This is a genomic window from Vibrio owensii CAIM 1854 = LMG 25443 (assembly GCF_000817815.1).
In the GTDB taxonomy this organism is placed as follows: Bacteria; Pseudomonadota; Gammaproteobacteria; order Enterobacterales; family Vibrionaceae; genus Vibrio; species Vibrio owensii.
Map to the genome: position 1 here is coordinate 1 of NZ_JPRD01000055.1, position 57,671 is coordinate 57,671.

Sequence of the window (57,671 nt, forward strand, 5' to 3'; positions counted from 1 at the left end):
GATGCGATGTTTGCTGGGTTTGCTTGAAGGTCAGCAATAATTTGGTTTGCTTTCTCTTCCCACTCAGCCGGTAGGTCACCGTTTACGCGGCGTTTGAATTCAGCTGCCAGCTCAGGGTACGCTGCTTCATAAGCTGCAAATTTCTCGTCCCACGCTGCTTCCTTAGCTGCGCCTGCTTCTTTCGCTGACCACTCTGCGTAGACTTCCTGCGGAATTTCAAAAGGACCGTGCTCCCAACCTAGTTCTTTACGTGTTGCTGCAATTTCTTCAGCACCTAGTGGCGCACCGTGACAGTCGTGTGAACCAGATTTGTTTGGTGAACCAAAACCGATGATAGTTTTAGTACAGATAAGCGTAGGGCGTGGATCTGCTTTTGCCGCTTCGATTGCTGCGTTGATCGCTTCAGAGTCGTGACCATCTACAGCAGGGATTACGTGCCAGCCGTAAGATTCAAAACGCTTAGGTGTATCGTCAGAGAACCAACCTTCAACGTGACCGTCGATAGAGATGCCGTTGTCATCCCAGAATGCGATCAGTTTGCCAAGGCCTAGTGTACCTGCAAGAGAACAAGCCTCGTGCGAGATACCTTCCATTAGACAGCCGTCGCCCATGAACACGTAAGTGAAGTGGTCAACGATGTCGTGGCCTTCTTTGTTGAACTGAGCCGCTAGTGCTTTCTCAGCCATCGCCATACCAACAGCGTTAGTGATGCCTTGACCTAGAGGACCCGTTGTTGTCTCGATACCAGGTGCGTAGCCGTACTCTGGGTGACCAGGAGTCTTAGAGTGAAGCTGACGGAAGTTCTTAAGATCGTCGATAGATAGCTCGTAGCCTGCAAGGTGCAGTAGAGAGTAGATAAGCATAGAGCCGTGGCCGTTAGACAGTACGAAACGGTCGCGGTCAGCCCACTCTGGGTTTGATGGGTTGTGGTTTAGGTGAGAACGCCAAAGTACTTCAGCGATGTCAGCCATACCCATAGGTGCACCTGGGTGACCAGAGTTAGCTTGTTGAACACCATCCATGCTTAGTGCACGGATTGCATTTGCAAGGTATTTACGATCCATAGTAGTTACTTCTCGATATTTGATTTAAATAGAGGGAACTTGTCGGAACAAGTTCAAATAGAATTTTTTGAATAAAGCGCTGATGCTAAAAGCGAGTAGGCTGGCTACTCGCTTTTGGTAAGCAATTAAAGCTTAGCTGCGATCATGTCTTCTAGTTTGCCTTGGTCAACCGCGAAGTTACGGATACCCTCAGCTACTTTCTCAACAGCCATTGCGTCTAGGTTGTGCTCCCATAGGAACTCAGCGTGAGACATTGGAGCTGGACGCTCTTTAGAACCTTTAGAATCAACCAGTTTCTCTACAACTTCGCCTTCAGCAGCTTCTAGCTCAGCAAGAAGAGCAGGAGCGATAGTTAGGCGGTCACAGCCAGCAAGTTCTAGGATCTCGCCGATGTTACGGAAGCTTGCGCCCATAACAACTGTGTTGTAACCGTAGTCTTTGTAGTAGTTGTAGATGTCTGTTACTGAGATTACACCTGGATCTTCTGAAGCTTCAAAGTCACGACCTTCTTTCGCTTTGTACCAGTCCATGATGCGGCCAACGAATGGCGAGATTAGGAATACGCCTGCTTCAGCACATGCACGAGCTTGCGCGAAAGAGAATAGAAGCGTTAGGTTACAGTTAATGCCTTCTTTCTCTAGGATCTCTGCAGCGCGGATACCTTCCCAAGTAGAAGCCAGTTTGATTAGGATGCGGTCGTTAGTGATGCCTGCATCGTTGTACATTTTTACAAGTTGGCGAGCTTTAGCAACGCTGCCTTCTGTGTCGTAAGAAAGACGAGCATCTACTTCTGTAGAGATACGGCCAGGGATAGTTTTTAGGATCTCTTTACCGATGTTTACTGCGAGCATGTCACAAGTGTCTTGTACTTGTTGTGCTTTGTCGTTGCTTTGTGCTTTTGCGTATTCGATAGAAGCGTCGATTAGAGGTGCGTACTCTTCGATTTGAGCCGCTTTTAGGATAAGAGATGGGTTCGTTGTTGCATCTTCAGGTTGGTACTTTTTGATTGCGTCAATTTCACCAGTGTCCGCTACTACAGTTGTTAGTTTACGAAGTTGCTCTAACTTGTTGCTCATAATCGATCATCCTATATAAATGGGCTTAAGTGTGGTTTTCAATACCACAGCTTGTGCATTTGCAAGCGTGTCGGCTAATCGTCTCATCATATTTAACGAGACATCTGCTCAGCCAACTACGGAAAATTTCGGTACCGAACATTTGCAATGAACATTTGATCGGTAGCTGAGTAAATGATGAATCCATATTTATCCTATCCATGCTGAAAGTCAATCGCCGAAACCGACTTTAAGTGAAGTTCATCAACGTTTTTTTGCTGTGTGTTCAGAGCATGGCCGAAATAAACGTTTGCCCTTATTGTTCAAGGCTTGAGCAGTGCTGATATTAATAAAATCACGCAGTGAGAAAATGTCATTGCAGTGAGCAAATGTCGCAGTAAAATTGGAGGGTAACATATGCTAAGTCAATGAGCGGATGCTCACTAATGCATACAATGTCGATCCTCTAAAAGGGCGAGAAAAACCATGAGCAGTTCTAACCAAGATATTTCTATTGAAAGCACAGACTTACTAACGGAGATTTCCGTTGCTTATTATCAAGATGGGGCGACACAGGAAGAGATATCCAGAAAATTTTCCATTTCTCGTGCCAAAGTAGGGCGAATGCTCAAACAGGCACGTGATGAAGGGATTGTTGAAATCACCGTAAAGTACCACCCAGTGTTCAGCGCCAAGATCGAGCAACGCTTGATTGACCGCTTTGGTGTGAAACGCGCGCTGGTGGCATTGGATCAGCCCAATGAAGAAGCGCAGCGCCTTCAAGTGTCAGGTTTGGTCTCTAACTATCTCACTAGCACGCTCAAGAACGGCATGGTAGTGACGGTAGGGCAAGGGCGTAATGTGTCTTCCGTGGCTCATCACATTGGTGTTATTACGCCGCGTGATTGTAAGTTTGTGTGTGGTATCGGCGGGATCCACCCTCGTGGCGGTATGTTTAACGCCGACCACATTTGCCGACAGTTTGCTAAGAAATATGGTGGAACCTCCGAAACCCTTTATGCACCGGCTTACGCTGAAAACCGAGAGCAGAAAATTGCCTTCATGCAAAATGCTACGGTCAAACAAACGCTCGATCTTGCACGTAAGGCAGATGTTGCCCTTGTCGGTATCGGTGATATGAGTGAAAACAGCTACATGGTTGACCTTGGATGGTTCACTCCAGATGAAGTGGTGCAATCTCGTTTGATGCAAGGTGTCGTCGGGGATTTTGCTGGCTACGACTTCTTTGATATCCACGGCAACGTCGCAAACACAGTAATGAGTGATCGAGTAATCGGCCTAGGTATCGAAGAGTTTAGACCGATTGCAGAAGTGATTGCGATTGCGGCGGAAAACAGTAAGCCTCTCGCACTATTAGGTGCTTTAAGAACTGGCGCGATAGATGTTATTGCAACCAGCGTCAGTAATGCACTGACGGTTCTTAACTTGGATGAGCAGATGCACGGCAACAGTACATCAGAGGTTTAGCACAAATAATATGCAAACTATGTAATCAGGCTGCGAGGATTTATAAATGACTCGCAGCCTGATTTCGTTTTCAAGTTAAAAATAATCCTCAGGAGTAATTTGTAGTTGATTACTCTGGAGGAAATTATGAAAAAGACACTTCTCGCAGCTGCTTTATTTACGGGGTTAACAGGCATGGCGCACGCCGAGCAAAAAGTCGTAGCAGGCTATTTTGCTGACTGGCAATACGCTAACGCAGATAACCCATACACAGTAAAAGACATCCCAGCTGATAACCTGACCCATATCATCTACGCGTTTTTGAGCATGTGTGGCCCTCATACTGGCGCATCTGAGACAGTGCAAAAGTTAGTCGCTAAGCAATGTGAAGGCAAAGAGCCGTATACCGCGATTCTGGTTGATACCGAGGCGGCACTTGAAAAAGACTTTGGTCCGGTCTCTGTCGACGTTCCATATAAAGGGCACTTCGCTCAATTAGCCGAACTTAAGAAGCAACACCCTGATCTGAAAATTCTCCCTTCTTTTGGCGGTTGGACCATGTCTGAACCTTTCCATGCAATGGCTAAAAACCAGCAAGCGATGGATCAGTTTTCCAAAACGGCTGTTGAGTTGATTGCTCAATACGATTTCTTCGATGGTATTGACTTAGATTGGGAATATCCAGGTGGCGGCGGTTTAACGACGTCTCCTTGGAACCCAGATACTAAGCTGACGGATGAGCAGAAAGCGCTTGAACGTGACGCCTTCACATATCTAGTTAAAACCATGCGTGGTGATTTAGATACACTAGCGAAAAAGACCAAGCGTGAGTACGAGCTTTCAACCGCGGTGGGTGTTGGTCCAAAAGCGGCGGGCATCGATTGGAAAGCGGCGCAGCCTTACCTAACCAACATGTTTGCGATGACTTACGACTTCCTTGGTGGTTGGGGGCAACAGACTGGGCATACGACTAACCTACATGCGACTGACCGTAGTTGGTGGGGAATGGGCGCAGACGTGTTCATTAATCAAATGATTGAGCTGGGCATTCCGAGTGAAAAGCTAGTGATTGGTGCGGCGTTCTACGGTCGTGGCTGGCAAGGTACCAAAGATTTTTCTGGAGGCTTACCAACTCAAGACCTAGTTTCTGAGCAAGGCGCACAGTTCGGTACTGGTGAGAATGGCTACTTCATGTTCTGGGATCTGATGAAGAACTACAGCACGAAACAGGGATATGAGTACAAATATGATGAGCAAGCTCAAGCGCCTTATCTGTGGAACCCAGATAAGAAGGTGTTCATCTCATTCGAAGATCAGCGTTCTATAAAAGCCAAAGCAGATTGGGCGAAACAATCAAACCTTGGTGGGATCTTTACGTGGGAGCTATCAGGAGATCCGAAAGGGGAGTTAGTCGAAGTGATGTATAAGGAAATGCAGAACTAGTCTCTGTCCCTTACGCAATAATCACGTAAATCAAGCCGTCGCTATTGTTCGACGGCTTTTTCGTTGTGGTTCTCTTCAGCAAAGCTAACCAACTGTTCAAAAGGCAGTGGTTTGGAATAGAAATAACCTTGAATCAAATCACAGCCACACGCGGCAAGTTGATCGCGTTGCTGACGTGTTTCAACCCCTTCAGCAAGCACTTTCATCCCAAAGTTTTTACCGATAGCAATGATGTTTTGCACCATGTTCAGTGCTTTTTCGTCGTTCTCGATATTGTCGACAAAGCTCTTATCGATTTTAACTTCATCAATCGGTAACGCTTTGAGCATCGAAAGGGAAGAGTAGCCCGTCCCAAAATCATCCAAAGAAATCTTGAAGCCTAGAGTGTGTAGGCGTTCGCAAATCGGGGCAAACTTGTTGAGGTCCTCAATAAATAGGTTCTCGGTGATTTCGAGTGTGATGCGATGTTGGTCGACCCCATGTTTATCAATCAATGCCACTAAGTCGTCGATAAAGTTGACCTGAATGAACTGTTTGACCGAGATGTTTATCGACATTTGAATTGGTTGAGCGGCTAGTTTGGTTAGGCGAGCCATATCAATCAAACTTTTCTCGATGATCAATTCACCTAGCCTCACCATCAAGCCTGAACTTTCCGCTACGGGGATAAATTCATTTGGTGGAACAAAGCCTAGCTCTTCATCTTGCCAACGAATCAGCGCTTCAACACCATAGATTTCACCGTTCACGTTTAACTGTGGTTGATAAACTAGGAATAGATTTTGTCGTTCTATCGCTAACCTCAAACGTTGTTCAACCTTCATTTTATGCAGGTGTTTGGCTTGCATTTGTTGGTCGAACACACTGTATGCATTACGCTCTTTTTTCGCCTGATACATCGCGATATCTGCGGAGCGAAGCAATGCGTCTAAATTTTTACCGTGTGAAGGGTAGAGGGCAACACCGATGCTGCAACTCAATAGAAACTGGTTTTCATTCACAAGGTAAGGCTCAGACAAGTAATGAATCAGATCACTTGCCAGCGTTCGCACAGCATTTTCATCGGTACGGCTGACGAGCAGTATGAACTCATCACTAGCTTCTCTAACAATCAATCGACCATCACTGTGGAAGCTTTTCAAGCGCAGTGCGATTTGCTTCAACACTTCGTCGCCGAACTCGTGCCCATGAGTGTCGTTGACCGATTTAAAGTTGTCGATGTCGATGAACATCAGAGTAAATGGCGTTGAAGACCCGCTTAACCAACCTTTGATATGTGTCCTGAGATATTCGCGATTTGGCAGCAGCGTTAGGTGATCATGATGCGCTTGGTAAAGGAGCTTTTGGCGTGTCGCCAGTTCGTTGTTGGCAATAGAGCGAACGAGTGCGTAAAAACCCGCTTGGATAAAAAGAAAGACAATGGAATACAGCGCAAATTGGTCGAAAAATCCACTTTGTATGTAGCGTAGATCAGTAGAAGACGAGGCCCATAACTTATAATCTGGCAGGTACTTCAATGTGACGAGTTGATTAATTCTTGGATCATCAGCAACAATGTTGACCGCACCAGATAACGCTTTGACGGTTTCTCGACTCCAACCGTACTTTTTCTCAACCTGTTCAAAAACAATGGACTTTTTGTGCCCATCAGCAGGAAGGGTATAACTGAATAGGCTCGCCTGTTCCGCCGAGGTAAAGGTTAGGTAGCCGTCCTCTCGGACCAAAGAGACGCGATTGTGTTTGTTGGCGTGCACATCATTTCTAAACACCAAAGACGAGTTCATGTTGAAGCCAGCTGTCATCACCGCCAGCACCTTACCAGTTTTATCTCGAATCGCTTTTCGAATTGGAATCACTAACGAATCGAGTGCAGGCATGAAATAGGTTCTACCGGCGACCATATGGTCAGATTGCAGTGCAGCTTCGAAAGTCTGTTTAGTCTGAGGATCTTGCTTTAGGTTGTGGAGTTTCTGTAAATCCAGATTAGAACTAATGGCGAGATAATCCCCTTTAGGGTTCGTCAGGCCAAAAGCGGCGATGGCGGGATGGATATCCATCAAGTCATCAAGCAAAGGGCGCATTTGTAATGACGCGGTGCGAGTGAAATCGTTTTGGTCAATTAGTTGATGCCCAACGACTTCTAACAGCGTTTCTTGCCCTTTGAATAGAGAATCGACAGAAGAAGCAAACAACTCCAATTGAAGGAGCTGTTTGTCCTTATATTTATCGAGAGTGGATTCGTAATGATAGTGACCAAACAGAGAGAACAATCCGACACTGATGGCAAACAGTGTCATATAGAGCGTCCAAATGTTCTTCTTTAAGCCGATCATATCGTTTTACTGCTCCTGATCTTAACGCTCGATAGGTAGAGAGTGGTCAGCGCCCCATTCGGTCCAAGAACCGTCGTACACCGACAGATTGTCCAGACCGATTTGATACGCCGCGAGTAATAAAATGCATGCGGTCACACCGGAGCCGCAACTAAAAATGATTGAATTATCACTATCTATTGTTAGTGCGCTAAATATCTGTTGCAACTCTGAATTCGGTTTAATGTGACCGTTGGTTAAGAGTTCTTGAAACGGTAAGCAAACCGAATTTGGAATGTGCCCACTACGTAGACCTTCTCGTGGCTCAGGCACTTCACCAAGGAAGCGATCTTTGGCTCTGGCATCGATGATATTGGCACTTTTATTGGTTGAATGAGCAAGAACATCTTGTGCACTCAAAAAGGCATTTTGGTTGAGCTCGCCCGCAAAGTTACCTTTTTCGCTTGGTTCCGATAGGGCACCTTCGGCAGGGAATCCAGCTTCAATCCACGCTGGAAGCCCACCGTTTAAGACTCGAACATTATTATGTCCCATGGCCTTGAACATCCACCAAGCTCTTGGTGCGGCTAAAGTACCAGAGTTGTCATAAACCACAATCAAGTCCTCGTTGTTCAAACCGAGTTGTTGCGCACTTTGGTTGAAGCCTTCTTCTGTTGGCATCATATGCGGCAGGGAGGAACCGGGTAAACAAAAGTCATTGTCGTAATCAAAGCGTAAAGTGTTTGGAATCCACTTATCTTGGATCTTTTTACCTTCAGAAGGGATTTGAAACGCAATACTAGCGTCGAGGAGCTTGACGTTAGGTTGGCCGAGAAGGCTATTGAGTTCATCAGTACTGATCAGTGCTTGCATTGTTTTTCATTTCCTCAAAGTAGTATGACGTTTGACATGAATTCGAAGAGTAGGCTCATTCGCAGTTTAAAAACGTGAGCGGTTGCTCGAAGAGTGAATCCGTAGCTTGGTTGAATGTCACTAAGGCACCTTCAGGACAATGGACAGAGGTTGGAACCGCAACACGCTTTGTTCCGAGTACCTCTGACTCGACGGTGAGATAGCGTCTTTGCCCATCGAGGGATTGTGTCAGGGTATTTGAAATCACTTTTGCGGTGATGGTTTGTGTTTCATCAGAAGATGTTAGCCACAGAGCCAAACATAATGCGACGATGGCAGCAACAAAGACCAAAATGAAGGTTTTCGGGTTGTCCAACGTGTTTTCCCGCTCGATGATTAATCCTACTGTTTTACAACAAAAAAATCGCATGTTCAAAAGAACGATGCGATTTTTAAGTTAAAGATTGAAGATTTGTTCTGAAAGGCTGCTTTCGCTATGCCTTCAATTTACCCAGTTACATGGTCCAAGTGTTGTCCCCAGAAGTAATCACTTTCTGAATTGGGTCACTACCGTCATAGAACCAAATCTCAACAAGCAGGTTACCTTGGCTATCAGAGACATTAAAGTCGACGTTTGTTGTACCGTTGTTGAGTGGAACCGATGCGACTTTACTTGGGTATCTTGCGTCGTAGTTACCTGAACTGTTCTCTACAAACTCTTTGTACACGCTTAGGTGTGCTCGTTGTGAAGAGAAACCACTGATGTCTACATTGAGCGTACCTTCCGTCACTGGGTTGTAGCTAAAGTCATCTGGTACTACTAGATCCTGCATGGTTGCATCTTCTACTGTTACTGTTGTCTCTTCTTCGGTCGTTTCTTCCTGCTGGGTAGTATCTTCCTCTGGCACGGTGGTTTGGGTTGGTGGAGGTGTGCTGTTACCACCACCTCCTCCGCCGCCACCGCCTCCGCCACAAGCTGTTAGTGCTAATCCCATGATGATTGTGATAAGTGCTTTCATAATGTTATCTCCCTATGGAATGTAGCATTTGTTAGGTGTTGGAGCGGTGTGCCAATCTGTGCTTAGTTCGCCACCAGACTCAGCCCAAGTTTGGAATTGAGGGTATGCATCGACCATGTCTACACGCTCTAGCGGCCAATCCCAATCCTCTACTATCAACAGTGCCCAAGGTAAGTTGTTTGCTGTTTTGAAGTACACACCTTGTGCAGGGTCACTTGCATCGACGCCGACACCGAAGAGGTTTTGGTCATCAAACTGTTCTGTTGGTGCTTGGTCTGCTAAGTGAACTTCCCATTTACGACCTGGCTGGAAGGTAATACCGTCGCCATGGTAAGTCCCCGGCGTTGCGAAGATGAACGGGTCGTATGGCATGGCTTGAATGGCTGAACGGTCAGATCCTTCAGTGAAGTACACATTCAAGGTAAAGGTGAGTGAGACATTATCATCACAGCCAGACTCGGTACGGAAGTAGCTACAGCTGCTCGCCGCGTGTGTGCTTAAGTCTTCACTGATGATGAAAATGGCTTCATCAGAAATACTTTCCAAGCCATTAGATGCTTGTTCTACACCATTGAAGGATAGCGTTGTTAATCCGTTTTCAATTGAGCTTCTTAAAACACCCGGTAGTCGGATTGCGAAGCCATTTTTGTAACTTGCGCCGTAAGCCGCTAGGTCACCAGTAATTTGAATATTCTCAACATGACCCGCAAGACTGGTTTCAGTTATGCGGAATTTCACGACCACATCATTCATGTCGTAGTCTGCGGTGTATGGCCAGTTATCTTCATAAGCCACGGTGGCGTAATCTTCTGCACTCGGGAAATATTCCACGGAGTAACCATTACCAGTGATGGTAATTGGGTAATCTTCAACTTCACCAGACGTTGAGCCACCATCGTAGTTTAATCCGGTTTGTTGGCTAAAGCGGAATCGGCTCCAGCTTGAACCTTCCGTTGCAGCGGTTGAAACTACAAACGGTAGGGGATTATTACCCGCAGACAGTAATTGGTCAGTAAAGACTTGTTCGCCTTCATCATCAAAGTCACCATCGCGGTTCCAGTCAAACCATGCTGATAGGTAGCCAGAAGTAGAAGCCGTCACATTCACAATTGAACTTAAGCCCGGGTCAAGTGCGGATACAAAACCAACACCATCTTCATCAGCGGTGCCTACAGAGTTGTCGTTTGCTTGACCGTCGGCATCACCATCTGGAGCGACGGAACCAAGCCAAGTTACACCGTCCACCTCGTGGCGAGGACCGTTTGACGCAAGCGTGGTGTGGTAGCTGTCTGGAGCATCACCAAAATCAATTGGCTCGTCTTCGTCAATCACTGGAGCATTTGCACAACGTGCACCATCATTTTGGCTTGAGCTTGGACCGTTGGATACAAACTCAACTGCAGGAACGATACCTGCTGCGATATTGGCTGCGTTACCTTCCGAAAGGTCAACACGATAGATTTTGCCATCTTGGTTACGTGACACGTAGTAGTTGCCGTTTACATCGAAGTAGCCAGCACCAAATGTGCCTAGCTCGCCAGTGTCACCTATCGCAGTCGTATTACCATTCGATGGGTTGAACTGATACAGCACTCCAGAGTTATTGTCGATGCCGTAAAGGGAGCCGTCGCCTGGATGGAATGCAAAGTCTGTTAGGTTCACGGTCGCTGTTGAACTAATTTTCACGATGCTCAATGTCGCATTTGGATCAGAATCGAGCGGAGAAAGGTCAATGGAGAAAAGTCCTTTGCCTTTGCGGTACAAGTAGTAGACGTGGTTGTAAACGTCACCTACGTAAAACGTGTGGTCGGTTGGAAGACCCGAAACATCAAGCGTCTCTGCTTGGAAGTCTTGACCAAGACGAACAATCTTTTTGTTTGTGGTGTCGTAGCCGTAAATATAACGGTCAGTGAAGTTAAAACCTACCCCGTTAATGCCCGAAGCCAAACCTGTGTCGTCCTCTAAAAGAGTCGTAGAACCAGTAACCAAATTGACGCCATAGATTTGAACCGGGGTTGATTGGAATAGGTATGCTTTACTTGGGCATGTGTCAAATGGCGCCGCTTGTGCATAAGCGCTCGCTATTAGAGACCCAAGTAGTAGTGATGTCCTTTTCATAATTCGCCCTCTCATTGGTTCGTAATATATGCAATGAAAGGAATGTGCCAAATTTTAAATTATTGAATTTTATGAAATTAAAATTTGTAAGAAAAAGGGTTTTAAATCTGATTGTCAAAATGAGAAAAAAGCCCAACATCGAGTTGGGCTTTTTAGGAATGATTAGAGGTTTAGAACTAACTACAAACCGGACAGGTAGGCATTTTCATCAGATTCATTTCTCGCCAAGACATGCTGAGCGCATCGAGAATCAAAATTTTGCCTTTCTTTGGTTGGCCGTAATCAGCAATCACTTTGATCGCCTCCATCGCTTGTACTGCGCCAACAATACCCACAACAGGAGCCATGACTCCGGCTTCGACACAACTTAACGCACCGCTGCCGAAGAGGGCACTTAAGCACTGGTAACATGGTTGAGTTGGGTCGTCGTAAGTAAACACACTCACTTGGCCTTCCATGCGAATGGCCGCGCCTGAAATTAGCGGTGTTTTGGTCGCAAAACATAGGCGGTTAAGTTGATTGCGCGTATCGACGTTATCTGATGCATCGACAACAATAGTGTGCTGCTTAATCAGGCTCTCTAACGCTGTATCATCAAGACGTTTTGCGATGGTATCTACGATGATGTGCGGGTTAAGTTCGCGTAGTGCATCGGCCGCTGATTCTACCTTCTTACGACCAATATCCGCATCGTGGTGCAGCACTTGGCGCTGAAGGTTAGACAGCTCGACGATATCATCATCAATCAGCGTGATTTTACCGACACCAGCCGTCGCCAAATATTGGCTTGATGCGCAGCCTAAACCGCCAGCACCAAGCATCAATACCGATGCTTGTTTGAGTGCTTCTTGTCCTTCAAAGTCAAACTGACGAAGAATGATTTGGCGGTTGTAACGCAGCATTTCCTGATCGGAAAGAATATCCACAACGTCTTCCTAGTAAAGGGTTGAGTTGAATAGTTGAATCTGAACCGTTTCGCCCACTTCAACTCGGCCGCGTTCACGTTCCAATACAACAAAACAGTTCGCTAGGCTCATTGAGCGGAATGCACCAGAGCTTTGGTTACCGGTTGTTTCAACCACAAACTTGCCATCTTCCAATGTGTAGATACCACGTTGGTAATCGGTACGCCCCGGTGCTTTCTTAAAGGCGGTTTTGGTTGTTGCAGGAATAGACTCGGGTGCTTTCCATTCGGTGTGGCCTGCAAGTTTTGCCAGCATTGGTTGAACAAGCACGTACATAGTAAGAACTGCAGAAACAGGGTTACCCGGCAGACCACAGAACCAAGCTGTACTTAGCTTACCAAATGCGAAAGGTTTACCCGGCTTGATTGCTAGCTTCCAGAAACCAATTTCACCAAGCTCTTCAAGAATGTCTTTGGTGTAATCCGCTTCGCCCACACTGACACCGCCTGAGGTCACTACCACATCTGCCAATGTTTGCGCTTGTTCAAAGGTCGCTTTTAGAGTCTCTGGGCAATCTGGAATGATGCCAAGATCAACGGCTTCACAACCGAAGTTCTCGATAAGCGGTTTAATACCGTAACGGTTGCTATCGTAAATCTGACCTTCGTCTAGCGGCTCGCCCAGTGGTTTAAGTTCATCACCAGTAGAAAAGAAAGCAACTTTTGGCTTACGTACTACTGTTACATGGCTCACACCAAGAGACGCAATCATCGGAATATCGCGAGGTGTTAAACGCGCACCTTTTGCCAATACGATGTCGCCTTGCTTGATGTCGTCACCTGTTGGGCGGATGTTGTTTTGCGGCTTCACGTCAGTTTGATTGAACTGAATGCCAGCATCCGTCACTTCTGTGTTTTCTTGCATGATAACGGCATCACAACCCTGTGGGATTTTTGCGCCAGTCATGATGCGAACACAGGTACCTTGAGGCCATTCACCTTCAAAAGGTTGTCCTGCAAATGATTTACCTGCCAGAGGCAATACAGAAGATGACTCAAGCTCTTGAATCCGAATAGCGTAGCCATCCATTGCTGAGTTATCGAATGGCGGTACGTGAATAGGAGACAAGATGTCTTCTGCCAGTACAAAACCGAGAGCTTCTGCAAGTGGAAGAGAAAGCGTTGTTTGGATAGGTTTGATTTGCGATAGCATTTTGTCCATCGCTTCTTCAATTGGCATCAAGCCAGGTGCGTCGCAGCAGCCCATTGAGAAAATCCTGTGTTCTTTTGTTTTGTGGCAACTTTACCATAAAAAGGGGACCGAGTAAGAATGTCCACCTATAAAATATGGGTGTAATTATTCAAAAATCCGAGTATCCTTGTCAGCCATCCGAAAGGGGTAAAAAGCCCGCGGAGCTCAATAAAATCAGCTCAGTACCTATATTTGATGTGACTTGGTGTAAAGACACGAAACTGAGCAACTCAAAGCGAAAAATATGAATGCAATTTTGATTGGGTTTGTATTAAAGCGGAAGTAACAAAAGAGGAAGTGGAATGTCAGGTCTTAGCGAGTCAGCGAAGTTGGTAAAAGAAGCGCTAGAGCAACGCGGTTTGGAAACGCCAATGCGTCCAAACAACGTAAGTCGTGAAGAGAAGAAAGAGAAGATCGAACACCACATGCGTGAGATCTTAGGTCTGCTTCAACTTGACCTTACCGACGATAGCCTAGAAGAAACCCCACACCGCATTGCTAAGATGTACGTTGACGAAATCTTCTCTGGTCTGGATTACTCTAACTTCCCTAAAATCACGGTGATTGAGAACAAGATGAACGTGAGCGAGATGGTTCGCGTGAAGGACATCACAGTGACCAGTACTTGTGAACACCACCTTGTGACCATTGATGGCAAGGCGGCTGTGGCTTACATTCCACGTGGCAAGATCATTGGCCTATCAAAGATCAACCGTATCGTTCGCTTCTTTGCCCAGCGTCCACAAGTTCAAGAGCGTATGACTCAGCAGATTCTTGTTGCACTTCAAACGTTGCTTGAGTCTGATGATGTGGCAGTGACAATTGACGCAACACACTACTGTGTGAAATCTCGCGGTGTGATGGATGCAACCAGCGAAACGACGACAACAGCATTGGGTGGAATCTTCAAAAGCAACCCAGCAACGCGTGCCGAGTTTCTGCACGGTTTACGCTAAGTAACAAAGCACTATTCTAAGAGGATGGCAAACGCCATCCTTTTTTGTATCTGTCTGAAATGAATAATGATTTGAGAATGAATACGACAAAAATCATTTATCGATTTCTGTGTTGACAGTCACATGCGATAGACTTAATATCCGCGCCCAGCAAACGGTTGCGAAGGCTTCACTTCTCTATTCGTTCTGCCCAATTTGATTCTTCAAGCTCAGCTGATCTCGGTCAGTTGTCTTTCTGTTTTCTAATAGTAGAAAGGCAACAAAATTGAGATTTGGCATGACCACACAAACCACCATCAACTCGACTGCTCCCGCTTCTATTCAAGCATCGGAAAACAGTTGGCAAAAGAAAGCAATTCTTAGTGTCGCGTTCTTAATGGCGACCACGTCTGTTGGACCTGGCTTTTTAACCCAAACAGCGGTCTTCACCAATATCTACAAAATCGACATGGCATTCCCTGTGTTTGCATCCATGTTTATCACCTTTGGTATTGTGATGAACTTATGGCGCATCGTAGGTGTGTCTGGTATGCGCATTCAAGATATTGCCAACAAAGTTGCACCGGGGATGGGCTACGTGGTGGGCATTCTGTTGGCTCTTGGCGCTGTCGCTTTTAACTTTGGTAACGTAAGTGGTTCTGCACTCGGCATTAACGTTTTGACGGGTGTGGATACGACTTGGGGGGCTCTTTTTACAGGCGTAGTAGGTTGTTTGCTGTTTGTGGTGCACAACGCTTCTAAACGCATGGACCAAATGGCACGCTACCTTGGCTTGTTTATGATCATCTTGATTGCGTATGTTGCGATGACCAGTTTGCCGCCAATGGGGGAGACCTTGAGCGCAGCAGTAATGCCTACTGATGTTGGCAGCCTGCTATTACCGACGCTAACGATCGTTGGTGGCGCAGTCGGTGGCTATTACACAGGCGCACAGCGTTTGGTTGATATCGGCTTGAAAGGTAAAGAGAACGTACCCGCTATCAAAACCGCAGCATGGGCCGGTATTTCGATTGCCGTGGTGATTCGTATCCTGTTGTTTATGGCCGTGTTCGGTGTGATTGCGACAGGCGCGACTTTGGATTCTGCAAACCCAGCCGCAGACGCGTTCCGTCAAGGTGCGGGAGAGGTAGGTTACTTTATCTTTGGTTTGGTGTTGTTTGTTGCTTCGATTACCTCGGTTGTGGGTAACTCGTACATGGCGATTTCCCTTATCAAAACGCTGTTCCCAGTTGTGTCTCGCAACGAGAAAGCATGGTGTGTCGGTTTCATTATTATCACATCGCTTGGCACTGTGACGATGGATATGCCGATTTTGCTGCTAATGCTGGCTGGCCTTGTTAACAGCATTATCCTGCCAATCGTTTTAGGTATGGTGCTGGTGGCGACACGCAGAAAAGACATCGTAGGTGACTACAAACACCCAGCCTATTTAACGCTTACGGGCGTTGCGATTGTCGTGGTGATGGCGGCATCAAGCATGACCAATATCAGCAACTTTATGGCCAAGTTTATAGGCTAACTCAATGCATCGGCTAACGTGTGTCGAGTAATGTTTATTGGGCATGAGCCTGCAAAGAACAAAAGAAAACGACCTCGCAATGAGGTCGTTTTTTATGTTTGTTTTGAAGGCGTTCATACCAGTTCTGGCCAGTACATTTTTACATAACCAGCAGAAACCCAAACGACAAGTACCGTCGCAATGCTTAACTCTAAGAATCCAAAATCGTGCAACCAATGCCAGTGGGGATGAGACTCAGCAAAAAAGGTGGTGAGGCGATGCATCGCAATAGCACTGATAACGGAAGGGAAGGTCACGGCCGCAATAGATGGCTGGAACTTCAAACGCATTAAGCGGAAGTAACACAGGTAAATCAGCAACGTCATGGTGATTGCGATGCCCGCCAATGCGCCTGTCAGAATCGGGTCTGGCTCGCCAAAGTTGACCAAATACGCCGCTAAAGACAAGTTTACTGGTGCTGCCATGATCGCCAATGTTGGACGTGCACGGCGTGGCAGGGAACCAAAGAACACCAAACGATATAGCACTAATGGCAACATAAAGAAGTAAATGCCAATACACATCATTGCCAAGGTTTCAGAAAACACATTATGGCCGAATTGAGAACCTGCAAGGGAAGAGCTGATCAAGCCAACCGGATATAAGAACCAACTTGGCACGATGTTCGACATCTTGAAGTTCATGATCTGGAAACCAAAGAACAACACCATCATCGTAAAATGAAGTAAGACCGCCACAAACCACAATGGATAAGCAATAAGTGGTGCTACTGCCGCAAGGTAGTCACACAGTACGAGCAAGGCCATGCTCATCGGAGCCATTAAGCTACCACTTAGCGGGTGTTTGATATCCGCCATAAACAGGCGAGGGCTGGTGGCGTATTTTAGGAGAACTGGAGTGAGGAGCAATGCACCAAGTGCAGCAAGAAATGGTCTTATCGGTTCGCCAATGTCAGGAATGTATAAAGCCCAAGCTTGTCCAAGCCCTATCATACCCAGTGCCAAAGCCGCTTGCGAAGGCGGGACACTGTAAAACTGTACAAGTCTTCTCCAGTTCAAAACTACTCCGAGATTGGATGAATCACTCTAATTTGAGGCGAGAATACTAACAATATTCATGAGTCGTTACCCTTAAATATTATAAGTAAATATCAGAGAATGGGAATTTTGTGAGTTTGGTAGGGAAATTTTGTAGAGAGATGCAAAAACGCAGAATTACTGGCTCCAAACTAACATCTTATGAGGAAGATAATTTGGAGCCGACATTAAGTTAGGCTTGGTTTTCCGGCAGGTCTTGCTGACGTAGCTTGTCATTTTTAAGCGTACGATGTAGCAACTGGCTGTAAATCGGTTGCCCGCCAAGTAACTGCGCTACGATTACTGCACCTAAGCTAGTAATGATGAGAGGCAGAATTAAGTAGTAGTTATTTGTCATCTCGATAACCAGCAAGATGCCAGTGATTGGAGCACGCACTGTCGCTGCGAATAACGCACCCATACCGGCAATGGCAAACACGCCAGGTTCAATTGTGAGAGAAGGTAACAACATGTCTGCGCTTGCGCCAAACGCGTAGCCAAATAGCGTACCCAGTGCCAACATTGGTGCGAAGATACCGCCTGGAGCACCTGAACCAAAACATAGTAAGGTTGTGATAACACGACCAACAAACAGCATCACTAAGATCGAGATTGAGTAGTTACCGTTGGTAATGTCCGGAATCAAACCAATACCACCGCCAGTAAGTTGAGGAACATAAAGCAGTAGCAAGCCAAACACACCACCCAAGACAGTGCCAGTGATTAGGTAGCGTTTACGGTCGTTTTTATGCAGAGCAACAAAGCTGTCTTGTGCAATAGTCACCAGTTTGTTGAAGATGACACCAAATACACCGAATAGAGAACCAAGCAGTAGGAATAGCCACAGTGATTGTAACTCTGGCGATTGATACTGCGGCATGGTGATAACGGCAGCTTGGCCATTGATGGCGCGAAATACAATGTTTGCCATGATCGCTGAAATGATCACCGCTCGGATAGAAATCAACGAGTAGCGAAATTGAGGGCGCATTTCCTCAACCACAAACATAATGCCAGCTAATGGCGCGTTAAAAGCCGCGGCCAAACCACCGGCTGCACCGGAGGCTAATAATGAGTGGCGTGTATCATCGTCTTTAATACGGAAGATGTCAGTGACCATACGACCAACGGCACCGCCCATTTGTACGGTAGGACCTTCGCGACCTAAAACCATACCTGAACCAAGTGCGCCCATACCGCCAAAGAACTTCACTGGAATAACACGCCACCAACGTACAGGGCGGATGTTATCCATTGCCCCTTCGATCTCAGGAATACCTGAGCCAGATGCTTCAGGAGCAAAACGGTGAACAAGGTAATAACCGATAAATGCCAAGGTTGCACTGATTAGAATCGCAGCAAGCCACAAAGGCAGAACGCTACCGATTTCGCTTTTTAGCCACTCGGTACGAGTTTCTGAAACAAAGTGAACGGCTATTTCAAAATAGGTGCCGACAAGGCCTGCTAATGTACCAACGATCGCGGCCATAAAGAGGACGGAAAATGATGTTGGCGTTGACCCTCGAGAGACAAACTGGTTAATCGCATCTTTAGGTACGTGCGCTAACACAGATTTCACAATTCTCTCGCGTTTGGTCATTAACAGATTCTCCTAGACTACTAATTGGAAGGGACGAAAGAAATTATACGCTCACGAGAGTCTAGACCTAATCAATAAAGATGCAATTTAGCTTTCCACTATTGAGCAGTTCAAGCGTCTATTGTGCAAATATTGATAAATATTGTGCTATTGATCCCATATCTCACGCTATTTTTTTATCGAGTAACCTTGTTTTCTGAGCAAAATGAACCATGCTTTAAGTGTAAAGCAACATGACTGCTTCAGAAGGAGGGATGTGAGGTTTTACACACAATTTGGATGGATTCAAACCCTACAGAAATTCCTCGTTATTTGTTCGGGATGCATCAATAGACTTCCCGATTCGCATACTCACGATTGAGTCACGAGGCAGAGGCGCACACAAGAGTGCGCCTTTTTAATGCCTGTCTAAACCGCAAGCCTATTCACTACTTTGCCTACAAAGGTGTCTGCACGGTTGCCCAATAATAACCGTATGAAGTGTTGATAAATATAAATGGTATGCTATTCTGCTGTTTCGTAATGGTTCTCAGCGTGATGGACTACGCGGTTTATGCTTTATACAAAGATTGATGCGGGCTAGAAGGTCCGCTTTTTTTGTGCCCGAAATCTAACATAGTCACTTGCTTCTCGCTCTACTTACAGCAAAGATAAAGCTCTTTCATTCATCTTCTCGAGTCAAATCGATAGTACCCCTATGTTGCGTTTCTCATTCTTCCTGTTTCTTTCTTTAAGTTTGTTTTCTCAAACCGCAAATGCACGAGATGCATGGTGGCAAATCATGTTATCTGAAGCGCCTTTCGTCGAGGTTCGACAAACCTTGCAAGAGGGTGGTGACTGGTACGGATGTGAGACGCAGGAAAGCGAAGGTGCATTATGCTTGGATGATTTTCATTATTACCACCAGCACCTTTACGGAGAAGCAACGATAGAAGAAAAAGTGATTCGTCTAAACTTTCTCACGGACTATCAACCTCAAAACTTGAGTGATGTGATACTGAATCTGAGAAAAGATGGCTTGGTGATGAAGCGAATCAACATACAGGGCGAACAGTACGATATAGCTGCGGCTTTAAAACAAAACTCACCAGAAGCTGTCGACAAAGCTCTGATTCTGTTTATCAACCGCTACCCTCAGCAAGCGCCACGAAGTATTGATTGGGTGTTAGCTGAAGAGTTTGAATCGCCAACACCGAGAGTGCATGTCACGTTAAACAGTGATGGCGAAATGATTGAGCTTAAGGTTGAGCGCTTTTAGAGGGGAAGTTAAAGCGTCGCGATACAAACATCGTTCAAAGGTTTAGTTTTGCGCGGTCTTGTTTTCATCATGCAACGAAAGAAAGGTCGCCATCGCGGATTCATCCAAAAAAACATCTGACTTTTTGTGCGCGCGTAGGTACTGATAACCCGCCACCAACTTGCGGTGCTTGGCTTCTTCCTCTTCTGATATCGTTCCATTCATCACGTGTTGGAAGGCCAGTTTATAGGCCTCCATGTCCACGACTTCTGCTTGACGATATAAATAGCCACAACCTGTGGCTAACCATTCCAATGAACAGTTGGCTCGCATTGCGATTTGATTCGCTTTGGCTAAGCTTGGTTCGCTGCCTTTGAGGTATTTGCGAATCAAAGCTTCAGAGACGTCCACGCGTCGCGCAAAACCACTGATGCTTTCTTCGCCAATTAATGTCGCGAGTCGTTGGGCAAAAGACATATTTCGTACTCCAGTTCGAATTGCGAAAGTTTACCCGTTGAGCGAGCGGTAAAACAAGACTAGGATGAAAGCAGATTAAGAAAAGGAGATAAACCCATGGTTGCAAAAGTAGTGACTGCACCAAACGGTCCAGAGTTTTCTGAACTGGTACAAGGTTATTGGCGTGCGGTAGATTGGGGCATGACGGCGCAAGAGCGTTTGTCGTTCCTAAAGCAACACATTGAGTTAGGCATTACCACCGTCGATCACGCTGACATCTACGGTAACTACGAATGTGAAGCGCTGTTTGGTGAAGCACTCGCACTGGACAAAAGCGTTCGTGAGCAAATTCAGATCGTGACAAAATGCGACATCAACTTGTGTGGTGACAAAACGCCAGAACGTAAGATCAACCACTACGACACCAGCGCTGCGCACATCTATCAATCCGTGAACAACTCGCTTGAGCGACTAAAAGTCGACGAGATTGATGTTCTTCTTATCCATCGTCCGGACGTGTTGATGGATGCAGGCGAGGTAGCGGAAGCGTTCTCTGAGCTACATAAAGTGGGTAAGGTTAAGCACTTTGGTGTTTCTAACTTCACGCCTCGTCAATTCGAGCTTCTTCAATCTCGTTTAAGCAAACCTCTTGTGACTAACCAAGTGGAAATCAACCCACTGAACTTTGAAGTGGCACACGATGGTACGCTAGACCTACTTCAAACGCATCGTGTTCGTCCAATGGCATGGTCATGTTTAGGTGGTGGTTCCATCTTTACTGGTGACACGGAACAAGCGGTTCGTGTTCGTAACGAGCTAGAAGCTATCCGAGAAGAAGTGGGTGCAAACAGCATCGACGAAGTGATTTACGCTTGGGTTCGTCGCTTGCCTTCTAAGCCGATGCCAATTATTGGTTCTGGTAAAATCGAGCGTGTGCATAGTGCAGTTAACGCGCTAAGCATTGAGCTAACTCGTGAGCAATGGTACCGAGTTTGGGTTGCATCAAAAGGTCACGGTGTGCCATAGAAAGCGACCAGTTAACAAAAGACTGAGGCACTCCAAAGAGGGGGCCTTTTTTATTTCATACTTATCTTAAATGGCAGTAACTTTATAAACGCAATCCATTGCATATCAAGCCTTGTAGAACTTTTAATCATTCCTGACTGATGTCACTAAATGTATAGGGAATCGAACTTTTTCTTAGTTCATTGGTTCACTCGACAATTCATATTGCGTATGCTTACCCAGTAAACAAAAAACGAAGACTCTTAGTCTGTGTAGCAGTAACAATCTGGTAGAATCCCGCGCAGATTGTTGAATATTTAAAGGTGGTAGCATGTCTTTTCCTGTACTCATCTGTGATGATTCTGCGTTAGCACGCAAACAGATGGCAAGATCACTGCCAGCAACATTGAATGCAGACGTGACATTTGCCATCCATGGTAAAAATGCGCTTGAAGAGTTAGCGCAAAAAGAACTTAAACTGATGTTTCTTGACCTCACCATGCCAGAGATGGACGGTTTTGAAACATTAGAAAACATGAAACGCTTAGGCATTCAAACGCCTGTCGTGGTTGTGTCTGGCGATATTCAGCCAAAAGCAAAAGAGCGCGTGTTTGCTCTCGGTGCGAAAGCATTTATTCAAAAGCCGATTGGTAAAGATGAGCTTAAAGCGACGTTAAAAGAGCTGATCGAGCCGAATGATCGACCACAAGTCATCACACCGACAACCATAGAGTTGCCGATTCTCCGCCGTCGCGACATCTATATGGAAGTGGCGAACGTTTCTATTGGTCGTGCTGCAGATGCGCTCGCTCGACACTTTGATGTATTTGTTCAGCTTCCATTACCAAACGTAAATATCTTTGAAGTCAGTGAACTGCACATGGCTTTGCGTGATCTCGCCTCTCACGACAATGTCTCTGGTGTTTGCCAAGGCTTTTGTGGTGAGGGTATTGCCGGCGAAGCGTTAGTAATCTTGAGCGACTCCAGTGTTTCTGATCTTAAGAAACTGATGAAGGTGCCAGCAGACAGCGAAGAGTTGGAAGAATTAGAGCTGTTGATGGACATTTCCAATATCTTGGTTGGATCATTCTTGAATGGTTTGGGCGAACAGTCTGAAGTCCGCTTTTTCCAGAGTTCACCAGTGCTGCTTGGTCAGCATATTTCCATCGATTCTATTATCGAGTCGACAACAGGTGCATTTAGTCGAACCATGACATTCGAGGTCAGCTACAACATTGAAGGCACCTCTATCCGTTGTGACCTGTTGTTTATGTTTGTTGATGAGTCATTGCCGTTGCTGGATAACAAACTGTCGTACCTAATGGAGGATTTCTAATGCTGAACTTACCTGCAGAATTTGAACAATTCCATTGGATGGTCGACATGGTTCAAAATGTCGACATGGGCTTAGTTGTTATCGATAAAGATTACAACGTTCAAGTGTGGAATGGCTTTATGACTCACCACAGCGGTTTGCAATCTCACGAGGCAATTGGTTGTTCGATCTTTGATATCTTCCCTGAGATCCCGCAAGAGTGGTTCAAACTGAAAACTAAACCTGTTTACGATTTGGGGTGTCGAAGCTTCATCACGTGGCGTCAGCGTCCATATCTGTTCTGTTGCCGTAACGTTCGACCAGTGACGCAACAAGCAGAGTTCATGTACCAAAACGTGACGCTAAACCCAATGCGAACCCCAACAGGGAAAATCAACTCGTTGTTCTTATCGATTCAAGATGCAACTGCCGAAGCTTTGATGTCGCAACAGCAAAAATAAAGCTTGAGAAAATAAACACAGCAAAAGCCGAGGTTCGCCTCGGCTTTTTCGTATACTTAAATCGTGTCTTCTAAAACGCAGAATATCAATATGGACTTTAATCTCGCCCTTAAGCTCTACACAGCAGAGCAAGTCAGAAATGGAGAAATACTCGCCGCTCAAATGGCAGGCGTCTCAATGTACAGCCTAATGCAGCGTGCAGGAATGGCGGTATACGAACGATTTCTTCATCTTTACCCAAGGGCGCGAACCGTGCTGGTGGTCTGCGGCAAAGGCAATAATGGTGGAGACGGATACGTGTTTGCCACGCTTGCCAAACAGGCGCAGTTGAATGTTAGAGTCTTCCAGCTAGGTGACATCACATCATTAAAAGGGGATGCGTTGCGAGCGTTTGAAGATTGGCAGTCTGTGGATGGCGAGAATAGTTCTTGGGATGATTGGCATACTGCACTTTTAGAGGCGGATGTAATCATCGATGCCATGCTTGGGACAGGGCTCTCTGGTGAAGTAAGGCATGAGTATCGTCGCTACATTGATCAAGTAAATCAAATTCATTGTCCGGTCATCTCAATCGATATTCCTTCGGGGTTAAGTGCAGACACAGGTTCCGTGCTCGGAGATGCCATACAAGCGGATCATACGGTGACCTTTATTGGTGTGAAGCAAGGCTTATGCACAGGGCAAGCGAGAGACTACGTCGGTGAGCTGCATTTTTCTGGTTTAGGTGTAAACGTTGAGTTCGAGTCGATTGAAGAAGAAAGTGCTTTAGGCATCGACCATCAAATCATCAAAAGGCTACTACCAAAAAGAAAAGCCACAGCCCACAAAGGGAATAATGGCAAGCTCTTATGTATAGGCGGTAATCAAGGCATGTCCGGCGCTATTCGTTTGTGCGCCTCAGCAGCAGTAAGAACAGGGGCTGGGTTAACCGCCTCTGTCACACATCCAAGCTCATTGTTGCCACTGCAAGTTGGTGTGCCAGAAGTCATGAGTCAGGCTATTACTTTTGATGAGTTAAAAGAGGCAGATAACAAACTGACTAAACGGACACGTTGGGCGGACGTTTTGGCCTTTGGTCCTGGCTTTGGTGAGGACGAATGGGCACATCAAGCCTATCAATACTTATCTCAGCAGCACAAACTGAAAGTCGTTGATGCCGACGGGTTGAACATTCTTGCGATGCTGAATCAGCGTAATGACGTCGTGGTTTTACGAGATGAGCAACGCGTTATGACGCCACATCCGGGAGAGGCAGCACGTTTACTTAATGTCTCTACAAAGGACATAGAGAAAGATCGCTTTGCCGCAGCAAGACAACTTCATGAACGTTATGGAGGTGTCGTTGTACTTAAAGGGGCGGGTACGCTTATCTATGATGGCGTGAGAATGTACGTTTGTCTCGCTGGAAATCCGGGAATGGCCAGTGGCGGTATGGGGGATGTGTTATCCGGTGTCATTGCCGCACTGCTTGCCAAAGGGTTACCTATTGCTGTTGCTGCACGTTTGGGAGTCATGCTCCATAGTCACGCTGCGGACATTAATGTTCAACAAAAAGGCGAAATTGGCTTATTAGCAAGTGATGTTATTGAATCACTTCGATGCGCTATAAACGTCACAGAGAGCTAGTGCGTGCGTGATATACTCAAAAAAGTGGCAAAAAAGTGATGTGAAACGTGAAAAAAATTAGAAAATTATTCTTGCACAAACCGACTAATGAGAATCGTTTGGTGTAACTTTGACCGTTTATGAGAGGTTGAACGGTAAAATTTCCGTCGTTTAACGCAAAGGTTTGCGCAAAGGATTAAATAAAGGGTGGATTTAACTGTTTGATATTGTTAATAAAGTTATGATTTTGGAGAGTGGTGAGGTGTTTTTGATATGCGATTTCCAAGATGGTATCACAAAAAAAAATCAAATATCAGACTTGTAGGAAATAAATCACGACCTATAATGCTGAAAACCGGAGCGTCTGCCAACGCTCCGGTTTTTTTGTGTCCGAAGAACAGTGAACTCGTCTGCCAACGACTTCACTACGCACTCTGAGATGACACATATACTTATGAATCAAGGAATTACACAATGCGTATCGAACAAGAACTTAAGTTAGGTTTCAAAGATGTACTGTTTCGCCCGAAACGTTCAACCCTTAAGAGCCGTTCTCAAGTAAATTTAACCCGCGATTTTACATTCAAGCACAGTGGCCGTCAATGGTCTGGTGTACCAGTAATTGCGGCGAACATGGATTCGGTTGGTAGCTTCGCAATGGCGAAGGCACTAGCAGAGCATGGTGTAATGACCGCTGTTCACAAACATTACACTGTAGAAGACTGGGCAGAATTTGCGAAAACAGCTGACAAAACAACACTAAACAATGTAATGGTGTCCACTGGTACGTCTGATGCGGACTTCCAGAAAACCAAGGACATCATGGCGATCTCTGATGAGTTTATCTTCATCTGTATCGATATCGCGAACGGTTACTCAGAGCACCTAGTCGAGTACGTACAACGTGTACGTGCAGCATTCCCAGACAAAGTTATCTCTGCAGGTAACGTAGTGACTGGCGACATGTGTGAAGAGCTAATCCTAGCGGGCGCAGACATCGTTAAAGTGGGTATCGGCCCAGGTTCAGTATGTACTACACGTGTTAAAACAGGTGTTGGTTACCCTCAACTTTCCGCAATCATCGAATGTGGTGACGCTGCACACGGCCTTGGCGGCATGATCATTGGTGATGGTGGCTGTTCATGCGCGGGTGACGTTGCAAAAGCATTCGGCGGCGGCGCTGACTTCGTAATGCTAGGCGGTATGCTAGCAGGTCACGAAGAGTCAGGCGGTGAAGTGATCGAACAAGACGGCAAGAAGTTCATGAAATTCTATGGCATGTCGTCGAAGAGCGCGATGGACAAGCACTCTGGTGGTGTTGCTGGCTACCGTGCCGCTGAAGGTAAAACTGTACTTCTACCATTCCGTGGCAGCGTTCACGGTACTATCCAAGACATCCTTGGCGGTGTTCGCTCAACATGTACTTACGTAGGTGCAGCAAAGCTTAAAGAGCTAACCAAGCGTACTACCTTCATCCGCGTACAAGAGCAAGAAAACAACGTATTCGGTAAAGAATAAGTTTTTGCTTAAATAGAAATAGATAGATTAAGAGCCGCAGTTTGCGGCTTTTTTTTTGCTCAAGAAAACGAAATACCTAATAAGTGTACTGATACGGTGAATAGTCGTTAATTAAGTAAAGGTTGGAAAATACACTGATGATATTCAGCACAATTATCGGAACGTCTCACAAAGCTCTCTCTTTATAATGAATTCTGTTATTAATGTGAGGTATTTATTGGACTAAAGAATGCATTTTTACTGATTTAGTTAATTTAAAGCCTCTATTAGTGAAACTGACAAAATTGCTTTTTATATGATCGAGATTCGTTTTATAAGACTCGGATCTCTTAATCATGAAGCTACGTTCGATTATTTCCGCCTGTGCGCTACTAAGTTGTAGCCAAGCCTTTGCTAGTGAGCCTGAAACAGTTACCTGTGAGTCCAACAAACCAGGAACCGTGATGGTTCAAGAAGACGAATTGTTTGTGGTCGTCAATGACACGCTAATCCGCAATTCAGATTACTGGCAAAGCTTTCTGGATGGCAACATTCTGCTCTGTACCAGCCATGTGACGGACATGAGTGACCTGTTTGCTAAAGACCAATACTTCAATCAAGACATCAGCCGCTGGGATACTTCCCGTGTTACCAATATGGACCGCATGTTCTCCGGCGCCAAACGTTTTGACCAAGACTTAACCTACTGGGACGTCAAGCGCGTCTCACGTCATACCGACTTCGCTAAAGGCAGTGGCCTGTCTGAAGATAACCTTCCAACTTTTACACAATAACGTCTATTCAATCCTAGGAAAATACAATGAAAAGAACCATAACCTCACTTCTCGTGGGCGCAGCTGCGCTCGCTAGCCAAACTGCATTTGCTATTGATATCTCGGTAAAATGTCCTGACCAAGATGTTAACTCAGTGATGTTTGAAAATGGCAAGGTTTATGTCGTGGTGGATAACTCTCTAATTAAAAATAAGACTTTGTTAGATAATTTAGAGCAAGGTCATATTCGCTTGTGTACCACCCAGGTGACGGATATGAGGAAGATGTTTTATAAGCGCGAATCGTTTAATGCCGATATCAGTGATTGGGATACATAGAATGTGACGTATATGTCTCAAATGTTTGATGGAGCAAAAGCATTTAATCAAGATATAGGTTTTTGGGATACATCGAGTGTGACGTTAATGTCTGACATGTTTGAATATGCTCAAGCTTTTAATCAAGACATCGGGCACTGGGATACATCGATAGTGTGGGATATGGAGGGAATGTTTGCGGGAACCGAAGCCTTTAATCAAGATATAGGTCGCTGGGATACATCGAAAGTGACAAAGATGCACTACATGTTCTCCAATACAGGCAAGTTCGACCAAGATATAGGTGCTTGGAATACGTCTAGTGTGACGAATATGAATTCCATGTTTTATTACGCAGGTGCCTTTAACCAAGATATAGGTGATTGGGATACGTCGAATGTGACGAGGATGGATTTTATGTTTTATGATGCCCAAGCCTTTAACCAAGATATAGGCCGTTGGGATACATCGAATGTGACGAGTATGGAAAACATGTTTAAGTGGAACCGTTTCTTTAATCAAGATCTAACTAACTGGAACGTGAGCATGGTAACGAACCATACTGGCTTTGCGACAGGCAGTGTTCTGTCTGAAGAACATCTGCCAATTTTCGTAAACTAACTCTCTCAGCGGTTTTACTAAACAAAAGCCAGTGTTGATGGATTCAACGCTGGCTTTTGTTTTAGATCTATTTCTATAGTCTGCCACCAAATAAGAAGCTAAAAACGCAAAAGTTGCATTATTAAAACTAAATCGTTCTTGAATGCTATTTATGGTCTTTATCTATTCCTTAAGATGACTTTTTGTTACTGGCTCACGGAGGAAAATGTGCCTAATAAAGATTATCTTGAGTTGGCGAAACAAGCTGCTGCAAATGAAAGGGAATATGAGTGGGGATTAGCGTGTGAGTTTTGGCTCGCAGCTGCAACCAAAGCACCAGAAAATAGTAGCAATAAGCATTGGGCATTGTTGCGGTCGGACTTCTGCCGAGGGCGTACTCGAGAAAATGGCTTTTACTTTCCATCGGAACCTTCTACTCAAATCAGGGAGAGTAAAATTGCAATGAGTAGTCTTTCCTCTTTCAGAGGAACGGTGTTTAGTTAAACACCCTTTAAAAATAATCAAAAAATGACACGGAACGAGTCTCTCATGTTTTCTGTGGTTCTTTATATTCTGTCAGAAAATTCTGAGAATGGTGCGCACATATATCTAAAAAAGATAAAATTAAATAACCTCCTTTAATAGTTAGTCGCATTATTTAATAAAGAGCATCAATAGAAATGCTCTGCAGGAATAATGTGATATCTGTTCTAAATACTCATGTCAGCAATGGATATTTTGATTGAAAGGGGGAGTCATATGGCGTATTGATTTAAAGACGAGTTAAGTCGTTGGGTTGAAACGAGAGGCATTTCTCGAAAAGATGTTATTGCGTTGCTGCAAAACAACTATTACGAAGAGTTCAAAGGACTAGACTCTATTACCTTGAGTAGGTGGTTTACTGGAAAAAGCGTCCCACCAATCTACAAACAGTTCTATATCGCTAAGTGTTTGGAAATGGATTTGGTGGAAGTTCTATTAAGAATGGATCTTTCTAAAGCTCGTTACTCGAACAAACATTATGTGGTGATCAGCACACTCGTAAAAGCGCTCGATTTTTCAATATCTAACCTCTCGTACCGTAAGGTATCTGGGCCACCAAAGAGTGAAATTAAATCGCTGTCTTTGAATGAATACGCGGATATGTTTAAAGAGTTTAATCACAATATCTCTCCTTTGGCGCGTTTTTATCAGGATCTGCAAGACAAAGGCAATGATGTTAAATATCAATGTGTTTTGATTAAAAATGACCAAGATGCAACGGTAGGTCATTGGTACGGTATCAGGCATTGTTGCTGTTCGTCATCGGCTTATTGATGGTATTGCGCAACTACCACTTAGAAAGCGAACGCATAGATGAAAAGATCGCAAGTATTGCCGCACACTCGGTGATTGGTGTCGTCATTCTCGACCAAGATTTACGAGTCGATTTTGCGAACAAGAGTTTTTCTAAGCTGACAGGTTATACACGCGAACAACTGAATGGTGAAAACCTGCAACAGTATGGCTTCAGTTGTTTGAACAAAGCGATGATGAAGTTAGGCGCGAAAGCCAACTGGAAAGGTGAAATCAAAGTGACCAACCGTTTTGGTGACCATCTAACGCTAGATACGCACATTACTCATTATAAAATGGGGATGGGAATGAGCGACCGTTATGTGCTTAGTTTCCGAGACATCAGCCATCGAGTGCGGTTGGAGAATAAACTGAAGAGCCTTGCCGAAAAAGATCCACTAACGGGCTGTTGGAATCGCCGTCGTTTTGACGAAGAATTAGCTCGCTACGCAAACATCGCCGGTCGATATGGATTTTCTAATGCCACCTTAGCCATCATAGATATTGACCATTTCAAACAAATCAACGACCAGCACGGTCATGATGTGGGTGATGTCGTACTCAAAGACCTCGCTAGATTGATGAAGTCGGAGTGTCGTGAAACTGATATTGTTGCACGTGTTGGGGGAGAAGAGTTTGCCATCATTATGCCTGAGACCAATACTCGAAACGCGTTTGAAGCGATTTACCGGCTGAAAGAAATTATTCAGTCGAAAAGTGTATTGGGCATCACGGTCAGTGGTGGCATTACGGCAATCAATCGTTCGGTTGAGCAAACCTATCGTCGAGCAGACAGGGCTTTGTACCAAGCCAAAACTTTAGGACGAAATCGTGTTTGTGGCGCGAAAGGTGAACCGCTAAGCAAGCACGTTTCTGAGATGGAAGCGCTGATTGCTACTAGTTCTCGATAGTCGACTTCCTAAAGCATACATTAGATTAAGAGCCGCACATCGCGGCTCCTTTTATTGCTGAAGCATTGTTAATTATCTAGGTTTACGAGTGGCTTGCTGATCAGTTCCACTTTTTGACCCTGTTGGATTTTAGCGACTTCAGTGAGTGCTTGTTTGACTTCATTTTGGTTTCTAAGTACTGAGTAGGTTAGATCAAAGTATTTGCTTTCACCTGCTCGTATGGTTGGAACTAAGCCTAATGGGCGTTGGTACTTCGTGTTGTAGGCGTAACTGGTTCCGGGCTCAATGCCAGTCACATAACCCTGTTTGTATGTATCGGTATTTTTCCATAGTGTCAGTACAGGCAGTTGCTCTACGTTATAACTGAGCGCCACACCTTTATCGCTTTTTTTGTTGTGAAGCACCGCTAAACTTTGTCCGGAATCGTCACCTATAGGCTTCAAGTTAAATACCATTTCATCATAGCCTTTTGTTGGTCCTTGATAGGTTTGCCAACTATCCAAGCCCGCCTTTGCGTAGTTGTTGAATGGAGAGACTTCCTTTACTGCTGCGGAAAACTTCGCTCCGTTTTCAAGACTAGGTCTACCAAAGTTAGAGTGGTAAATAATCTGGTACTCGTCATCGTAGTCAGACATGTTGGTTAACTTATCGTGTAGAGAGAATGAGTTGCTACCTGGCAGTATTGATAACTCTGTATGAGTCACCAGTTCTGCTTTTTTGAAAGTGCGTTCTGAAACGGTACCTTGCACCCTAATTCTGTGTGGGGGATTATCATCAATGATCACTTTTACTGTAGAAGCGGGTGTATTTTGGACTCGACCATGCAGGCTTAGAAGCTGACCGTTATCATCAACGCCCGGGTGACCTGTCCATTCATACCCACAACGTACAAGCATTTCATTGAACCCATCGAGCCAGCCAAGACCATTGCGACTTTCCAGCTCGATGAATGCTGGGTTAACGATCTCTTTGACAGGTGAGTCCCAGCCAAGAATTCGCTCTCCATCCATTTTGACATCAAAGATGCCCATCCCACGAGTTGGGATAAGGGTAACTTCCAAAATGCCGTTGTCTATGACGAGAACATCAACACCAAATTGTTTTCCACCGTGCAAACGTTTTTTTCAATGCTGAAGGGCAAGTCTGGATTAAAGCCGAGGGAGCGACTAGTCATTTTCCAATCTCCAACGTCTTGATTTAAAGCAGAATTAGTTAGAACAAATTCTGCTGAAGAAACAGGTAGGGTAGTGAGTCCGAGTAGCATAGCGGTACAAGCGATGTACGAATTTTTCATCCTTTATTCCTTATTTATTTTTCAAATCTAAGTATTGCTGAATCGATTCAGCATTATTATATAAATTGCGCTATTTTTGAGCAAAGTAGGCTGATATGAGTTGTGATCAATATGCTCATTAGAAGGTTTTTTAATGATCTTTTTGATTGCTGAATCAAATTCAGCAGAAATATTGAGTGCGAAAATGAAAGTCGTTTTGCTGAAGCTCGCTCTTAGTTAACTAAATAGGGGCGTCAAACGACTCGGAGACACCTAGCTATTCCGGTTCGCTGTTTTCCTTGCTGTACTGGGCGATTTTAATTGACACGAAACGTTTACATTTTGTTGCTGTAGATTCGCGGTGATGAAGCGGTATGCCATTCCTTGGTTAATTAATAAACTTAAAAATAAAATGTGTAGAAAATATTTGAGTTCATTGCATTTGTCTTTGTTTGTACTTTTGATAAGCACGGGGTTTTCATGAGTCTTTGCATCTATAACTTGCGCTGTTAATACTCTAATTATTGATTTTAATGGTTTTTGTGTTTCTGTTTTTACGTGTTAAATCTTCATAAACTCTCTCTTTTCTCAAGTTTTAATAATGATTGTTGTCGAAATGATTCGGCTGTTTCTGTTGTTTTTTGTAGATAATTAGTTTGAGTTCAAACTAAATTTGAGGCATTTTATATTTAACTAACCGTTCAATTAAAAATAACAAGGATGCAAAATGCCCAAGGTTGGGATGCCTGAAATCAGAAAACCGCAGCTAGTCAAAGCGACGATGTCGGTCATCGACAGAGTAGGTTTGCAAGCTGCGAGTATCTCGTTGATCAGCAAAGAAGCAGGGGTATCAACGGGGATCATTAATCACTATTTCGGTGGAAAGCACGGTCTGTTAGAAGAGACCATGCGTGAAATCCTGCGCCAGCTTTCTGCCACCATCAAAGAGAACTTAAGCCAACTGCCAGCTGATGCGCATCATCAACGTATTAATGCCATCATCGACGGCAACTTTGTGGGCTTCCAAGCCGAGAACCAAGTGGCAAAAACTTGGTTGGCATTCTGGTCGTACTCCATGCATGACGCACAGCTCAAACGTCTGCAACGAGTGAATGAACGACGACTCCTTTCTCATCTAAAAAAAGAATTAAAAGCCTTGCTGGATCAAGAACAAGCAGAGCTAGTAGCGCATGGTATTGCGTCACTGATTGATGGCATTTGGCTACGCGGAACGCTCAACCCGCAAGGCATCGATGCCGAGAAAGCACGCGTCATCATCAACGACTATCTCGACAAACAGCTCACGTTCTACTCAAAACTAAAATAAAGAGTCAAACCTTCAAATGGATATGAAAGCACACTACATCGATGGTGCCATGCACCTAGGATGCTCAGAAGAACACTTCACCACATACAATCCCGCCAATGGTGAGCTGCTTGCGAATGTGAAGCAGGCTAACCAGCAAGATATGCAAGCGGCAATTGAATCTGCCAAGCGCGGTTTTGCGATTTGGTCTGCAATGACGGCGACAGAACGCAGTCGCATTCTACTTAAAGCGGTGGCGTTACTTCGTGAAAGAAACGACGAGTTGGCAGCACTAGAAGTTGCAGATACAGGCAAGCCAATTCAAGAAGCGAATTGCGTAGACATTGCAACGGGCGCGGATGTGATCGAGTACTACGCAGGTCTTGCACCTAGCATGCATGGTGAACAGCAACCGCTGAATGAATCCCAGTTTTTCTATACTCGCCGTGAGCCTCTAGGAATTTGTGCGGGCATTGGGGCGTGGAACTACCCAATTCAAATCGCGATGTGGAAGTCTGCACCTGCACTTGCTGCGGGTAATGCGATGATCTTTAAACCATCAGAAGAAACCCCGTTAACCGCACTCGAACTGGCAGAAATCTACAGCGAAGCAGGGTTGCCTGATGGCGTGTTCAACGTCATTCAAGGTGATTACCGAGTAGGGCAAATGCTCACAGCACATCCAGACATCGCTAAAGTCTCTTTCACGGGTGAATCCGGTACGGGCAAAGTGGTGATGGGTGACAGCGCAGCCACACTAAAGCAAGTGACTATGGAACTTGGCGGTAAGTCTCCAATGATCATTTTTGATGATGCCAAGCTAGACGACGCGGTTTCTGCTGCAATGGTTGCAAACTTCTACACCCAAGGTGAGGTTTGTACACACGGTACTCGCGTATTCGTTCATGAAGGTATTTATGATGAGTTTGTCGCTCAACTAAAAACTCGTACTGAGTTGCTGGTGGTTGGCGATCCGCTTGATGAGCAAACTCAAATTGGCGCGCTAATTTCCAAAGAGCACGAATCAAAAGTTCTTTCCGCAATTGAACAAGCGAAAGCAAGCAACGCAACGCTGCTGACTGGCGGCTACAAAGTCACAGAAAACGGCTTGGCGAGCGGTAATTTTGTTGTGCCAACGGTTTTCATTGATTGTGAAGACGACATGCCCCATGTGCAGCAAGAGATCTTTGGTCCTGTGATGTCAGTGCTTAAGTTCAGTGACGAAGACGAAGTGATTGCACGCGCTAACAACACCGATTACGGACTTGCAGCAGGCGTGTTCACGCAAAACCTCTCTCGTGCACATCGCGTCATTCATCAAATCCAAGCTGGCATTTGTTGGATTAACACCTGGGGTGATTCTCCAGCTGAAATGCCAGTTGGCGGTTACAAACTGTCTGGCATTGGACGTGAAAACGGCGTTGAAACCCTTAAGCATTACACCCAAACCAAGAGCGTGTTAGTGCATTTGGGTGATTTCGACAGCCCTTACGCCTAATCAGTCAGGAGGATTTGTAATGCAACAACACTACGATTACATCATCGTCGGTGCTGGTTCGGCAGGCTGTGTCTTGGCGGATCGTCTGAGTGAAAGCGGTCAGCACCAAGTCTTACTGCTGGAAGCGGGTGGCTCAGACAAGAGCATCTTCATCCAAATGCCAACGGCGCTGTCTTACCCAATGAACACCGAAAAGTACGCATGGCAGTTCGAAACTGTTGCGGAAGATGGACTGGACGGACGCCAACTGCATTGTCCACGCGGCAAAGTGTTAGGCGGAAGCTCTTCGATTAACGGTATGGTTTACGTTCGTGGTCATGCTTGTGACTTTGACGAATGGGAGGCAGAAGGCGCAAAAGGCTGGAACTACCAAGCTTGTCTGCCGTATTTCCGTAAAGCGGAAACGTGGACAGGCGGCGCAGACGAATACCGTGGCGATAGTGGTCCTGTTGGGACGTGTAACGGCAATGATATGAAGCTGAATCCACTTTACCAAGCGTTTATTGAAGCGGGTAAAGATGCAGGTTACCCAGAAACACAAGATTACAACGGTTATCAGCAAGAGGGCTTCGGTCCGATGCACATGACGGTAGACAAAGGCGTGCGCGCTTCTACCTCTAACGCTTACTTAAGCCGTGCAAAAAAGCGCAGTAATTTCACCTTGATGAAAGGCGTGACCGCTCATCGCATTTTGCTTGAAGGCAAGAAAGCGGTCGGCATTGAGTTTGAACAATCTGGCAAAATCAAACAGTGCTTTGCTAACAAAGAAGTGGTGTCGAGCGCGGGTTCTATCGGCTCGGTACAACTGCTGCAACTCTCGGGTATTGGTCCTAAGACTGTGCTTGAAAAAGCGGGCATTGAAGTGAAACACGCACTAGAAGGCGTGGGTAAGAACCTTCAAGACCACCTTGAAGTGTATTTCCAGTACCACTGTAAACAGCCGATCACGCTCAACAGCAAGTTAGGTTTGATCAGCAAAGGTTTGATTGGCACGGAGTGGATTTTGACGCGCAAAGGTCTGGGCGCAACCAACCACTTTGAATCGTGCGCATTCATCCGTTCTCGTGAAGGCTTGAAATCGCCAAACATTCAATATCACTTCCTACCCGCAGCAATGCGTTATGACGGGCGTGCTGCATTTGATGGTCACGGCTTCCAAGTGCATGTTGGTCCAAACAAGCCAGAGAGTCGCGGTAGCGTTGAAGTGGTTTCTGCCAACCCAAATGACAAACCAAAGATCGAGTTCAATTACATCTCGACGGAACAAGACAAGCAGGATTGGCGAGACTGTATTCGTTTAACGCGTGAAATCCTCAATCAACCAGCAATGGATGCGTTTCGCGGTGAAGAGATCCAACCGGGTCTTAACATCACCAGCGATGAGGCGATTGATGAATGGGTGAAGCAAAATGTAGAAAGTGCTTACCATCCATCGTGTAGCTGCAAAATGGGCGCAGACGATGACCCAATGGCCGTTCTGAATGAAGCCTGCCAAGTGCGCGGCATTGAAGGCTTGCGCGTGGTGGATTCATCCATCTTCCCAACCATTCCGAATGGCAACTTAAACGCGCCAACCATCATGGTCGCAGAGCGTGCCGCGGACATGATCTTGGGGAACATACTCGAAGAATCGAATAATACACCGGTTTGGATTGCTCCGAACTGGCAAGAGACGCAAAGAATGCGTCCGCCACAAAGAGACTTAAGCTCAATCTCATAAAGTCAGTAATCATTACAAGGAATTTAAACATGTCTACGATGACAAAAATCTTTTCATCTATCGCACTGAGCGCAGTTGCGACAGGTGCTTATGCTAACCAATGTGAAACCGTTCGATTTGCCGATGTAGGCTGGACAGACATTACCGCAACCACTGCTGTTACCTCTGAACTGCTCAAAGGCTTGGGCTACAAAACCAAGACTGACCTTCTGTCTGTACCTGTGACGTACTCTTCAATGGCAAACGGCGACATTGACGTATTCCTAGGTAACTGGATGCCAACCATGGAAGGCGATATCGCCAAATATCGTGAAGCTGGCACAGTGGAAACCGTTCGTGCAAACCTAGAGGGCGCGAAATATACGCTAGCAGTACCGAAGTATGTGTATGACGCAGGCGTGAAAAGTTTTGCTGACTTGGCAAAACATGCCGACAAATTTAAAGACCGCATCTACGGCATTGAGCCGGGTAACGATGGCAACCGCCTTATCCAAGATATGATCGACAGCGATGCATTCGGCTTGAAAGACTTCAGCCTAGTGGAATCAAGCGAAGCGGGCATGGTCTCTCAAGTGTCTCGCGCAGTGCGCCGTAACCAATGGATCGTTTACCTAGGTTGGGCTCCGCACCCAATGAACAGCAATGTTGAGATGGAATATCTATCTGGCGGTGACGACTTCTTTGGACCTAACTACGGCGGTGCAAATGTTTACACCAACGTGCGCCAAGACTACCTATCTGAGTGTCAAAACGTGGGGCAACTGCTTAAGAATCTAGAGTTCAGCCTAGAGATGGAAAACCAGTTGATGGAAGCGATTCTAAACCAAAAACAAAAGCCAGCGAAAGCAGCGCAAGAATGGTTGAACGCTAACCCACAACAATTTGAAGCGTGGCTAGAAGGCGTTAAGACGCTGGACGGCAAAGACGCAAAACAAGCGATTACTTCTTACCTAAAAACAAACGCTTAATCATTCCTCTCTTTAGGAAAAGGTGGGTAGTGATGCCCACCTTTTAACACAAAGGTTTTATTGTGAATTTTATTACGGACAACAAACTTCCGTTGGGCGAATGGATGGAAACAGGCGTAGATTGGTTAACCATGAACGCGTCGGGTTTCTTTGATGCTATTTCTATTTTTCTCGAAACCATCATTCTATTCGTGGTGGATATTTTCAAATGGATGCCCCCGGCAGCACCTATTATCATGACCGCAGCGATTGCGTGGTTCCTACACCGCAGCATTCCTTTAGTCGTGTTTATCGTGCTGGCGCTGCTGACTATCCTCAACCTCGGCTACTGGCAAGAAATGCTGGAAACCTTTGTTCTCGTCTTCGCTGCGACAACGATTTCCGTATTAATTGGCGTGCCCCTTGGCATCATGGCGGCGCATCGCCCGTGGTTGTATACCTTATTGCGCCCGATACTTGATTTAATGCAGACCGTACCAACGTTTGTGTACCTGATCCCAACATTGGTTCTGTTTGGTTTAGGTATCGTTCCGGGGCTGATTTCTACCATTATCTTTGCCATCGCCGCGCCGATTCGTCTGACTTACCTTGGTATCACCAAAGTGCCAGAAGAGCTGATTGAAGCGGGTAAGGCATTTGGTGCAAGCCGCATGAAATTGCTATTCAAAGTCGAACTCCCAGCAGCATTGCCAAGCATTATGGCGGGTGTGACCCAATGCATCATGTTGTCACTTTCTATGGTAGTGATTGCTGCGCTAGTCGGTGCCGATGGCTTGGGGAAACCAGTCGTACGAGCTCTGAATACCGTGAACATTTCTCAAGGCTTTGAAGCGGGTTTAGCGATTGTTTTGGTCGCGATTATTCTCGACCGTTTGTGCAAAGCGCCAAACCAGAAGGAGGCATAACATGGATGCAATTACGATTGAAAACCTCGACGTTGTGTTTGGTCAGCAGCAAGAGCAAGCATTAGCGCTATTAGACCAAGGCAAGTCTCGTCAAGAGATCATTGATGAGACCGGACAAGTGGTTGGTGTTGATAAAGTCTCAATGAGCGTCAAACAAGGTGAGATCTGTGTATTGATGGGACTTTCTGGTTCGGGTAAATCCAGTTTGCTTCGTGCCGTTAATGGTCTAAATGAGATCTCTCGTGGCTCACTCAAAATCAAAGATGGCGACGACATGGTAGAGCTTGCTAAATGTGACGAGCAGACTCTGCGTAACTTGCGTACTCATCGCGTGTCGATGGTGTTCCAAAAGTTTGCGCTTATGCCGTGGTTAACGGTATTGGACAACGTGGCGTTTGGTCTTGAGATGCAGGGCATTGGCAAAGCGGAACGTCGTAAAAAAGCACGCGAGCAACTAGAAATGGTTGGGCTAAGCGAGTGGGAGAGTAAGTTCCCACATGAGCTTTCCGGCGGTATGCAGCAGCGTGTTGGTTTAGCTCGCGCCTTTGCTATGGATACCGACATCCTACTCATGGATGAACCGTTTTCTGCGCTCGACCCACTGATTCGCGCTCAGCTTCAAGATGAATTGATTCAACTGCAAGAGAAGCTCAACAAGACGATCTTGTTTGTGAGCCATGACTTAGATGAAGCGCTGAAAATCGGTAACAACATCGCCATTATGGAATCGGGCAAACTGATTCAACACGGCAAGCCTGAGCAAATCATCCTTGCGCCAGAAAACGACTATGTGGCGGACTTTGTGGCTCACACGAATCCGCTCAATGTCTTGAAAGGTCGTTCATTGATGCAAGCCAGCACCGAGCTTAAGCAGCATAATGACCGTGTGTTGGTGTGTGCAGATAAGCAGATTTGGATAGAGCAAGAGCCGAAAGGCGTCACGCTGGTGGATTCCGATAAGTCATTGGTGAATTGGGAAAACGATTCAACCACACTCGACGACATCGGCGAAAGCACAGTCGTTCAAGCTAATCCAGATATCAGCATGCGTGAGGCGATTGAACTGAAGCAACGCAGTAATCAACCTATCTTGCTAGTAGAAGAGAACAAGCTAGTGGGCGTACTGAGTGACAATGAATTGTATGACGCGCTGCTTGGTAATTTTAAGTCCAAGCAAGTGGCGTAGCTGTCTCTTACCTCAAAACGTTTGTTGATTCCCCTCAGCAAAACAAAAAAAGAGCCGTACTCTTAGACTAAGACACTAAGAAGTACGGCTCTTTCAATTTGAACAATGATTTAGATAGCTAAGCTCTAGGCTAGGAACCAAAGAGCTAGGAGACGATACTCATTAAAGAGTAGTAATTACGTCATCCATGTTTAGACGTGCTTTTGGTAGACCGTGGTTGTAGTCTTCGCCGTCTTTGTGGTAGCCGATTGCTAGTGCAACTTCACATACGTGACCGTCTAGTTCTGCTTTGAACTCTTCGCCGATCAGTGTTGGGTCAACACCTTCCATTGGAGTAGAGTCGATACCTAGACGCGCTAGTGTGTGCAGTAGGTTACCAAGTGCGATGTAAACTTGCGCTTTAGTCCAGCCGCCGTTGTAGCCGTTCTCATCTGTGTTTGCTTCAGCAAATGCGTAAGCACCCATGAACATGTCGTACATGTCTGCTGGTAGGTGACCAGAAGTTACTTCAGCATCAACACGCTTCGCGAATTTCTCTTTAGTGAATTTTGGATCGTACGCTAGCAGAATAGTGTGAGATGCTGCTTTAGCGTGCGGTTGGTTGAACTGGTGCATGTTAGCAAACGTGTCATGGAAACGCTGTTTCGCTTCGTCGCTCTCAATTACGATGAATTTCCAAGGCTGAGAGTTGATAGAAGACGCAGATAGGCGGATTGCTTCTTTGATGATTGCCATATCTTCTTGAGAGATGCGTTTCTCTTCGTCGTATTTTTTAGCTGTGTAACGGTTGTTTAGGTCTGTAATGATTTGATGAGACACGTTTATATCCTCTTAATATTATTAGACAAATGAGGATGCGCTTAGCATCGACAACCATGCGTACCTCGAAAGTGAGTCCATAATATCGACTTTTATCGAATTGATAATACGTGTTTCGTTTAAATCACTTTCTATTTTTTATTGAAAATCGAATTTGAACGCCTAAAAGGCAGGTTGGCATTCTCCGTACGCCGACGTTCAGAAACCACCAACGAGCTTGGTAGGATTATCAAATTACATTCATAATGAAAATAGATAAGTTGGTTGGAGGCTAGGGTATGAACGTAATCGAGGTATTTAACGACAGCTACGAACGCTGCGTAATCCATGAGGACTTCTTTGATTTGTTCTATGAGAACTTTTGGTCGAAAGGTGAAAACTTCAGACAAAAGTTCGATGGCGTGGACATGAAAAAACAAATCCGGATGCTTAAAGGATCTATTGTGTTTGTGATGATGGCGGATACCTCAACAGACGCTCGTGACATGATGAGGAAATACGGCAATAAGCACGGACACAACAATATAGGCGTAGCCCCTGAAGATATCGATGTCTGGTTTGAAAGCCTGTTAGAAACCGTCGCCCAATGTGATCCTGACTTTGATGAAAGGGTCGAGTACGCGTGGCGTCACTGCTTTGAGACGGGGTTGGAAATTATGAAGAAAGAGTGTTCCGACGCATAATTTCAATCAATGTTGAATTCGTAAAGGGAGTAGAACACAGCTACTCCCTTTTTTCTTTTTCCTTTTTCTACTTGCCTCTATAGCGACTGCTAGGCTTACTCGTTCCCTTCTTCCGACTCTCCCTGATTCTTCTTCACAGCCTTGGCGATATCGGAGACTGCTTCGACGAGATTAATCGGCATCGGGAAGATAATGGTTGATGTCTTGTCTGTGGTGATTTCAGTGAGCGTCTGCATGTATCGAAGCTGTAAGGCGTTAGGTGCTTCGTTGAGCATTTCTGCCGCTTCTTTTAGCTTGTTGGAAGCTTCCAACTCACCAGTTGCGTGGATGATCTTCGCTCGGCGGTTACGCTCGGCTTCGGCTTGGCGGGCGAGGGCGCGCACCATGCTGTCGTTAAGATCGACATGTTTCACTTCAACCGTTGCGATCTTGATACCCCAATCGTCAGTTTGCTGGTCGAGAATGGATTGCAGATCTTTGTTGAGGCGTTCACGTTCAGAAAGCAACTCATCCAATTCATGCTGACCAAGTACAGAACGTAACGTTGTCTGTGCTAACTGGCTGGTGGCATCGCTGTAGCTTTCAATATTGTTGATTGCCATTTGTGGGTCGACAACTCGGAAGTAAACCACGGCATTAACTCTGACCGATACGTTGTCACGGGTGATCAAATCTTGAGTCGGAACATCCAAAACAATGGTACGTAAATCGACCCTAACCATTTGTTGAATGAAAGGAATTAAGATGATCAAGCCCGGTCCTTTTACTTCTTGGAAACGACCGAGGAAGAACACCACGCCGCGCTCGTACTCACGCAGCACCTTGAACATTTGCGTTGCCAGTGCAACCAATAAAACAATGATAACGGCAACAGTGTAGAGCATCATAAGCGCCTCCTATTCCTTAGGGCGGTCACTGGGTTTCACGGTTAGGGTCAACCCTTTTATGGTTACCACGGTGACGTGGTCTCCTTGTTTGAGTTGCGCATCAGCTTTGGCTTGCCACAAAGCACCATCCAGTTGAACAAGCCCAGTTCCATCGACAAAATCATCGCTCACAACGGCGAGTTTGCCCGGGTAGGTTTCGAGTCCGGTGGTGGCTTTTTTACTGCGAATTTTAAGAAGCAAGCCAACGGTAATAACGATTAAGCCAGCAGAGAAAACAGCGATACCAATGATTAATGGCAGAGCGATTTGGAAGCCGGGGATGTCGCTGTCCATCAGGAAGATGGAGCCGAGAACAAACGCAACGACACCACCTAAGCCGAGTATGCCAAAGCTCGGGTTAAAGGCCTCAGCAATCATCAGAGCAATACCGAGCAGCAGTAACCCTAAACCAACGTAATTCACTGGCATCATTTGTAGGGCATACATGGCGAGTAACAAACATATCCCACCGAGCACACCTGGTAAGCCGATGCCAGGGTTGTAGAACTCTAATAACAGACCGTAGATACCAATCAGCATCAGGATGTAAGCTACGTTGGGATTGGTGATCACCGCCAACATTTCTGCACGCCAGTCTGGGACGCGCTCTACCCACGTTGGGTTATCTAACGCCAGCTTATACGGCTTGCCGTTCACTTTGACCTCTGTGTCATTGATTGCGATGACCAAGTCTTCGGGCGAGTTAGCAATGTAATCAATAACGTTTAACTCTAGCGCTTCTGAAGCGTCTATGTTTGCAGCTTCGTTGACGGCTTTCTCTGCCCACTCGGCATTTCTGCCATGCAAGCGAGCCAAACCTTTGATGTATGCTCTGGCGTCATTAATGACTTTCTTTTCCATTGCGGTTTTGGCGGGTACTTTATCGGAGTTTTTACCTGATGATTCATCATTCGATTCGTCATTGTCTTTGCCGTCGGCACTAGAAGGTTGCTGTGGTGCGCCGCCAAGTGAAACAGGCGTAGCTGAGCCTAAATTGGTGGCTTCTGCCATCGCTGCAACATGACTGGCCAGCAGAATGTAGGTGCCAGCGCTAGCTGCCCGAGAGCCTGACGGACCAACCCAAGTTGCAATGGGTACTGAAGAGGTTGTGATGGCGTGAATGATGTCTCTCATTGAGCTATCAAGTCCGCCGGGGGTATCCATTTTTAGAATGATGAGGTCGACGCCGTTTTGCTGAGCCTCTTCAATCTCTCGCGACAGATAATCACTCAGAGCAGGACCAATCGCGCCTTTGACTGGCAATACCCAAACGGTGCTCGCTAGCGCTTGGCTGGCAAACAAGAGTAGAGGAAGAAGCCACAATCGTATCTGTTTCATACAGCCCTCCTTGTGTTACCACTGGGACTTATCAAAACACTATTTAAAGTATAGATACGAGAGGGAGGGAGAAGGGAATTAAACAACGTTTAATAACGTCAAAGAATTCACTGTACAGAATTTTGAGTGAAAGAGGGCCGTTGAAACTTATCACGCTTCTCTGAGCGCTTTGAGATAGGTTGTTTTTCATTGATAACCGCCTATCTCAAGCTTTTGAAACTACTATTGTTTTAAGGTCTATGCATGTATTGTTCATTGGTTTGGCAGATGTGTTCTGAGACTGGTTCATCTATTACTGGGTTTAGATTTACCAATAGTGCAGCGTTGTTGTCGCAAATGGTTGTGAGCGATCCTGTTTGCGCGCTCCAACCTTTAACTCTCCAGTCATTGATAATGTTGTGCAATTCACTCTCTGAGGAGGCCGAGCCGAGGGCGCCTGAGAGAATATTGTAGGCATTAATGAGCTTTGCTTCTGCCATGTACTGTGTTTGTTTTGTTGTTTCTATGTACAAGTAGGCTGACGTTATCCAACCTGAAAAACTCAGTATTACTACTAATACTGTCAGTGGGGCTATTGTGAAAGATTGAGTCGGCATACTGTGGTTACTCCTTCGTCAGTCAAAATGCGTTTGAGTTTATCCCTGCCAAATTTGCAAAGCGTGGTTACTGAGCCAGTTTGTGCTGTCCACTTATTTTCGAACCAAAACTCCATGCTTGCGATAATGTCTTCTTGAGATTTATCTTCCTGAATTGCTTGAGCCACGATGTTATAGGCGTTTTCGCTCACCATACTTTCTAAATGATCTCGCTGTTCTGCCATATAGTTATAAAGCAGAAAGCCTGAGAAGAACCATCCTGAAAAAGACAGGGAAAATAGGAAGATAAGTTTCTTTCTGTTCATATTATTAATCCTCAATAACGTTTTTATTTATTTTGCGAAGAGTCTTTGTTTATTCTCAGAAATTCTCTGAGTGAGCCTCGACACAAAAGAGCACAAAATAATATTAGAGAATGGCGTGGACGTTATAGTCACATTGTTGCGTAGCGTCACCTTGCCGTTTTATTTCACGTACTTGCGTGCGGACATCATTGATTGGGTGATGTCCGTTTTTTATGCATTAAAATGTGTCCTTTCTTTAATTCGAAGTGTTGTTTTGCAATGTCTGCGGGTATTCCTGTATTTCGCATGACCTTATTAAGGTTGATGCTGTTGTCGAAAAAGACATTGCGCTCTAGCTCCGAGATAGTGATTTGGCGTCCTGGGTTATCAAATAAATAAGAAATAAACCGAAAATTTATACTGCCATTACGAAAACTGATGATCTTTTCATCATTTAACCATAATGAGTAATCTTCTTTATCTAACCTAAGCTCGTTTTCTTTAACTTGAATCTGAAGACAAATAAGTAAGAAGAAAAGGCTATTCAAAAGAAGTAAAAATGGAAATAACACAGCACTTCTCCATTTGATTTGATATTCAACTCGGTGAGTTTTTTATTGAACCTGCTACGGATGTGTCACAACGATAAGTGATTTGAGAATAATACGTGAGTCATTTTGTACTATTTATAACCTTAGTTAATATAATTTAAACTTATTTAATCACTATCGCGTAAGATTACCGGTGTCACTTTGATTTTGTGAAGTTGGATTTTCTATAAACAAAGAAATTCACTTTATGGGACGTTGTGGTTCTTCAGAAAACCAGTAAACTGCGAAGAATCAACGACACTCAGACAAGAAGATAAGTGGGAAGTTATGATGTTAATTGCGATTCGATTGGTGAAGCTTGCCGTTATCTGTGCAGTGTTCTTCACTATCTACGATTTGATTGCGTTCGGTGAGGTGACTTGGATTAATCGTTTCTTCAACCTGTAATCCGAAATGAAAGGGGCATCGAGCCCCTTTTTGCTGTCTAGCTTGTTAGTTCTGGTTGCGTAGGTGAGGTGTTGACCACAGACATCTGTTGACATCGATCTTGAGCCAGAAAAAGAAACTTGTCGTAGCCGCTCTTCTCAAGCTCTTCACTAGAAACCAATTGCTTCACAATGTTGTCGCAGCGTTTGATCAGCAGCTCAACCTCTAATGACGATTTGTTGCTCGGAAAAGCTCGTGTTAGCACTTTGATGATGTTAATACACACGGTTCTTAGCAGCGGACAACGTGCTTGAAGCTCAATTAATGCGTCGATCAAAGCTTGGTAATCTTGCTCGGCTGCACGAATCTTCTTGTACTGTTCTTGCATCCAAGCTTGACGCTCCGCGTTGTCGGTTTCTAAAGAACGACCAAGAGCAATTTTACTCGATAGAATCGTATCGCTTGAGTCGGTTTGTAGGTTTTCAAAACACCAAGTTATGGCTTGAGAAAACTCAGATTCGAAGTTCATCTCATGCAATAACCAAGCGAGATGAAACTGCGCATAAAAGTGAGCGAAAGGCTTACGACGATACAAATCACTGAGCACTTTAAATGCTGCAACGTACTGGTTTTCCTCAATCGCAATGTGCACGGCAATCAGATCCAATTCGTCCTTAATTGCTTTGTTTTCTGGGCCGTTAGTGATGGATTTAAACAGGCTTTTTGCCTGAGCCAGCAAATCCTCACGACTTTCTAATTTTCGCACGCAGTAAAGCAAAATTCGGATCAAGTTCAGCTTAGAGAAGGTGTTGTTGCGATAGGTATCTTTGTTGATCTCCATGTACGCGTGATAGTGCTGTAATGCTGAGTGATAATCGTGCTCTGCTAGGCACAAGTTAACGATCACCAGTTCACGTTCTGAATTGCCTTCAACCAAGCTGTTTGCTAGCTCTAAGTGTCTGATTGCACTTGGTACTTCACGGTTAAGCATGTTGAAGTTCGCGGCACATTCACGAACTTCAACATTGTTTGGAGACTCTTCTAGCAAGCTACGTACTAGGCGTTGTGCTTCGTCGTTTTCACCCAGAGAAACAAGCGTGTTTGCCAAGCCGATTTTTGCCCAGTTAACGTCTTTGCGTTCAATGACTTGTTCGTAGACGATTTTGGCTTCGTGATGCAGCTTTAGGCGCGTTAAGAAATCGGCACGGAACTTCTCAATAATGAAGAAGTATTCTGGGTGGAAGGGTGCTAACTCGTCGCACGCTTCTAAGCCTGCATGAGCATCGTTCTTCAACTCAGCTTCGTAGATGGCTTGTAAGGTATTTTTACGCTTTACTGCGCCTGAAATACGCTCTTTTAACGTGATTGAGTTAAAGGGCTTAAGTAGGTACTCGTCGGGCTTGAGCTCAATGATCGCACGTACGATAGTGGCAGAGCTTTCCCCTGTTACCAGAATAAACACCGTGTCATGGCTCAAGAGTTTGAGATGTTTTAACTCTTCAAAGAGTTGTTTACCGTTCATGCCGCGACCAAAGTTATAGTCACAAATGATCAGATCAATTCGCTCTTGATGGGCGATTGAAATCGCACCCTTAGCAAGACGAGCGGTGAAAATGCGTTTGTCAGAGAAACCAAGTTTGGTCAGCATGTTTCGTAATGTGAGTACTACGATAGGCGCATCATCGACAATGAGCACATTGTATTGTGAGAAAGATTTGGTATTCATTTCAAAGTGATTCATCAAACAAAATCTAAGCGGCGAGGGCAGACCATATGCCACTTAGATTGAATTAGAACAAAGCTTCCAGTTGCTCAAATGGAACAGGACGGCTGCGCACAAAACCTTGATACAGGTCGACGCCAATTTGACGAAGGTAGTAAAGCGTTTCGTGGTCTTCGACGCCCTCGGCTACCGACTTTAATCCCAGTGACTTTGCCAGTTGTAAGCTAGAGATGGTCAGTTGCTGGCTCTTAAAATTGGTTAGCGCGTTTTTGATGAATTGGCGATCAATCTTCAATTCCGTGTACGGCAAAATCGCCAGTTGACTGAGAGAAGAGTAACCCGTCCCAAAATCATCAATCGCCAAACCGACACCTCTTAGGCGCAAGTTAGCTAGGTTGGCTAACGAAACCACGTCTGAATCGTAGACCTCATCTTCTGTAAGCTCTAACGTCACTCGTTCTGGTGCGATCTGGTATTGGTCGCACAAACGGAAAAATCGTTCGCTCATCGGTTGTTTAAGCGTTTTCTGGTTCATGTTGACGGACAAACTCACGCTGGTGTTGAGTTTAGCCAAATCACGTAAGGCGTTTTCTAGAACCAACCAAAATAGTTTATCCAGCTCATTACGAGCTTGGATCTCACTTAAAAACTGAGCCGGAGCCAACACGCCATGTTCTGGGTGAAAGCAGCGCACCAACGCTTCTAGCCCAACCAAACGGTTATCGACTACCGAGTATTGTGGCTGGTAGCAGTTATGAAACCAACCTTGTTGGAACGCGGTATCGATGTCTGTTGTGTTCATCAGCACAGGCAGGGCAACGACTTGCTCTTCGATGGTGTACTGCTGGAAAGCCGTCAATATCTGACTCAGCTGTTCACAAGAAATCGGTTTAGTGAGTGCGCGTACAAAGTCATAGCCTGCCGACAAACACATGTTGTAAGTGATTTCGACCACATCCTGATTCATCGCACTCAAAATCACCACACCTTTTGGGCGCGTTTCTTTCGACAGCGTGCACAGCAAGTCCACGCCATTTATATCGGGTAGGTCGATGTCGCAGAACATCAAATCTACAGCTTGGTTGGTGCAGATTTCGCTGACCTCAGAACCTCGATGTACGATGGTGATTGAGCCATTAAAAAGACGATTAAGCAGAATCTTGAGATTGGTTGCTTGTAGTCGGTCATCTTCAACAATCAAAATGTTCAATTAGTTGTTCTCACTCAAATCTAGCCATTGTTTTGTGGTGGCTATGATGGTTTCTAATTCGTTAAGTAAAGCGGTGCGCGCTTGCTGTTCTTGCTCTGTACCTATCAGCATTTCACACTGCTGGGCACTGTGCTTCAATTGAGTCAAATTCAATGCCGCGGCAGAACCTTTAATTCGGTGTGCGACAGACTTAAGACTCTCTTCGCCAGAGTGAATCAATGCGATGTCGTTACTCAGCGCTTCGCAGACCACGTGTGCCATTTCTGCTTTTTCTTCATGGTGATAGGCATCCAACCAGTCACTTTGAGTTTCGCTAGAGAAGGACATCGCCAAATACTGCTCACACAAGGTTTTGAGATCGTCCAAGTTATAGGGCTTGAACAAGACCGACTCCATGCCGTTTTGCTCCGCTTTCTCAATCACATTACGAGAGTTTTCTGCCGTACAACCCACGACGGGCAGTGAGGCAAATTCGCTACTCGCTTTGAGTTTTTGTGTAAGTTGATAGCCATCCAGATCCGGCATATGGCAATCACTAATAATCAAACTGATTGGCGCGAAAGCATTGTCGTCTTGAGCCTGTTTCAACAACTCAATCGCCTCACTCCCACTCGCTGCCAATTGGCAACACACACCAAGCTTTTCAAACTGGCGCTTAAACAACAGTCGGTTAATGGCGTCGTCATCAACCACTAAAACTCGACCTTGCCATTGGCAGGTTGTCGGTTGTGTCCAATGATTTGGCATCGTCGAACTTGTGTTCAGTTTTTGCTGAATAAGGTCAGGATAAACATTGGAGTAGTGCGGTTCTGGCTCAATGACATGATGCTTGAGTTCAAACTCATCGAGCGTTACCTGCCAAGTATTTAGCCAACGTTGTATCTGCTTATCTTCGGTGTAAATCGGTCCCATGCCCGTTAGGTCGAGAGGTTGACTGGTCATTGGCAAACGCACGGTAATCTCTGTCCCTTTGCCTTGTTTACTATTCACCTCTATCGTGCCGTTCATGATGTCGACCAGTTTTTTCACAATAGACATACCAAGACCTGTGCCCCCAAAACGACGGCTGATGCTCTTATCACCCTGCACAAATGGTTGGAATAGGGCATCCAATTGAGCCTTGCTCATGCCACATCCGGAGTCTTGCACGGAGAAAACAAGCTCATTCGCGCGGACGTGAATGTTCACGCTGATCTTGCCTTTGTCTGTGAACTTAACGGCATTACTCAGTAGGTTGTTGATGATCTGGTTAACGCGCAGCCAGTCTAGATTCACCAAAGCATAAGGTGTCGGTTGCCAATTTACTTCAAACGCTAAAGCCTTTTGTTCTACTGCTTTTTCAAAGCTGCGCAAACTTGAGCCAAGCTCTTCGTAAACATTGCCACTGTGCACATCCAACTGAAGCTGGTTCGCATCCACTTTAGAGAAGTCGAGAATGTCGTTTACGTGCAACTGCAAACGCTCAGCCGACAACATCGCACTTTTCAGTAGTTCTTTGCTTTCCGGACGGTCGAGGTCTTGTTCCAATAGTTCCATCAGTCCGAGCATGGCAGCGATAGGGGTTCTCAGTTCATGGCTGATCACCGCAAGAAAGTGCTCTCGTGCCTCAATGGCTTGCATGGCTTTGAGGTTGGAAGCTTTCAATGCACACTCTTTCTTTTTCAGCTCGGTGATGTCATCAAACACCGTCATATGGAAGCGTGTCCCTTCTTCTGGATGAAGGAGAGACTGCCTTCTTACTCGGTAATGCTTTTTACCGAGAGAGCAGAGCGTGGTGACGATTTCATCCGGTACTGGGTAGTCCGTATCCTTGGTTAGCTTCAAAACCAATTCGCGTTGTTCATTGGTGATGTTGCTGTCGGTATTACATCGTTGCAGCATCGACAAGTACGGCTTGTTGGCTAAGATTTGCTGGTGGTTATCATCCGAGATCAAAATCTTATTAGGGATATGATCAAGCACTGAAGACAACCATCGGTTTTGTCGCTGACGTACTTTGGTCTCGTATTCTTTACGCTTGATCTTACGAGTCAGATGCCCGGTTCTCAGAATGTAAATCAGCACGGCAACCAACAGCGCACAGACACCGACTAGCGCCCAAATCACCACGATTTCTTTGTCGACACCATAGTGGACGGTGACTTTGTCATGACGCTCCATGAGCTGCTTCAACTCGGCGTCTGTGGTGATTTTCAACACGGTGTTCAACACGCGGCGTAAGAACTCAGAGTCTTTTCTTAGCTCCATGCCCAGTCTTACTTTGAGCTGAATACCCGTTGGAGGTGTAACCGCTTCAAACGTCTTGCCTTGCCCATCGTAATAATGATTGTCGATCAGGCTCTGGTTAACAAAAGCATGGGAAATCTCACCTTCTTCAAACGCTGCCATCAAGTTATCGAAATCACGATAAACTTCCGCAGAGGAATACTCCGAGTGATCGAGAAAATGCGGGTAAAAGTTACCTGAGCGATCCAAAATGGCCACGTTTTCTTCAGCGTTCGAATTGAGCGATTTAATGTAACCAAACTGCAAGTAGCCCAGGGTTCTGGTCGTGATAAAGCGCTTCTTATCGGTTAGGGCAATGTTGCGCGCAGGCAGTAAGTCGACCAGATTCTCTTGCAGCATCAAGTCAACATCGCGCCCATTAGCTGGCACGTATTCGAACTTGATCATGCTCTTTTGCTCCATCAGCTTAAGCAGATCATGAACATAGCCTTTTATCTCGCCCGTTTTTGGATCGAGATACGACAGCGGATACACATTATCTTGAATTGTGTAGCGTACCGTCTGATGACCTTGCTGCTGCTCTAGAATATCTAGCATCAATTCGTTGTGCAGAATGTTGATGTTGGCTTCGATGTGAACGCGACTGTGTTTCGATTCTTTCGAGTGTTTGATGTACTTAGTGATGATGTCCATCAACTGGGTAGATTCTTTTCCGGTAAAAATCGTTACTTCTCCCGGAGTGAGGGATTTGTTGTACACGACTTTACCCGTCAGTTCACCTTTCGGGTTTTTGAATCCATAAGAGCTCAGCGTCGACAAACCGACAACGGCAGCATCGGCAGCACCGCTATTAAGCGATGCCGTCATCATCATGTTATTGCGCACAGAATGGACGTGCTTAAAGCCAAGTACATCAATCTGATCACACGCGCTTGAATCTTGTACACACACCCATTTGAGCTCGTCTAGCGGGGTATTCTCTAATGCGCTGTCACGCAGCCAAACCAGTCTCAATGTGTGGAATATCGGATCAGAGTACAGGAAACGTTCTGCGCGCTTTTTGGTTGCAACAAAGCCAACGGTGAGGTCTATCTCTCCGTTCTCTAAGCCATCGAATAGTGTATTTAATGTTCTATACGGGACGTACTCAGCCTCAATGTTTAAGTCGTGTAGCATGGTTTCTGCATACTCGATATTGATGCCTTCTTTTGAGGCAAGATCACCCCAGTAAGGTAGCCAATCTCCCTCAAGTACACCGACTTTTAATGTGCTTTGATTGTCCAGAAATGTTCTGTCTTCTGCGTTTAAGAAATCACGAGCAGATGCATTGAACGACAGAGTGGTAAGTAGTGCAGCAATGAATGCGAACAGTTTCACTATTTTATGTTTTCCAGCCAAGAACCGAATTTAAAATGGGGCGGAATCGTATAGGTTTTCACCGCGTTCTCCAATCAAGGTTGTTTGTCTTGTCGACAACATACGCTTGATATACAACTCGATGAGTTCAGAGAGGATCAGGACGATTAATTATCAATAAGTTATGAGAGGAAGCTCAATATCCCCACGAGCCGTAATGGAAAAAAACTTAAAAGCAACTAAGTTCATATTAAGAGGCTAGGTAAGGATACCCAGAATTATGAACAAAAGGCTTACCACAAAAGGGTTATGTGGATGTTTGATGATAGGTTTTAGCGCTTCGGTTATTGCTGGTGCAACGCATGATGACGAGGTGAATTTTCAGTTGGTGCAACCAATTGATGGCGAACCTAAGATCGACATGGATCTAGCTCGAGTCGGTTGGCACTTGTTCCGAGACCCAAACTTATCTTCCAACGGGACAATCAGTTGTGAAACTTGCCATGATCTTTCAACTAACGGTGCAGAACCAACCGCGGTTTCTACCGGCGTGAATGGTGTCGGCAACCGTAATTCCATTACTGTTTTTAATGCGGCTTTAAATTATCGTTTTCTTTGGGATGGCACGGCGAACTCTTTGATGGCTCAAATCGATGGTCCGGTGCAAAACCCGTTCGAGATGGATTCGAACTGGCAGGACATAGAACAATATGTGCAGTCGAAACCTTCTTACCAAGCTCTATTTAAGCAAGCCGACAATCGAGCGATCACTGTCAACAATATCAAAGGTGCCATTGTTGAGTTCGTTAAAGGACTGCAAACGCCAGGCGCGCCTTTTGACTCTTATTTACTCGGCTACTCTCACACTTTGGACGAACAAGCGATTCGGGGTTGGAATACCTTTCAACAAGTCGGTTGTGTTCAGTGTCATCAAGGTAAGAATGTCGGTGGTTCAATGATTCAGCGCTTTTCCTACTTCCGAACCCAAGACGAAAGCCTCGATACAGGGCGTCACTTAAGAACAACGGATGGCGAGGATAAGTACTATTTCCGAGTCGCGAGCTTACGTAACGTGGGGCAAACCAGCCCTTACTTCCACAACGGGCAAGTCGATGAGCTTTCCGAAGCCATTCAGATCATGTCGCAAACCCAGCTGGGAGTGACCATGAGTGACGACAAAGTGGCAGACATCGAAGCGTTCTTAAACACGTTAACGGCGCCGAGACCCGCGATTTTAGAGGTGTTTGAAAATGAATAAATTCCGATTACTCAACGCCTTTCTTTTCATCGTTATTGCAGCAATGATGGTGCTGGCGTACATGACGCATGTGAATTCCAAAAACACACATGGGCTACATGCTTCGTTATCTGAGATTGGTCACCATTTGATTGAGTCTCGTGACAGTGTCGTGAATCGTTATTCTCTGCGAGAGCGAAAGAACTACGAAATCACCCAAAGCTTGGTGGAATTAGAGATTGCCGCCGAGAATTTGTGTACGGATTTTAAGCAATCCATTTGGTTTAGTTTCACCCCAACCAAAACGCGCGTGCAAAACATCGTCGCCCAATTCGATGGCAAGGTACGCGATGCGACGCAGACGCTAGATATGTTGGTTGGCGTTCAAGTGGCAAACCAATATGAGATGCACACTCTGCACAACATTTATAAGCAGCAGTTCGAAGTCACCAATGAAGATGCTTGGCTTGAACAGCATTATTTTGAATTCTTGACCAATGCCGCCCTAGAGGGGGAGAACGCGCAAAGCCAAAATATTGCCTTATTCCTTGATCGACTACGAGAGAGCGAACGCAAAATTGAGTTGCTCACCAACAAGATTTTGGAAAGTCACTATTTTGAATTTGTTGAATACTCGGAGCATCAACTTTTAGAGATCTCTCAGCGTGAAGCAAGGCTTACGTGGGTGTTCGTTCTGTTATCCATTATCTCTTTGGTGGCAGTATTTGTGCTGCAAACTCAGCACCGTGTGAACAAGCTGAAGCAACTCAATGATGACTTAACCGAAGCCACAGAAAAAGCGGAGCGGGCGGCGAAAGCCAAGTCACAATTCTTAGCAACCATGAGCCATGAGCTAAGAACGCCAATGAATGGGGTGTTAGGTATTTCGCAAATCATCGCCAGTGAGACCAAGGAGAAGGGGACGAAAGAGCACGTTCAAGTGATTTTGGACTCTGGTCAACATCTGATGACGATTCTTAATGACATTTTGGATTTCTCCAAAGTTGAAGAGAATAAGTTGGAGCTTGAAGCCGCACCATTCAATTTACCCCAAGTCCTCACGCCAGTTTGTAGTGCGATTCAGCCTTTAATCGAAGAGAAAAACATTCAGCTTTACGTCGAGAACGAAGTACCAGAAAACATCGAGTTTAATGGTGACTGTGCGCGCATTCGACAGATCCTGTTTAACCTTGCAGGTAATGCGGTCAAGTTCACCAGTGATGGACATGTACTGATTCGAGCGGAATTAGACGAATCAAGAAAGCGCTTGTTGTTGTCTATCAACGATACGGGCATTGGTATTCCGGCTGACAAACAAGACCGTATCTTCAATTCTTTTGAGCAAGCAGATACTTCCACCACGCGTAAGTTTGGCGGCACTGGGCTTGGTTTAGCGATTGTGAAAAAACTAACGGAATTGATGGGTGGTGAGGTCAAGCTTAAGAGTGTAGAGAGCATTGGTACTCAGTTTTTAGTCGAACTCCCAATACCTTGGGAAGAGAAGGCGTTACCTAAAGCTGCGGATACCAAAGTCAAAGTTCAGCGCGAAAACAAACGTAACCTGCATATTCTTCTCGCCGAGGACAACCGAGTCAATGCGATTGTAGCGAAAGGATTCTGTGAGAAGCTAGGGCATACGGTCGAGATTGCTGAGAATGGTCTAATTGCGACTAAGAAAGCGCAAGAGAACCAATATGATTTGATTCTTATGGATAATCACATGCCGGAGATGAACGGGGTTGAGGCGACCCGCTTTATCCGCGAAAAACTTGGCGTGAATACCTTATTGTTTGCTTATACCGCCGATGTGTTCAGAGAAGCGCACGATAACTTTATTGAAGCAGGGGCGGACCATGTACTGACCAAGCCGCTGCAACGAGAGAGTTTTGCTGACGCACTCAAGCAGTTTGCTTCGCGTTTACCGACCCAAGGTGATGATGCACCAGAGCAAGCTGACAATATTGTTCAGTTGCATCGTGAGCCGATTGAGAAGCTCAGACTTACTGAAGAGGAGCTGACTCATTCAGAAACCGTCGAGATCCTCAAACAGGAACCAGAAGCCTTAGTGGATCTACTAGAAAGCATAGTGAATGACTTTGAGAAGTCGGTCGACGAGTTGATTGAATTCTTCATGGCGGAAGATCTTGAAGCGCTTCACAGCACATTACATACCACCAAAGGTATGGCGCTAAACTTAGGTTTGGATACGCTAGCAAATCAAGCCCTTGAAATTGAAACCCAAGTTAAGAACGAACAAATTCCGGATATTGAACAACTGCAAAAGTTGATTAACCGATTGCAGGTGAATGTCCATCAAGGGCAACGTCTGATTGACCAATCTCGCAAACAACAGGCAGACACAAATCAGGTGATTTAATGGCTTAGCGCACGTATTTCATCCCTGCTCTTGGGTCATGCTTTGTACTGTGGTTTACTTGGGGCTCTAATTTATGGAGAGTCGCCTTATTAGGCAAAGCCCCACAGCACAAGGGATGGTAATGAGTACACACACTGCAGTTATCCGATGGCAGCGTCAAACCAACGAAATCTTTAGCGACAATCAATACAGCCGAGCACACGTTTGGCAGTTTGACGGTGGCGTTACCGTTCCGGCATCCCCATCTCCTCAAGTTGTCCCGTTACCACTTTCGGTAGAAGAAAACGTCGACCCAGAAGAAGCGTTTATTGCTGCGTTATCGAGTTGTCATATGTTGGTTTTCCTTTCTATTGCCGCTAAGCGTCGCTATGTAATTGATTCGTACGTGGACGAAGCAATTGGGGAACTGACGGCAGGAGAAAACGGCAAAGAGTGGGTTTCTAAAGTTGTGCTGAGACCACGCATCGTTTTTTCCGGAGATAAACAACCGACACGTGAACAGTTAGGAAAAATGCATCATCTGGCGCATGAGAACTGTTTTATCGCCAATTCTGTAAAGACCGAAGTCGTGACCGAAATTCTCGATTAGCGTCGTTGAGATTATTTCAATATTGACAAAAGTCTCTCCTCAATTATGGTTACAGCAACAAAAGTGAGGTAAGACGATGTTAACGCGTTCCGATGATCTAGAAATCCTATTAACGGTTGTAGACTGTGGTGGCTTTTCCGCTGCGGCAGAAGCATTAGATGTGCAAGTGGCAAGAGTTTCGCGCTCAGTCAGTCGTCTTGAACAGCAGCTTGGCGTTTCTTTACTAAACCGCACCACACGTCGCGTTGAGTTAACCGATGAAGGTCGCCGATTTGTCGAGCATGTGCGCACCGCAATGCAGTACATTCAGCAGGCGGAAGAGTGCATTCTTTCATTAGGAGAAACGCCTCAAGGGACACTGCGTGTGGATGCCGCAAGCCCATTCGTCTTCCATCAACTAGTTGACCTGATCAAGCCTTTCCGTGAAGCCTATCCGCAGATTGAATTGGAGCTGACGTCCAACGAAGGTTTCGTTGATCTATTAGAAAAGCGCACCGATGTGGCGATTCGTATCGGTAAACTGTCTGATTCTACTTTGCATGCAAGAGCGCTGGGTAAGAGCGAGTTGTATTTGGTTGCCTCACCGGATTACCTCAAACACAGAGGGATTCCACAAAAGCCAACGGACCTTGCTCATCACGACATTATCGGATTCACTGAGCCGAAGATCCTCAACAAACTGCCATTAAAAGGCGCACCAGAGATAGAGCCAAATTTGCTTTCCAGTAACGGTGAGACCATTCGCCAACTGGCGCTAGCAGGCAATGGCATTGCGTGTTTGTCCGGTTTTATGGTTCGTAAAGACATGGAAGAGGGGCGCTTGGTGCCGATATTGGAATCAGACAAAATCACTAATACTGGTCGTGAACAGATCAACGCGGTTTACTACAAATCTTCATCTGTTTCATTGCGTATTTCCGCTTTCCTTGATTTCATCCAACCCAAGTTAAAGCTCTAATTAACCGTTCAATGGTTTGAATATAGGTGACTGGTTTCACATTTCAGTTCATTTGAAGCCGAGAACTGAACCAATGTTGTGCAGTGGCGCAAACTGTTCGTTGTTAAATTAATGTTAATATCGAATGGTGTGTCATTGATTAATAGCGAGCATGGATGTGCAAACACCTTTGAATCCCTTTATTCAAGCGAATGGATTACCTCAATTTGGTCATTTAGCATCGATTCCCGAATCGCTTCAGTTGGATGCGTTTCAGTATCTTAATGAGATGGATCATTCTGCATCGAGTTGGCGAAAGCGATTCGACTATAAGCAGTTCCAGTTCGTCTCGATCGTGACAGAGAAATACATCATTGGTGTTGCGATTGCCGATATTCGCTATTTGGCGTCTGGCTTTTGCTATGTGTTTGATACAGAAACCCATGAGCTCGTTGAACAGCAGTGGCTAAAGCCGATCAACATGGGTTATCAAACACAACCTTCTAGCTGGAACAGCCACGCCTATCTCGCTAACGATGCCATTCAATTCAAGATTGAACATGGACTCTGGCACATACAGCTTTCAACAGACCTTATTCAAGCTGATTTGAGGTTAAAACCTGAGTCAGAAAGCTTGCCTTTGATGCTCTGTACACCAACCGCGTATTCCGGCTGGACCTACACCCAAAAACACAACGCACTCGCTGTTCAAGGTGAAATGAGTGTGAAAGGGCAACCACAAGATCTAACCAACGCAGTTGCTGGGTATGACTTCTCTGCCGGCTATATGCGAAGGGAAACCAGTTGGCGATGGGCGAGCATTAATCATCACAGTGAAGACAAACGGATAGGGCTGAACTTTGCTGCTGGAGTCAACGAAACCGGACATTGTGAAAACGTGATTTGGATTGATGGCGAACGGTATTTGATGCCACCTGTCCAATTCGAATTTTCTCGCCTCCATCAAGAAGCGTCATGGCGAATTACCTCACAAGACAAGCGCATCGACTTGATCTTCAAACCTAAAAATCAGCGCTCAGAGAAAAAGAACTTCTGGTTTTTGAAGAGTAACTTTCGTCAGTTTGTTGGTTATTTTTCTGGCTATTTGATTGATGGCAATGGCATTAAACACGAACTTGAAGAGGTGAAGGGACTCACCGAAGATCACTACGCGAAATGGTAGGAACGGACTATGGAATGGTCACAAATTACGGAACATCCTGATTTATTGTTGATGTTGCTCGCGCCAATATTCTTTCTTTGTATTGCGGCAGAATATTGGTTTGGACAACGTGGTGGAAGATTACCTGAGAGTGCGCGATATTACTTGCCAGAAGTGGTGTGTAACTTTGTATTGGCTGGGCTTCATCAAGCGACAGATATCTTAA

The 57,671-nt window shown here is 45.4% G+C and carries 52 protein-coding genes (1 of these 52 running past the window's edge); 29 read left to right on the plus strand and 23 right to left on the minus strand.

Annotated elements, in window-relative coordinates:
• A partial coding sequence (locus H735_RS24740) for a thiamine pyrophosphate-dependent enzyme (RefSeq protein WP_042980556.1) occupies window positions 1–1,064 on the minus strand: 1,064 nt, incomplete at its 3' end.
• 125 nt (window positions 1,065–1,189) lie between these two features.
• Window positions 1,190–2,140: a transaldolase gene (gene tal / locus H735_RS24745; protein ID WP_005425862.1), complete on the minus strand. Its 951-nt coding sequence runs from the start codon at window positions 2,138–2,140 to the stop codon at window positions 1,190–1,192.
• Window positions 2,141–2,605: 465 nt separating this feature from the next.
• Between tal and H735_RS24750 the strand changes: the two genes are divergently transcribed.
• Together H735_RS24750 and H735_RS24755 are read left to right on the plus strand one after the other, a co-directional pair.
• Window positions 2,606–3,607 carry a sugar-binding transcriptional regulator gene (locus H735_RS24750; protein WP_005435602.1) on the plus strand — a complete coding sequence of 334 codons (1,002 nt, stop codon included), beginning with the start codon at window positions 2,606–2,608 and terminating at the stop codon, window positions 3,605–3,607.
• Window positions 3,608–3,733: 126 nt separating this feature from the next.
• A complete protein-coding gene (locus H735_RS24755) occupies window positions 3,734–5,029 on the plus strand; it encodes a glycoside hydrolase family 18 protein (RefSeq protein WP_020196638.1) in 1,296 nt (431 codons plus the stop codon).
• Window positions 5,030–5,070: 41 nt separating this feature from the next.
• On the opposite strand, the gene H735_RS24760 is transcribed toward H735_RS24755, so the two are convergent.
• The 7 genes from H735_RS24760 to moeA all read right to left on the minus strand — a co-directional run bounded on the left by H735_RS24760 (window position 5,071) and on the right by moeA (window position 13,501).
• A complete protein-coding gene (locus H735_RS24760) occupies window positions 5,071–7,362 on the minus strand; it encodes a bifunctional diguanylate cyclase/phosphodiesterase (RefSeq protein ID WP_020196637.1) in 2,292 nt (763 codons plus the stop codon).
• Window positions 7,363–7,383: 21 nt separating this feature from the next.
• Entirely contained in the window at window positions 7,384–8,214 is an 831-nt protein-coding gene (locus H735_RS24765; protein ID WP_020196636.1) for a sulfurtransferase, read from the minus strand.
• Window positions 8,215–8,269: 55 nt separating this feature from the next.
• Complete coding sequence (locus H735_RS24770) at window positions 8,270–8,569, minus strand: hypothetical protein (protein ID WP_020196635.1); 300 nt, start codon at window positions 8,567–8,569, stop codon at window positions 8,270–8,272.
• Between the two features lie 139 nt (window positions 8,570–8,708).
• Complete coding sequence (locus H735_RS24775; RefSeq protein WP_020196634.1) at window positions 8,709–9,212, minus strand: hypothetical protein; 504 nt, start codon at window positions 9,210–9,212, stop codon at window positions 8,709–8,711.
• 12 nt (window positions 9,213–9,224) lie between these two features.
• Entirely contained in the window at window positions 9,225–11,330 is a 2,106-nt protein-coding gene (locus H735_RS24780) for an LruC domain-containing protein (RefSeq protein WP_020196633.1), read from the minus strand.
• Between the two features lie 176 nt (window positions 11,331–11,506).
• Window positions 11,507–12,256: a molybdopterin-synthase adenylyltransferase MoeB gene (gene moeB, locus H735_RS24785; RefSeq protein ID WP_027726732.1), complete on the minus strand. Its 750-nt coding sequence runs from the start codon at window positions 12,254–12,256 to the stop codon at window positions 11,507–11,509.
• Between the two features lie 9 nt (window positions 12,257–12,265).
• Window positions 12,266–13,501, minus strand: coding sequence for a molybdopterin molybdotransferase MoeA (gene moeA / locus H735_RS24790; protein ID WP_020196631.1), 1,236 nt, complete (start codon window positions 13,499–13,501; stop codon window positions 12,266–12,268).
• 287 nt (window positions 13,502–13,788) lie between these two features.
• Between moeA and folE the strand changes: the two genes are divergently transcribed.
• Both folE and H735_RS24800 read left to right on the plus strand, forming a co-directional pair.
• Window positions 13,789–14,442, plus strand: coding sequence for a GTP cyclohydrolase I FolE (gene folE / locus H735_RS24795; RefSeq protein ID WP_005373478.1), 654 nt, complete (start codon window positions 13,789–13,791; stop codon window positions 14,440–14,442).
• A 277-nt stretch (window positions 14,443–14,719) separates the two neighbouring features.
• Complete coding sequence (locus tag H735_RS24800) at window positions 14,720–15,961, plus strand: NRAMP family divalent metal transporter (protein ID WP_020196630.1); 1,242 nt, start codon at window positions 14,720–14,722, stop codon at window positions 15,959–15,961.
• 113 nt (window positions 15,962–16,074) lie between these two features.
• On the opposite strand, the gene H735_RS24805 is transcribed toward H735_RS24800, so the two are convergent.
• Together H735_RS24805 and clcA are read right to left on the minus strand one after the other, a co-directional pair.
• Entirely contained in the window at window positions 16,075–17,019 is a 945-nt protein-coding gene (locus tag H735_RS24805; RefSeq protein ID WP_027726731.1) for a TDT family transporter, read from the minus strand.
• Between the two features lie 211 nt (window positions 17,020–17,230).
• Entirely contained in the window at window positions 17,231–18,637 is a 1,407-nt protein-coding gene (gene clcA / locus H735_RS24810; RefSeq protein ID WP_005435622.1) for a H(+)/Cl(-) exchange transporter ClcA, read from the minus strand.
• Window positions 18,638–19,334: 697 nt separating this feature from the next.
• Between clcA and H735_RS24815 the strand changes: the two genes are divergently transcribed.
• The gene (locus H735_RS24815) at window positions 19,335–19,895 is read left to right on the plus strand and encodes a hypothetical protein (protein ID WP_020196628.1); all 561 of its coding nucleotides are present in this window, start codon (window positions 19,335–19,337) and stop codon (window positions 19,893–19,895) included.
• A gap of 42 nt (window positions 19,896–19,937) precedes the next feature.
• Here the strand turns inward: H735_RS24815 and H735_RS24820 are convergent, their stop codons facing one another.
• Window positions 19,938–20,351, minus strand: a complete 414-nt coding sequence (locus H735_RS24820; protein ID WP_020196627.1) for a helix-turn-helix domain-containing protein — start codon at window positions 20,349–20,351, stop codon at window positions 19,938–19,940.
• 96 nt (window positions 20,352–20,447) lie between these two features.
• Here H735_RS24820 and H735_RS24825 point away from each other — a divergent pair, with 96 nt between their 5' ends.
• The 11 genes from H735_RS24825 (at window position 20,448) to H735_RS24870 (ending at window position 30,149) form a co-directional block, all read left to right on the plus strand.
• Complete coding sequence (locus H735_RS24825) at window positions 20,448–21,356, plus strand: aldo/keto reductase (protein WP_020196626.1); 909 nt, start codon at window positions 20,448–20,450, stop codon at window positions 21,354–21,356.
• A 310-nt stretch (window positions 21,357–21,666) separates the two neighbouring features.
• Window positions 21,667–22,671: a response regulator gene (locus H735_RS24830; RefSeq protein WP_020196625.1), complete on the plus strand. Its 1,005-nt coding sequence runs from the start codon at window positions 21,667–21,669 to the stop codon at window positions 22,669–22,671.
• Complete coding sequence (locus H735_RS24835) at window positions 22,671–23,111, plus strand: PAS domain-containing protein (RefSeq protein ID WP_020196624.1); 441 nt, start codon at window positions 22,671–22,673, stop codon at window positions 23,109–23,111. Before H735_RS24830 ends, H735_RS24835 begins: the two co-directional genes overlap by 1 nt.
• A gap of 90 nt (window positions 23,112–23,201) precedes the next feature.
• Window positions 23,202–24,737, plus strand: a complete 1,536-nt coding sequence (locus H735_RS24840) for a bifunctional ADP-dependent NAD(P)H-hydrate dehydratase/NAD(P)H-hydrate epimerase (protein WP_042980561.1) — start codon at window positions 23,202–23,204, stop codon at window positions 24,735–24,737.
• Window positions 24,738–25,190: 453 nt separating this feature from the next.
• Window positions 25,191–26,234, plus strand: a complete 1,044-nt coding sequence (locus tag H735_RS24845) for a GMP reductase (protein WP_009704073.1) — start codon at window positions 25,191–25,193, stop codon at window positions 26,232–26,234.
• A 335-nt stretch (window positions 26,235–26,569) separates the two neighbouring features.
• A complete protein-coding gene (locus tag H735_RS24850) occupies window positions 26,570–27,007 on the plus strand; it encodes a BspA family leucine-rich repeat surface protein (RefSeq protein WP_020195988.1) in 438 nt (145 codons plus the stop codon).
• Between the two features lie 26 nt (window positions 27,008–27,033).
• On the plus strand, window positions 27,034–27,324 hold the full coding sequence (locus H735_RS31740; RefSeq protein WP_020195987.1) for a BspA family leucine-rich repeat surface protein: 291 nt from the start codon (window positions 27,034–27,036) through the stop codon (window positions 27,322–27,324).
• A 12-nt stretch (window positions 27,325–27,336) separates the two neighbouring features.
• A complete protein-coding gene (locus H735_RS24855; protein WP_020195986.1) occupies window positions 27,337–27,924 on the plus strand; it encodes a BspA family leucine-rich repeat surface protein in 588 nt (195 codons plus the stop codon).
• A gap of 207 nt (window positions 27,925–28,131) precedes the next feature.
• A complete protein-coding gene (locus H735_RS24860; RefSeq protein ID WP_020195985.1) occupies window positions 28,132–28,407 on the plus strand; it encodes an ANR family transcriptional regulator in 276 nt (91 codons plus the stop codon).
• Window positions 28,408–28,737: 330 nt separating this feature from the next.
• On the plus strand, window positions 28,738–29,220 hold the full coding sequence (locus H735_RS24865) for a hypothetical protein (protein ID WP_020195984.1): 483 nt from the start codon (window positions 28,738–28,740) through the stop codon (window positions 29,218–29,220).
• Window positions 29,193–30,149: a sensor domain-containing diguanylate cyclase gene (locus H735_RS24870; RefSeq protein WP_227741540.1), complete on the plus strand. Its 957-nt coding sequence runs from the start codon at window positions 29,193–29,195 to the stop codon at window positions 30,147–30,149. The genes H735_RS24865 and H735_RS24870 overlap by 28 nt, the downstream gene beginning before the upstream one ends.
• A gap of 68 nt (window positions 30,150–30,217) precedes the next feature.
• On the opposite strand, the gene H735_RS24875 is transcribed toward H735_RS24870, so the two are convergent.
• Together H735_RS24875 and H735_RS31745 are read right to left on the minus strand one after the other, a co-directional pair.
• The gene (locus H735_RS24875) at window positions 30,218–31,264 is read right to left on the minus strand and encodes an aldose 1-epimerase family protein (protein WP_227741539.1); all 1,047 of its coding nucleotides are present in this window, start codon (window positions 31,262–31,264) and stop codon (window positions 30,218–30,220) included.
• Complete coding sequence (locus H735_RS31745; RefSeq protein ID WP_227741538.1) at window positions 31,222–31,443, minus strand: hypothetical protein; 222 nt, start codon at window positions 31,441–31,443, stop codon at window positions 31,222–31,224. Before H735_RS31745 ends, H735_RS24875 begins: the two co-directional genes overlap by 43 nt.
• A gap of 706 nt (window positions 31,444–32,149) precedes the next feature.
• On the opposite strand from H735_RS31745, the gene betI reads away from it, so the two are divergent.
• From betI to choV, 6 genes are all read left to right on the plus strand, one after another.
• A complete protein-coding gene (gene betI, locus H735_RS24880; RefSeq protein WP_020195982.1) occupies window positions 32,150–32,749 on the plus strand; it encodes a transcriptional regulator BetI in 600 nt (199 codons plus the stop codon).
• A gap of 16 nt (window positions 32,750–32,765) precedes the next feature.
• Window positions 32,766–34,226 (plus strand): betaine-aldehyde dehydrogenase, encoded by a 1,461-nt coding sequence (gene betB / locus H735_RS24885; protein ID WP_020195981.1) that lies wholly within the window; start codon window positions 32,766–32,768, stop codon window positions 34,224–34,226.
• 19 nt (window positions 34,227–34,245) lie between these two features.
• Window positions 34,246–35,946: a choline dehydrogenase gene (gene betA, locus H735_RS24890; RefSeq protein WP_020195980.1), complete on the plus strand. Its 1,701-nt coding sequence runs from the start codon at window positions 34,246–34,248 to the stop codon at window positions 35,944–35,946.
• Window positions 35,947–35,975: 29 nt separating this feature from the next.
• Window positions 35,976–36,914: a choline ABC transporter substrate-binding protein gene (locus H735_RS24895; RefSeq protein ID WP_005425881.1), complete on the plus strand. Its 939-nt coding sequence runs from the start codon at window positions 35,976–35,978 to the stop codon at window positions 36,912–36,914.
• Window positions 36,915–36,976: 62 nt separating this feature from the next.
• The gene (choW, locus tag H735_RS24900) at window positions 36,977–37,819 is read left to right on the plus strand and encodes a choline ABC transporter permease subunit (protein WP_005425967.1); all 843 of its coding nucleotides are present in this window, start codon (window positions 36,977–36,979) and stop codon (window positions 37,817–37,819) included.
• A 1-nt stretch (window position 37,820) separates the two neighbouring features.
• Window positions 37,821–39,005 (plus strand): choline ABC transporter ATP-binding protein, encoded by a 1,185-nt coding sequence (choV, locus tag H735_RS24905; protein WP_020195979.1) that lies wholly within the window; start codon window positions 37,821–37,823, stop codon window positions 39,003–39,005.
• Between the two features lie 162 nt (window positions 39,006–39,167).
• Here choV and H735_RS24910 read toward each other — a convergent pair whose 3' ends face one another.
• Window positions 39,168–39,824 carry an NAD(P)H-dependent oxidoreductase gene (locus H735_RS24910; RefSeq protein ID WP_005435698.1) on the minus strand — a complete coding sequence of 219 codons (657 nt, stop codon included), beginning with the start codon at window positions 39,822–39,824 and terminating at the stop codon, window positions 39,168–39,170.
• Window positions 39,825–40,102: 278 nt separating this feature from the next.
• Here H735_RS24910 and H735_RS24915 point away from each other — a divergent pair, with 278 nt between their 5' ends.
• Window positions 40,103–40,507, plus strand: a complete 405-nt coding sequence (locus H735_RS24915; protein ID WP_020195978.1) for a globin family protein — start codon at window positions 40,103–40,105, stop codon at window positions 40,505–40,507.
• Between the two features lie 95 nt (window positions 40,508–40,602).
• On the opposite strand, the gene H735_RS24920 is transcribed toward H735_RS24915, so the two are convergent.
• From H735_RS24920 to H735_RS24960, 8 genes are all read right to left on the minus strand, one after another.
• Window positions 40,603–41,394 (minus strand): slipin family protein, encoded by a 792-nt coding sequence (locus tag H735_RS24920; RefSeq protein WP_020195977.1) that lies wholly within the window; start codon window positions 41,392–41,394, stop codon window positions 40,603–40,605.
• Window positions 41,395–41,403: 9 nt separating this feature from the next.
• Window positions 41,404–42,771, minus strand: coding sequence for an NfeD family protein (locus tag H735_RS24925; protein WP_020195976.1), 1,368 nt, complete (start codon window positions 42,769–42,771; stop codon window positions 41,404–41,406).
• Between the two features lie 230 nt (window positions 42,772–43,001).
• Window positions 43,002–43,367 carry a hypothetical protein gene (locus H735_RS24930; protein WP_020195975.1) on the minus strand — a complete coding sequence of 122 codons (366 nt, stop codon included), beginning with the start codon at window positions 43,365–43,367 and terminating at the stop codon, window positions 43,002–43,004.
• Entirely contained in the window at window positions 43,343–43,672 is a 330-nt protein-coding gene (locus tag H735_RS24935) for a hypothetical protein (RefSeq protein WP_020195974.1), read from the minus strand. The genes H735_RS24930 and H735_RS24935 overlap by 25 nt, the downstream gene beginning before the upstream one ends.
• A 185-nt stretch (window positions 43,673–43,857) precedes the next feature.
• Window positions 43,858–44,223 (minus strand): hypothetical protein, encoded by a 366-nt coding sequence (locus H735_RS24940; RefSeq protein ID WP_020195973.1) that lies wholly within the window; start codon window positions 44,221–44,223, stop codon window positions 43,858–43,860.
• Between the two features lie 463 nt (window positions 44,224–44,686).
• Complete coding sequence (locus H735_RS24950; RefSeq protein WP_173400253.1) at window positions 44,687–46,354, minus strand: response regulator; 1,668 nt, start codon at window positions 46,352–46,354, stop codon at window positions 44,687–44,689.
• A 64-nt stretch (window positions 46,355–46,418) separates the two neighbouring features.
• On the minus strand, window positions 46,419–47,561 hold the full coding sequence (locus H735_RS24955) for an EAL domain-containing response regulator (RefSeq protein WP_020195971.1): 1,143 nt from the start codon (window positions 47,559–47,561) through the stop codon (window positions 46,419–46,421).
• Window positions 47,562–51,164 (minus strand): ATP-binding protein, encoded by a 3,603-nt coding sequence (locus H735_RS24960; RefSeq protein ID WP_020195970.1) that lies wholly within the window; start codon window positions 51,162–51,164, stop codon window positions 47,562–47,564.
• Between the two features lie 259 nt (window positions 51,165–51,423).
• Between H735_RS24960 and H735_RS24965 the strand changes: the two genes are divergently transcribed.
• From H735_RS24965 to H735_RS24990, 6 genes are all read left to right on the plus strand, one after another.
• Window positions 51,424–52,401, plus strand: coding sequence for a cytochrome-c peroxidase (locus H735_RS24965; RefSeq protein WP_027726676.1), 978 nt, complete (start codon window positions 51,424–51,426; stop codon window positions 52,399–52,401).
• Window positions 52,394–54,757 (plus strand): ATP-binding protein, encoded by a 2,364-nt coding sequence (locus H735_RS24970; RefSeq protein WP_020195968.1) that lies wholly within the window; start codon window positions 52,394–52,396, stop codon window positions 54,755–54,757. Before H735_RS24965 ends, H735_RS24970 begins: the two co-directional genes overlap by 8 nt.
• A 121-nt stretch (window positions 54,758–54,878) precedes the next feature.
• Complete coding sequence (locus H735_RS24975) at window positions 54,879–55,346, plus strand: OsmC family protein (RefSeq protein ID WP_020195967.1); 468 nt, start codon at window positions 54,879–54,881, stop codon at window positions 55,344–55,346.
• A 76-nt stretch (window positions 55,347–55,422) separates the two neighbouring features.
• Window positions 55,423–56,304 carry a LysR family transcriptional regulator gene (locus H735_RS24980; protein ID WP_009704115.1) on the plus strand — a complete coding sequence of 294 codons (882 nt, stop codon included), beginning with the start codon at window positions 55,423–55,425 and terminating at the stop codon, window positions 56,302–56,304.
• A 151-nt stretch (window positions 56,305–56,455) separates the two neighbouring features.
• On the plus strand, window positions 56,456–57,466 hold the full coding sequence (locus H735_RS24985; protein WP_020195966.1) for a DUF2804 domain-containing protein: 1,011 nt from the start codon (window positions 56,456–56,458) through the stop codon (window positions 57,464–57,466).
• Window positions 57,467–57,475: 9 nt separating this feature from the next.
• A protein-coding gene (locus tag H735_RS24990) for a sterol desaturase family protein (protein ID WP_009704117.1) crosses the window boundary here: on the plus strand, window positions 57,476–57,671 show its 5' portion. Its footprint extends 662 nt past the window's final position; only the first 196 of its 858 coding nucleotides appear in the window; its start codon is at window positions 57,476–57,478; the stop codon falls past the right edge of the window.

What these genes read in the sequence shown, in the direction of transcription:
- tal (WP_005425862.1), bottom strand. Translation starts at nt 2,140, where the DNA reads ATGAGCAACAAGTTAGAGCAACTTCGTAAACTAACAACTGTAGTAGCG.
- H735_RS24845 (WP_009704073.1), top strand. Translation starts at nt 25,191, where the DNA reads ATGCGTATCGAACAAGAACTTAAGTTAGGTTTCAAAGATGTACTGTTT.
- H735_RS24895 (WP_005425881.1), top strand. Translation starts at nt 35,976, where the DNA reads ATGTCTACGATGACAAAAATCTTTTCATCTATCGCACTGAGCGCAGTT.
- H735_RS24760 (WP_020196637.1), bottom strand. Translation starts at nt 7,362, where the DNA reads ATGATCGGCTTAAAGAAGAACATTTGGACGCTCTATATGACACTGTTT.
- H735_RS24975 (WP_020195967.1), top strand. Translation starts at nt 54,879, where the DNA reads ATGAGTACACACACTGCAGTTATCCGATGGCAGCGTCAAACCAACGAA.
- H735_RS24830 (WP_020196625.1), top strand. Translation starts at nt 21,667, where the DNA reads ATGTCTTTTCCTGTACTCATCTGTGATGATTCTGCGTTAGCACGCAAA.
- H735_RS24750 (WP_005435602.1), top strand. Translation starts at nt 2,606, where the DNA reads ATGAGCAGTTCTAACCAAGATATTTCTATTGAAAGCACAGACTTACTA.
- H735_RS24935 (WP_020195974.1), bottom strand. Translation starts at nt 43,672, where the DNA reads ATGAACAGAAAGAAACTTATCTTCCTATTTTCCCTGTCTTTTTCAGGA.
- clcA (WP_005435622.1), bottom strand. Translation starts at nt 18,637, where the DNA reads ATGACCAAACGCGAGAGAATTGTGAAATCTGTGTTAGCGCACGTACCT.
- betB (WP_020195981.1), top strand. Translation starts at nt 32,766, where the DNA reads ATGGATATGAAAGCACACTACATCGATGGTGCCATGCACCTAGGATGC.
- choV (WP_020195979.1), top strand. Translation starts at nt 37,821, where the DNA reads ATGGATGCAATTACGATTGAAAACCTCGACGTTGTGTTTGGTCAGCAG.
- H735_RS24775 (WP_020196634.1), bottom strand. Translation starts at nt 9,212, where the DNA reads ATGAAAGCACTTATCACAATCATCATGGGATTAGCACTAACAGCTTGT.
- H735_RS24965 (WP_027726676.1), top strand. Translation starts at nt 51,424, where the DNA reads ATGAACAAAAGGCTTACCACAAAAGGGTTATGTGGATGTTTGATGATA.
- H735_RS24985 (WP_020195966.1), top strand. Translation starts at nt 56,456, where the DNA reads ATGGATGTGCAAACACCTTTGAATCCCTTTATTCAAGCGAATGGATTA.
- H735_RS24850 (WP_020195988.1), top strand. Translation starts at nt 26,570, where the DNA reads ATGAAGCTACGTTCGATTATTTCCGCCTGTGCGCTACTAAGTTGTAGC.
- H735_RS24815 (WP_020196628.1), top strand. Translation starts at nt 19,335, where the DNA reads ATGTTGCGTTTCTCATTCTTCCTGTTTCTTTCTTTAAGTTTGTTTTCT.
- H735_RS24950 (WP_173400253.1), bottom strand. Translation starts at nt 46,354, where the DNA reads ATGAATACCAAATCTTTCTCACAATACAATGTGCTCATTGTCGATGAT.
- moeA (WP_020196631.1), bottom strand. Translation starts at nt 13,501, where the DNA reads ATGGGCTGCTGCGACGCACCTGGCTTGATGCCAATTGAAGAAGCGATG.
- betA (WP_020195980.1), top strand. Translation starts at nt 34,246, where the DNA reads ATGCAACAACACTACGATTACATCATCGTCGGTGCTGGTTCGGCAGGC.
- H735_RS24820 (WP_020196627.1), bottom strand. Translation starts at nt 20,351, where the DNA reads ATGTCTTTTGCCCAACGACTCGCGACATTAATTGGCGAAGAAAGCATC.
- H735_RS24765 (WP_020196636.1), bottom strand. Translation starts at nt 8,214, where the DNA reads ATGCAAGCACTGATCAGTACTGATGAACTCAATAGCCTTCTCGGCCAA.
- H735_RS24915 (WP_020195978.1), top strand. Translation starts at nt 40,103, where the DNA reads ATGAACGTAATCGAGGTATTTAACGACAGCTACGAACGCTGCGTAATC.
- H735_RS24840 (WP_042980561.1), top strand. Translation starts at nt 23,202, where the DNA reads ATGGACTTTAATCTCGCCCTTAAGCTCTACACAGCAGAGCAAGTCAGA.
- H735_RS24755 (WP_020196638.1), top strand. Translation starts at nt 3,734, where the DNA reads ATGAAAAAGACACTTCTCGCAGCTGCTTTATTTACGGGGTTAACAGGC.
- H735_RS24970 (WP_020195968.1), top strand. Translation starts at nt 52,394, where the DNA reads ATGAATAAATTCCGATTACTCAACGCCTTTCTTTTCATCGTTATTGCA.
- folE (WP_005373478.1), top strand. Translation starts at nt 13,789, where the DNA reads ATGTCAGGTCTTAGCGAGTCAGCGAAGTTGGTAAAAGAAGCGCTAGAG.
- H735_RS24925 (WP_020195976.1), bottom strand. Translation starts at nt 42,771, where the DNA reads ATGAAACAGATACGATTGTGGCTTCTTCCTCTACTCTTGTTTGCCAGC.
- H735_RS24825 (WP_020196626.1), top strand. Translation starts at nt 20,448, where the DNA reads ATGGTTGCAAAAGTAGTGACTGCACCAAACGGTCCAGAGTTTTCTGAA.
- H735_RS24780 (WP_020196633.1), bottom strand. Translation starts at nt 11,330, where the DNA reads ATGAAAAGGACATCACTACTACTTGGGTCTCTAATAGCGAGCGCTTAT.
- H735_RS24920 (WP_020195977.1), bottom strand. Translation starts at nt 41,394, where the DNA reads ATGATGCTCTACACTGTTGCCGTTATCATTGTTTTATTGGTTGCACTG.
- H735_RS24835 (WP_020196624.1), top strand. Translation starts at nt 22,671, where the DNA reads ATGCTGAACTTACCTGCAGAATTTGAACAATTCCATTGGATGGTCGAC.
- H735_RS24855 (WP_020195986.1), top strand. Translation starts at nt 27,337, where the DNA reads ATGTCTCAAATGTTTGATGGAGCAAAAGCATTTAATCAAGATATAGGT.
- H735_RS24800 (WP_020196630.1), top strand. Translation starts at nt 14,720, where the DNA reads ATGACCACACAAACCACCATCAACTCGACTGCTCCCGCTTCTATTCAA.
- betI (WP_020195982.1), top strand. Translation starts at nt 32,150, where the DNA reads ATGCCCAAGGTTGGGATGCCTGAAATCAGAAAACCGCAGCTAGTCAAA.
- H735_RS31745 (WP_227741538.1), bottom strand. Translation starts at nt 31,443, where the DNA reads ATGAAAAATTCGTACATCGCTTGTACCGCTATGCTACTCGGACTCACT.
- H735_RS24980 (WP_009704115.1), top strand. Translation starts at nt 55,423, where the DNA reads ATGTTAACGCGTTCCGATGATCTAGAAATCCTATTAACGGTTGTAGAC.
- H735_RS31740 (WP_020195987.1), top strand. Translation starts at nt 27,034, where the DNA reads ATGAAAAGAACCATAACCTCACTTCTCGTGGGCGCAGCTGCGCTCGCT.
- H735_RS24930 (WP_020195975.1), bottom strand. Translation starts at nt 43,367, where the DNA reads ATGCCGACTCAATCTTTCACAATAGCCCCACTGACAGTATTAGTAGTA.